Annotated in this window: 48 protein-coding genes and 1 other RNA gene (2 of these 49 only partly in view); 34 read left to right on the top strand and 15 right to left on the bottom strand. The window is 57.3% G+C overall.

Translation table 11 applies throughout. The annotated features are described in order from the left end of the window. On the top strand, nt 1–3,453 hold the 3' portion of the coding sequence (locus OR1_RS20600; protein ID WP_160295211.1) for a CARDB domain-containing protein. 738 nt of this gene lie to the left of the window's left edge; the window shows 3,453 of its 4,191 coding nt (coding positions 739–4,191); the start codon falls outside the window, past its left edge; its stop codon occupies nt 3,451–3,453. A 124-nt stretch (nt 3,454–3,577) separates the two neighbouring features. Here the strand turns inward: OR1_RS20600 and OR1_RS04900 are convergent, their stop codons facing one another. From OR1_RS04900 to hypB, 9 genes are all read right to left on the bottom strand, one after another. Continuing rightward, a complete protein-coding gene (locus tag OR1_RS04900; protein WP_082002806.1) occupies nt 3,578–4,063 on the bottom strand; it encodes a HyaD/HybD family hydrogenase maturation endopeptidase in 486 nt (161 codons plus the stop codon). Continuing rightward, on the bottom strand, nt 4,060–4,728 hold the full coding sequence (cybH, locus tag OR1_RS04895; RefSeq protein ID WP_041970372.1) for a Ni/Fe-hydrogenase, b-type cytochrome subunit: 669 nt from the start codon (nt 4,726–4,728) through the stop codon (nt 4,060–4,062). The genes OR1_RS04900 and cybH overlap by 4 nt, the downstream gene beginning before the upstream one ends. A gap of 13 nt (nt 4,729–4,741) precedes the next feature. Further along, a complete protein-coding gene (locus OR1_RS04890) occupies nt 4,742–6,442 on the bottom strand; it encodes a nickel-dependent hydrogenase large subunit (protein WP_041970371.1) in 1,701 nt (566 codons plus the stop codon). Nucleotides 6,443–6,447: 5 nt separating this feature from the next. Then, entirely contained in the window at nt 6,448–7,578 is a 1,131-nt protein-coding gene (locus OR1_RS04885; RefSeq protein WP_041970370.1) for a hydrogenase small subunit, read from the bottom strand. Between the two features lie 185 nt (nt 7,579–7,763). Further along, complete coding sequence (hypE, locus tag OR1_RS04880) at nt 7,764–8,777, bottom strand: hydrogenase expression/formation protein HypE (protein ID WP_041970452.1); 1,014 nt, start codon at nt 8,775–8,777, stop codon at nt 7,764–7,766. 146 nt (nt 8,778–8,923) lie between these two features. Further along, nucleotides 8,924–10,015, bottom strand: a complete 1,092-nt coding sequence (hypD, locus tag OR1_RS04875) for a hydrogenase formation protein HypD (protein ID WP_041970368.1) — start codon at nt 10,013–10,015, stop codon at nt 8,924–8,926. A 136-nt stretch (nt 10,016–10,151) separates the two neighbouring features. After that, nucleotides 10,152–10,382 carry a HypC/HybG/HupF family hydrogenase formation chaperone gene (locus OR1_RS04870; RefSeq protein ID WP_041970367.1) on the bottom strand — a complete coding sequence of 77 codons (231 nt, stop codon included), beginning with the start codon at nt 10,380–10,382 and terminating at the stop codon, nt 10,152–10,154. 6 nt (nt 10,383–10,388) lie between these two features. After that, complete coding sequence (gene hypF / locus OR1_RS04865; RefSeq protein WP_041970366.1) at nt 10,389–12,653, bottom strand: carbamoyltransferase HypF; 2,265 nt, start codon at nt 12,651–12,653, stop codon at nt 10,389–10,391. 12 nt (nt 12,654–12,665) lie between these two features. Further along, entirely contained in the window at nt 12,666–13,415 is a 750-nt protein-coding gene (gene hypB / locus OR1_RS04860) for a hydrogenase nickel incorporation protein HypB (protein WP_041970365.1), read from the bottom strand. Nucleotides 13,416–13,675: 260 nt separating this feature from the next. On the opposite strand from hypB, the gene OR1_RS04855 reads away from it, so the two are divergent. The 7 genes from OR1_RS04855 to OR1_RS04825 are packed head-to-tail and all read left to right on the top strand — an operon-like array spanning nt 13,676 to nt 19,415. After that, nucleotides 13,676–14,212: a hypothetical protein gene (locus tag OR1_RS04855; protein WP_041970364.1), complete on the top strand. Its 537-nt coding sequence runs from the start codon at nt 13,676–13,678 to the stop codon at nt 14,210–14,212. Continuing rightward, entirely contained in the window at nt 14,209–15,162 is a 954-nt protein-coding gene (locus OR1_RS04850) for a methyl viologen-reducing hydrogenase (protein ID WP_041970362.1), read from the top strand. The genes OR1_RS04855 and OR1_RS04850 overlap by 4 nt, the downstream gene beginning before the upstream one ends. Next, complete coding sequence (locus OR1_RS04845) at nt 15,155–16,582, top strand: Ni/Fe hydrogenase subunit alpha (protein ID WP_041970360.1); 1,428 nt, start codon at nt 15,155–15,157, stop codon at nt 16,580–16,582. The genes OR1_RS04850 and OR1_RS04845 overlap by 8 nt, the downstream gene beginning before the upstream one ends. Nucleotides 16,583–16,586: 4 nt before the next feature. Continuing rightward, nucleotides 16,587–16,838, top strand: coding sequence for a ferredoxin family protein (locus tag OR1_RS04840; RefSeq protein WP_041970359.1), 252 nt, complete (start codon nt 16,587–16,589; stop codon nt 16,836–16,838). Next, nucleotides 16,835–17,293, top strand: a complete 459-nt coding sequence (locus OR1_RS04835; RefSeq protein WP_041970358.1) for a hypothetical protein — start codon at nt 16,835–16,837, stop codon at nt 17,291–17,293. Before OR1_RS04840 ends, OR1_RS04835 begins: the two co-directional genes overlap by 4 nt. Then, on the top strand, nt 17,290–17,790 hold the full coding sequence (locus tag OR1_RS04830) for a hydrogenase maturation protease (protein WP_041970356.1): 501 nt from the start codon (nt 17,290–17,292) through the stop codon (nt 17,788–17,790). The genes OR1_RS04835 and OR1_RS04830 overlap by 4 nt, the downstream gene beginning before the upstream one ends. Continuing rightward, on the top strand, nt 17,787–19,415 hold the full coding sequence (locus tag OR1_RS04825; RefSeq protein ID WP_041970355.1) for a methyl-accepting chemotaxis protein: 1,629 nt from the start codon (nt 17,787–17,789) through the stop codon (nt 19,413–19,415). The genes OR1_RS04830 and OR1_RS04825 overlap by 4 nt, the downstream gene beginning before the upstream one ends. 35 nt (nt 19,416–19,450) lie before the next feature. On the opposite strand, the gene OR1_RS04820 is transcribed toward OR1_RS04825, so the two are convergent. After that, nucleotides 19,451–19,810 carry a hydrogenase maturation nickel metallochaperone HypA gene (locus OR1_RS04820; protein WP_041970353.1) on the bottom strand — a complete coding sequence of 120 codons (360 nt, stop codon included), beginning with the start codon at nt 19,808–19,810 and terminating at the stop codon, nt 19,451–19,453. Nucleotides 19,811–20,118: 308 nt separating this feature from the next. On the opposite strand from OR1_RS04820, the gene OR1_RS04815 reads away from it, so the two are divergent. The 4 genes from OR1_RS04815 (at nt 20,119) to OR1_RS04800 (ending at nt 26,902) form a co-directional block, all read left to right on the top strand. Next, nucleotides 20,119–21,561, top strand: a complete 1,443-nt coding sequence (locus OR1_RS04815; protein ID WP_041970352.1) for an ATP-binding protein — start codon at nt 20,119–20,121, stop codon at nt 21,559–21,561. A 24-nt stretch (nt 21,562–21,585) separates the two neighbouring features. Further along, nucleotides 21,586–22,950: a sigma-54 dependent transcriptional regulator gene (locus OR1_RS04810; protein ID WP_041970351.1), complete on the top strand. Its 1,365-nt coding sequence runs from the start codon at nt 21,586–21,588 to the stop codon at nt 22,948–22,950. Between the two features lie 56 nt (nt 22,951–23,006). Beyond that, the gene (locus OR1_RS04805; RefSeq protein ID WP_041970348.1) at nt 23,007–25,571 is read left to right on the top strand and encodes a glycosyltransferase family 1 protein; all 2,565 of its coding nucleotides are present in this window, start codon (nt 23,007–23,009) and stop codon (nt 25,569–25,571) included. An 89-nt stretch (nt 25,572–25,660) separates the two neighbouring features. Then, nucleotides 25,661–26,902 (top strand): BamA/TamA family outer membrane protein, encoded by a 1,242-nt coding sequence (locus OR1_RS04800; RefSeq protein ID WP_041970347.1) that lies wholly within the window; start codon nt 25,661–25,663, stop codon nt 26,900–26,902. A gap of 236 nt (nt 26,903–27,138) precedes the next feature. Here the strand turns inward: OR1_RS04800 and OR1_RS04795 are convergent, their stop codons facing one another. Continuing rightward, on the bottom strand, nt 27,139–28,056 hold the full coding sequence (locus OR1_RS04795; protein ID WP_041970345.1) for a TIGR01212 family radical SAM protein: 918 nt from the start codon (nt 28,054–28,056) through the stop codon (nt 27,139–27,141). A 103-nt stretch (nt 28,057–28,159) separates the two neighbouring features. Further along, a complete protein-coding gene (locus OR1_RS20595; RefSeq protein WP_052440259.1) occupies nt 28,160–29,212 on the bottom strand; it encodes a GGDEF domain-containing protein in 1,053 nt (350 codons plus the stop codon). 312 nt (nt 29,213–29,524) lie between these two features. Here OR1_RS20595 and OR1_RS04785 point away from each other — a divergent pair, with 312 nt between their 5' ends. Together OR1_RS04785 and OR1_RS04780 are read left to right on the top strand one after the other, a co-directional pair. Beyond that, nucleotides 29,525–30,760: an MFS transporter gene (locus tag OR1_RS04785; protein ID WP_041970344.1), complete on the top strand. Its 1,236-nt coding sequence runs from the start codon at nt 29,525–29,527 to the stop codon at nt 30,758–30,760. 67 nt (nt 30,761–30,827) lie between these two features. Next, nucleotides 30,828–31,178 carry a hypothetical protein gene (locus OR1_RS04780; RefSeq protein WP_041970343.1) on the top strand — a complete coding sequence of 117 codons (351 nt, stop codon included), beginning with the start codon at nt 30,828–30,830 and terminating at the stop codon, nt 31,176–31,178. A 16-nt stretch (nt 31,179–31,194) separates the two neighbouring features. Here the strand turns inward: OR1_RS04780 and OR1_RS04775 are convergent, their stop codons facing one another. From OR1_RS04775 to aroF, 3 genes are all read right to left on the bottom strand, one after another. Continuing rightward, the gene (locus tag OR1_RS04775; protein ID WP_041970341.1) at nt 31,195–32,025 is read right to left on the bottom strand and encodes a formylglycine-generating enzyme family protein; all 831 of its coding nucleotides are present in this window, start codon (nt 32,023–32,025) and stop codon (nt 31,195–31,197) included. 57 nt (nt 32,026–32,082) lie between these two features. Then, nucleotides 32,083–32,259, bottom strand: a non-coding RNA gene (ssrS, locus tag OR1_RS21390) — 6S RNA. Between the two features lie 41 nt (nt 32,260–32,300). Then, a complete protein-coding gene (gene aroF, locus OR1_RS04770) occupies nt 32,301–33,326 on the bottom strand; it encodes a 3-deoxy-7-phosphoheptulonate synthase (protein ID WP_041970339.1) in 1,026 nt (341 codons plus the stop codon). Nucleotides 33,327–33,579: 253 nt separating this feature from the next. Here aroF and larB point away from each other — a divergent pair, with 253 nt between their 5' ends. The 20 genes from larB to OR1_RS04670 all read left to right on the top strand — a co-directional run. Further along, nucleotides 33,580–34,332: a nickel pincer cofactor biosynthesis protein LarB gene (gene larB / locus OR1_RS04765; protein ID WP_041970337.1), complete on the top strand. Its 753-nt coding sequence runs from the start codon at nt 33,580–33,582 to the stop codon at nt 34,330–34,332. Then, nucleotides 34,329–35,495 carry a nickel pincer cofactor biosynthesis protein LarC gene (gene larC, locus OR1_RS04760; protein ID WP_041970335.1) on the top strand — a complete coding sequence of 389 codons (1,167 nt, stop codon included), beginning with the start codon at nt 34,329–34,331 and terminating at the stop codon, nt 35,493–35,495. Before larB ends, larC begins: the two co-directional genes overlap by 4 nt. After that, nucleotides 35,492–36,037, top strand: coding sequence for a nicotinamide-nucleotide amidohydrolase family protein (locus OR1_RS04755; RefSeq protein ID WP_041970333.1), 546 nt, complete (start codon nt 35,492–35,494; stop codon nt 36,035–36,037). The genes larC and OR1_RS04755 overlap by 4 nt, the downstream gene beginning before the upstream one ends. A gap of 3 nt (nt 36,038–36,040) precedes the next feature. Then, nucleotides 36,041–38,164: an ATP-binding protein gene (locus tag OR1_RS04750; RefSeq protein ID WP_041970331.1), complete on the top strand. Its 2,124-nt coding sequence runs from the start codon at nt 36,041–36,043 to the stop codon at nt 38,162–38,164. 111 nt (nt 38,165–38,275) lie between these two features. Further along, complete coding sequence (gene recA, locus OR1_RS04745) at nt 38,276–39,262, top strand: recombinase RecA (RefSeq protein ID WP_041970330.1); 987 nt, start codon at nt 38,276–38,278, stop codon at nt 39,260–39,262. 52 nt (nt 39,263–39,314) lie between these two features. Then, the gene (locus tag OR1_RS04740) at nt 39,315–40,478 is read left to right on the top strand and encodes a type IV pilus twitching motility protein PilT (protein WP_041970328.1); all 1,164 of its coding nucleotides are present in this window, start codon (nt 39,315–39,317) and stop codon (nt 40,476–40,478) included. Then, entirely contained in the window at nt 40,478–40,951 is a 474-nt protein-coding gene (locus OR1_RS04735) for a regulatory protein RecX (protein ID WP_041970327.1), read from the top strand. Before OR1_RS04740 ends, OR1_RS04735 begins: the two co-directional genes overlap by 1 nt. Nucleotides 40,952–41,002: 51 nt before the next feature. Then, entirely contained in the window at nt 41,003–43,633 is a 2,631-nt protein-coding gene (gene alaS, locus OR1_RS04730; protein WP_041970326.1) for an alanine--tRNA ligase, read from the top strand. 51 nt (nt 43,634–43,684) lie between these two features. After that, entirely contained in the window at nt 43,685–44,824 is a 1,140-nt protein-coding gene (locus OR1_RS04725) for a hybrid sensor histidine kinase/response regulator (RefSeq protein WP_041970323.1), read from the top strand. Between the two features lie 112 nt (nt 44,825–44,936). Beyond that, nucleotides 44,937–45,812: an acetylglutamate kinase gene (gene argB, locus OR1_RS04720; protein ID WP_041970322.1), complete on the top strand. Its 876-nt coding sequence runs from the start codon at nt 44,937–44,939 to the stop codon at nt 45,810–45,812. A gap of 136 nt (nt 45,813–45,948) precedes the next feature. Then, nucleotides 45,949–47,142: an acetylornithine transaminase gene (locus OR1_RS04715; protein WP_041970321.1), complete on the top strand. Its 1,194-nt coding sequence runs from the start codon at nt 45,949–45,951 to the stop codon at nt 47,140–47,142. Between the two features lie 25 nt (nt 47,143–47,167). Further along, nucleotides 47,168–48,952, top strand: a complete 1,785-nt coding sequence (locus OR1_RS04710; protein WP_041970319.1) for a tetratricopeptide repeat protein — start codon at nt 47,168–47,170, stop codon at nt 48,950–48,952. Beyond that, nucleotides 48,949–49,857, top strand: a complete 909-nt coding sequence (argF, locus tag OR1_RS04705; RefSeq protein ID WP_041970318.1) for an ornithine carbamoyltransferase — start codon at nt 48,949–48,951, stop codon at nt 49,855–49,857. Before OR1_RS04710 ends, argF begins: the two co-directional genes overlap by 4 nt. A 31-nt stretch (nt 49,858–49,888) precedes the next feature. Continuing rightward, on the top strand, nt 49,889–51,115 hold the full coding sequence (locus tag OR1_RS04700; RefSeq protein WP_041970316.1) for an argininosuccinate synthase: 1,227 nt from the start codon (nt 49,889–49,891) through the stop codon (nt 51,113–51,115). A gap of 54 nt (nt 51,116–51,169) precedes the next feature. After that, nucleotides 51,170–51,649 (top strand): NUDIX domain-containing protein, encoded by a 480-nt coding sequence (locus OR1_RS04695; RefSeq protein ID WP_041970315.1) that lies wholly within the window; start codon nt 51,170–51,172, stop codon nt 51,647–51,649. Nucleotides 51,650–51,754: 105 nt separating this feature from the next. Beyond that, a complete protein-coding gene (locus OR1_RS04690) occupies nt 51,755–52,882 on the top strand; it encodes a hypothetical protein (RefSeq protein WP_041970314.1) in 1,128 nt (375 codons plus the stop codon). Between the two features lie 27 nt (nt 52,883–52,909). After that, nucleotides 52,910–54,676, top strand: a complete 1,767-nt coding sequence (locus tag OR1_RS04685; RefSeq protein ID WP_041970312.1) for a glycosyltransferase family 39 protein — start codon at nt 52,910–52,912, stop codon at nt 54,674–54,676. A gap of 42 nt (nt 54,677–54,718) precedes the next feature. Next, nucleotides 54,719–55,789, top strand: coding sequence for an NAD-dependent epimerase/dehydratase family protein (locus OR1_RS04680; protein WP_041970450.1), 1,071 nt, complete (start codon nt 54,719–54,721; stop codon nt 55,787–55,789). A gap of 78 nt (nt 55,790–55,867) precedes the next feature. Next, nucleotides 55,868–57,244 (top strand): argininosuccinate lyase, encoded by a 1,377-nt coding sequence (gene argH, locus OR1_RS04675; protein ID WP_041970310.1) that lies wholly within the window; start codon nt 55,868–55,870, stop codon nt 57,242–57,244. After that, nucleotides 57,241–57,671 carry the 5' portion of a lipoprotein gene (locus OR1_RS04670; protein ID WP_041970308.1) on the top strand. 313 nt of this gene lie beyond the right edge of the window, so the window shows 431 of its 744 coding nt (coding positions 1–431); it begins with the start codon at nt 57,241–57,243; its stop codon lies off the right edge, out of view. Before argH ends, OR1_RS04670 begins: the two co-directional genes overlap by 4 nt.

The following is a 57,671-nucleotide window of genomic DNA, read 5'->3' as shown; positions in this document are numbered from 1 at the left end:
CTCCTCGGAGACTTGGCTACGCAATGGCCGTATCGGTATTTCGACGAATATACCCCGTTTTTCAGCCCGGTGCTGGTTGACATCGACAATGACGGGCGCCTGGAAATAACGACCAAATTCCTGTTCTGGAGCAGTTACATGGCGGTAAGGATATTTGAAGGGAACGGCTCAGAGCTCTGGAGCAGCTGGTACAGCCGGACCGCCACAGGATCTTATGACGGACTGATCGCCGGAGACATTGACGGCAACGGCATGCCTGAGATCATCTACAACGCACCTGGCACCTCATCCGACACCATGCACGTAATCGAGTTCAAGGACTCGGCCTTCACAGATATAATTTTCGCTAGTGACCTGTCCGGGAACCCGGTTGTCGGGGATATAAACGGAGATACTGCCAGGGAGATTCACTATGCGCTTCTGGATAACAGCCAGAATCTGTCCCAGGTTATCACGCTCAACTCCCTGCGTGCAACAATGCCCCCAGCAGCCTGTCTCCCGTCAGTCAGCGGCAACAACTTTTCGCCGGCACTCGGTGATTTCTTCGACGACGGCAGGATTGAGGCGGTCGCAAAAAGCGCAGGCGGCATCCTCTCCATGATCCAGGCAGGCACGTCGTCTCCGACCCATCTGCTCGAATGGCCGGTATACCGGCATGACGTCCAGCATACCGGCAAGCTCCCTGTACCACTGGTCACATTATCGATCCTGTCCCACGATTTTTCCAGGATAACGGTCGGGGCAACGTCTCCTGCCAGGGATGCAACCATCACCAATTCAGGATTATCTGAACTGACAATCCTTTCGCTCGGCATGTCCGGGAACGACCAGGCAATGTTCATACTGTCTCCGGGAACATGCGGACCGCTCCCGAAAACATTGAGCCTTGGCCAGAGCTGCACAGTCTCCGTGGCGTTCGCCCCGACAGCTGCCGGGACTAAAACGGCAGAGCTCGTCATCGGCACAAATGCCTCAGTTCTGTCATCACTCAAGGTTCCGTTCTCCGGAATTGGCCAGAACCCTTTCCAAACATTAGCCCTTTCTTTTGCCGGCACCGGACAGGGAACCGTATCGGTCCAGCAGCAAGGCTCAGACCCAGAAAATCCGGGCACCTATTTCGGGACCTGTTCAAGCAGCTGTAGCATGCAGATTGACATGGGTTCCCTGGTTCGTCTTTATGCCGGTCCGTACGAAAGCTCCCTCTTTGCGGAGTGGACCGGCTGCGATTCCATAAATGACTCCAGTTGCTCGATCACCATGGATACGAATCGAAGCGTGCAGGTTATGTTCGTCCTGAAGACATTTACGGTAACGGGAACTGTTGCGGGAGCAAACGGCAGCATATCCCCTGCGTCTTCCTCGGTAACCTACGGTGCAGGCTTTACAGCCATCATTTCGCCATTGCCCGGATTCTACGTTAAGACCCTGCATGATAACGGCGTATTGGTCTCGCCATTTTTTGATTCAGAGACCAATCAATATCGTTATTCGATTAATGAAATTAACTCCGATCATAACCTGATTGCCTCATTTGCCTCAGACCCTGTGCCAAAAGTCGCTCATATGAAGCATGCACGATGGATGCATACGGCAACCCTGCTCGACAATGGCAGGGTCCTCCTTGCCGGAGGATTGGGAGACGGTTTAAATACCGCCGAGATGTACGACCCGGCAGCCGGCGCATTCATTGATGCACGCACCATGACAGCCTACAGATATGCCCACACCGCCACTCTTCTCAACACCGGAGAAGTTCTGCTAACAGGCGGCCATTCATATGCTGCAGGCATCGTACAAACCTCTGCGGAACTGTACAACCCTGTTGCTGGCTCATTCACTGCCACCGGCCGGATGACAACACCCCGTTTCAGGCACACCGCCACCAGACTTACCAACGGCAGGGTTCTGATAACCGGCGGCATGAGAAAATACAATGAGCTTGAACCGAATGCGGTTACCGCAACTGCTGAGCTTTATGATCCGGGCACTCAAACATTTACGCCAACCGGCACCATGTCTGTCGGCCGTTATGCTCATAATGCCGTGCTCATTGCCGACGGCAGAGTACTGATAACCGGTGGGCAGACAGTTTTATCGGGGAGCGGAACCACTCTCAGCTCGGCTGAAATATATAACCCGGCAAACGGCCAATTCACTCTGATCAGCACTATGACACATGCACAGTCATGGCATTCCGCTACACTGCTTCAGAACGGCAAGGCATTGATCGGAACCGCTGACATATTCAATCCTGCGTCCGAAACATTCACCCCGGTAACGGGCGCCCAACCCTACTTCGAGTACCAACCAACCTCCACCGCAACAAAAGCCGGGACCGTATTGGTCGCCGGCGGGTCATTGGCGAACCCGACAATCGTGTATCTCCCCACTGACGGTAATTTTCATCCCAAAGAGAGTCTGCTGAGTGAAAGATCCTTTCACTCAGCCACCTTGCTGCAAGACGGCAGAATACTTCTTGCCGGCGGCATGTCGAGCTACAATCGAAGCAGCCTTACCAGTGCCGTCCTGCTCGATTTTGTTCCCGATCTTCGCATGTCGGTCATATCTACCCCGTCAGCCGCCAAAACGGGGGATCGCTTTTCAGTAAACAGCGCTGTGCTGGCCAGCCCGACAGGCGATCGTGCGTCCTCATTTTATATCGCGTTTTTGCTCGTCAATGCTGCCGGCAGCGAGATGTGGTTAGCTGACCAATATGTCGGTGGACTTGCAGCCGGGGGAATGAAAAACTCGGACACAACGATCGTCATACCAACCGGACTACCCAAAGGAAACTACAGCATTGTCGCCAAGGCAGACTGTCATAACTGGATTCAGGAAGAGGACGAAGAGAACAACATCATCACGAGCAGCCCAATTGTCATTGCCGGAAGCGATGTGATAATGAATTCCGTTATTCCCTTGCAGTCGGCTGCGCTCAGAGGAGAAACAGTAACGGTACGCAGCTCGGTTACAGGGAATCGACTCTACGGAGCAGCATCCGGGTTTTATATAACATTGTATATCCGTCAAGCGACCGGCGACAAGTGGCTGGCTGACCGCTACATTGGCGGACTTCTACCGGGGGAAACGAAAAGCTCGGACACAGCGATTGCCATACCGTCCGGACTGGCTAAAGGAAACTACATTATTGCCGCCAAAGCGGACAGTCATGACTGGATTCAGGAAGAAGACGAATGGAACAACTCTGTTTTCAGCGAACCGATATCAATAACCGGGCTGCAGCCCGAATACGATGCCGCTGAGGATCACAGTTCGATACGATTACGAAACTTCACGTTCACAGAAAACCTTTCTTGCAGCCAGGACAAGCGGGTTACACTGGAGGGGGGATATGATCCCAATTATTCGATACGTTCAGGGAACAGCCGCATCAAAGGGACAGTCACCATTACCAGCGGGATGATAGTTTTTGACCGCATAGAAATCATGTAGTTTACGACCTAGTCGTCAATTTCGAGGAAACCAGAAGTCGCAGGGATGCAGAATGTCAACGCAACAAAAGGCCGTCCGGATCGCTCCGGGCGGCCTTTTGTTGCGTTGACAACCTGAATTCGGTTCACGAAACCGGAGCCACCCCCCATTTCTCCAGCTCGGACAACACCAGACCGGCCAGGCCGCTCAGCGCCACCTCCACCTCCTCGGAAAGCTCCAGCCCCATCTCGATGCTGCCCGGCTGAACGCCTGCCAACACTATTTCTCCAGGCATGATCCCCTGCAGATCTGCCACTGCCAGCAGATCCTTCAACCCCATCTGGTGCGGGGAGAGCTTCGTGGCAAGCGCTACCGGCACCTCTTCTCCCTCAAGCCGCACCAGATCGCCCGGCGCCTTTCCGTTATCCACCGCATCCACGACCAGAAGCCGGTCAATCCCCTCCAGCCTCGGAAGGATGTCGAGCCCCAAGGTGCCGCCGTCAAGCAGTTCCACATTCTCGGGGAACCGGTACCACTCGGCTAGATGCGTCACTACCCTGACTCCGGCGCCGTCGTCTCCCATGACGAGATTGCCGAGTCCGAGCACCATGGTCCTGAGAGGACTACTCATTCCTCCTCCTTGTGCACCGTAAACCGGAATCCACTGAAAATACTGGAAATCTCGGCGCCGTGTTCCTTGATATCCATGAGCCAGGCGCTGTAGATATGGTTAATCACGAAACCGAAGATGCACCACATACTGAGATGATGAATCAACCGGAGCCCCTGATTTGAGACCAGAGTGGTCAGCCAGCCTAAGGCGGCATGCATGGCGCCAAAAGGGGCATGCTCGGAATAGAGGGCAAAACCGGTGAGAATCATGATTATGTAGAAACAGAACAGCAGCGAATAAGCGGTGGCGGCAAGCGGGTTGTGGCCGATGGTTTCCGGCACTTCTTTGTCGATCAGAAAATAATACCTGAGCATCTTGAAAAACTTCTGTCGCCCCTTGCCGGAAAAGAGGGGGAAGAATTCCATCCACCCGGCGTACTGGTTGCCGATAAACGACCAGACAATACGGGAGAGAACGCTGACGGTAAAGAGATAGGCGACCGAGAAATGGATGAACCGTATCCACCCCATCGTGAAATCCGATGCGGAATGGCCGAGGGAAATCGGATAGCCGATCAGGAAGCCGGTGACCGAAAGGGTGACAATGCTGAGGACATTGATCCAGTGGCACCAGCGGACGGGGAGCTCCCAGATATATCTTTTAAACTTGCACTGGCTGCTCATGTTCCCCCCCTTTCTAGGAAACCTTCACCCTGACCAGTTCGTTCCCAGTGGCATCGAGAACATGAACGGCGCAGGCCAGACACGGATCGAACGAATGAATGGTCCGCAGGATCTCGACCGGACGGTTGGGGTCCGCAATCGGGGTGCCGATCAACGCCTCTTCGTACGGACCTCTCTGCCCCTTGTGATCGCGCGGCGAGGCGTTCCAGGTAGAAGGGACAACCGCCTGATAATTCAGGATTTGGCCATCCTTGATTTTGATCCAGTGTCCGAGCGCACCACGCGGCGCCTCGTGCCAGCCGTACCCTGCCGCTTCCTTGGGCCAGGTGGACGGGTCCCACTTTTCCCCGGCATGGATACGGAGATCTCCCTTACCGATGCTCTCCACCAACTGGCCGTGCCAGACCGGCAGCTGCTGGGCGGTGACGAGGCAGTCGAGCCCTCGGGCGCCGGTCCTCCCAAGTGTCGAGAACAGCGCCTCGGGACCGACGTTGAGGTGTTTGAGCACCAGACCCACTGCAGCCTGGGTCTCCTTGTGGCCCGAGGCATAGGCGACCAGCAACTTGGCCAGCGGGCCGACCTCCATCGGCAGCTCTTCGTAACGGGGAGCCTTGACCCACGAGTACTTCCGGTCCGTATCCAGATACTGGTACGGCGGTTTCGGGCCGGTGTATTTCGGCTCGGTCTCCCCGTCCCAGGGATGCGCCCCCTTCCCCTGGCCCACGGAATACTCGAACCAGGAATGGTCCACATATTCGGCGATCTTCTTCTGATCTACAGGATGAACCTTGGTAAGGTCTTTCCCAAGGATAATCCCCGGAGGGAAAAACTGCTTGCCGGTCACCGGGTCCGGGAACTCGCCATAGGAGAGGTAGTTCCCCACGCCGCCACCGATCCCGGCCCAATCCTTGTAAAACGAGGCCACGGCCAACAGGTCGGGTATATAGACCTTCTCGACAAATTCTTTGGCCTTTTTCAGCAGGCCGCCGATTTCTGCCAGCTTGTCGGCATTGATCGCATTCTGGGAGTCAGGATCGAGCGGTATGGCCATACCGCCGACGAGGAAGGTCTGAGGATGCGGGTTTTTACTCCCGAGGTAGGCATGGACCTTGATCACGTCCTTCTGCCACTCAAGCGCCTCCAGGTAGTGGGCAGTAGCCATCAGGTTGGCCTCTGGCGGGAGCTTCATGGCCGAATGCCCCCAATAGGCGTTGGCAAACGGCCCCAGCCGTCCTTTTGCCACAAATGCCTTGAGCCGTTCCTGGATCCCTTTGAAATAGGTGGGAGAGTTGAGCGGCCAGTCGGAAATGGATGCCGCCAGGGAAGCGGTACGGGCCGGATCGGCCTTGAGGGCCGATGTAATATCCACCCAGTCCAGGGCATGAAGATGGTAAAAATGGATCACATGATCCTGGACATTCTGAATCCCCATGATGATGTTACGTACGATTTCGGCATTGGGCGGCACCTTGATCGCGAGGGCGTTTTCCACGGCCCGGATCGAGGCAATGGAGTGCACGGTGGTGCAGACTCCGCAGAACCGCTGCGTGTAATACCAGGCATCGCGCGGGTCACGCCCTTTCAGGATCTTCTCGATCCCGCGGAACATGGTGCTGCCGCTCCAGGCGTTGACAATCCGGCCATTGCTGATTTCCGCCTCTATCCGCAAATGCCCTTCGATACGTGTAATCGGGTCAACGACAATCTTCGCCATAGCAGTTATCCCTCCCTCGAACTGTCTTCAGGTTCTTTATCCTTGCGCATGGCGTTCAGAGCGCCGTGTATCCCGAAACCGACCGCCGCCGCACCGACCAGGCCGAGGCCGATCTTGTCGGCAGTAGCCTCGATGCCGAAACCGGCAACATTCGGCAGCCTCCGGTAGAGCGGCCCCATGTCGTCCCAGAAATTCGGCTGCGAGCAGCCGGCGCAACCGTGCCCTGCGGCAACCGGCCAGCTGGTATGCTCGTTGTATCGTTCCGAGGGGCAGTTATGAAATGTCTGGGGCCCCTTGCATCCCATCTTATAGAGACAATAGCCGTGCCGGTGACCTTGATCACCCCACGCCTCGACATACTGGCCGGCATCGAAGTGAGGACGCCGTTCGCAGTTGTCGTGAATCCTCTTGCCATAGGCAAAGAGCGGCCGGCCGAAACTGTCGGTGGCAGGAAGTTTTTTCAGGAGCAGGAAATGAACGATTGTCGCCGTGAGATTATCGGTGTTCACCGGGCAACCCGGCAGGTTGACAACCGTGGCGCTCGGGACGGCCTTTTTTATGCCGACTGCGCCGGTGGGGTTGGGTGATGCCGCCGGAATACCGCCGTATGATGCGCAGGTCCCTACGGCAATGGTGGCAAATGCGCCGCCGCATACCTCAGTCGCCCGGTCCACGGCGCTCCGTCCGCCGATGCAGCAGTAGACGCCATCATCCTTGAGCGGGATCGAGCCTTCGACCACGGCAATATATTTACCTTTTTCCCCTTTGATCACCTGGTCGAGATTGGCTTCGGCCAGATGTCCCGCCGCTGCCATGATGGTTTCGGCATAATCAATCGAGAGGATGTCGAGCACTATCTCTGCGACAGTCGGAGCGGACGCCCGCAGCAAGGCTTCGGTGTCACCGGTGCAGCTCTGGAATTCGAGCCAGACCAGCGTTGGCCGCTTGACTTCATCAAGGGCCTGGGCGATCTTCGGGCCGAATGCCGGCGGCAACGCCAGAGCAGCCGCCATTGTCGAACAGAACTTCATAAAGTCACGCCTGGAAACCCCACGCTGCTCCAGCAGTTCAGAAACCTTACCCTTGAACTCCACTCCCGCTTCTTCCGGACAACCCACATCATGGTCTTTTGCCATCGGCATTCTCCTTACCCCGCGCAATAAAGGAAAGCTGTTTTATTATTATATGGCAATCTCTTGACCTGTCAAGATTTGTTCTTTATTTTCAATAGGTAACGTCGTTTCATGAGAATATTTAATAAAAAAGAGAGGGGGCAGGCCAACGCCTACCCCCTCTCCATAATCATCTTCACTGAGTAATGTCAGCAGATTCGCGGCAACTGCTCCCCGGCTAGCATCTCTACCGACCTGATCCCGCCGACCGCGGTTTTCATCTGGACGCGTCCGCCCCCTGCAGCAGAGACCTCGCCGATAATGGCCGAATCTTTCCCCAGCGGCTGCTGCCTCATGATTTCCAAAAGCCCGGAAGCCGCATCCGGGGAGACGACAGCCAGCAGCTTCCCCTCATTGGCCACGTAAAGCGGATCGAGCCCCAGTATGGCGCAGACCCCACATACAGCCGGATCCACAGGCAACTGCGCCTCGTCAAGGGTAATCGTGACCCCGGACTGTAGCGCGATTTCCTTGATAGTAGTCGCAACACCGCCCCTGGTGGGGTCCCGCAAGACTCGAACCGCATCGCCTGCCGCGGAAAGCATCTCCCTGACGAGGCCGTTAAGGGCGGCGCAGTCGCTCTGGATCTCGGTTGCCAGCGAGAGCCCTTCGCGCGCCGCCATTACGGCAATGCCGTGGTCGCCGATGGTTCCGCTGACAATAACCTTATCCCCCGGCCTCGCATTGGCGCCGCTCAGCGACACCCTGCCGTCAAAGACGCCGATTCCCGCGGTATTGATAAAGATCCGGTCCGCCTTGCCGCGCGGCACCACCTTGGTATCGCCGGTAACAATCCGTACCCCGGCCTCATCCGCGGCCCGGCGCATGCTTGCCACGATCAGGGACAGATCCCTGCGGGAAAATCCCTCTTCGATGATCAGGCCGCAGCTGATAAAGAGCGGCGTTGCGCCGACCATGGACAGGTCATTCACCGTGCCGTTAACTGCCAGACAGCCGATGTCGCCGCCGGGGAAAAAGATCGGGTCAACCACGTAAGAGTCGGTGGTAAAGGCAAGTTGCCGGCCGTTGCATTCAATAACCGCGGCATCGTCCTGACCGGAAAGAGGCGTGCCGGACAGGGCCGGTATTATCAGGTCGGAGAGAAGCTTGTGGGAGAGCACCCCGCCGCTGCCATGGCCCAAAAGGATCAGATCGTCATTCACCATTTCACTCCTTAGAAACTTTTCCAGAAACGAGCAATTTTTTGTCAGATCAAGGCTGTCGAGGGGATTACGCGGAGGCGTAGCAGTGCTACGCCGCACAAGTAGCCCCGAAGACTTACGCAGATATGGCGAAAAAGGGCCGTTTCCTAACGCCCGTATTTGTAAGCTGCCGCACAGGTCCCTTCCGTGGATACCATGCATGCGCCTACCGGCGCCTCGGGGGTGCAGGCCGACGCAAACAGCGGGCAGTCAAAGGGAGAAATCTTCCCCTTCAGGACATCGCCGCACCGGCACCCGGCAGGCTCCCGGGAGTTCTCCGGTTCAAGCGCCAGCATCCGCTCGGCATCGAACGGCGCAAACTCTTCCCTTATAGCCAGGCCGCTGCCCGGTATCAAGCCAAGACCGCGCCATTCGGCATCGCACGGGACAAACACCTCGGCCAGTATCGCCCTGGCCCTGGGGTTTCCCTCCGGCTTGACCGCCCGTCGGTACTGGATCTCCACCCGGCTCTCCGCGGCAACCACCTGGGCGGCGAGCATCGCCACACCTTGCATGACGTCTGCCGGCTCGAACCCGGTAATAACGCAGGGCCGGTGGAAATCGTGCGCTAACGGCTGGTAGGCATCGGCGCCAATGATGGTGCTGACATGGGCGGGACAGATAAAACCGTCAATGGCGAGCTCCGGGTCGGAGGCCAGCGCCGCCATCGGGACCGGCATGGTCTTGTGCGAGGCGAGGACGAAGAAGTTTTTCAGCCCCAGCTGCCTGGCAGCCAGGATACTGCCGGCAATGGTCGGGGCCGTGGTCTCGAAGCCGACGCCGAGGAATACGACCTTCTGTCCGGGGTTTGCTGCGGCCAGCTTGACCGCGTCCAGCGGTGAATAGACGATCCGGACATCCGCCCCCTTGGCCCGCTCGGCCATCAGCGACGAGGTGGTGCCTGGGACCCGGAGCATATCGCCGAAAGTGGCCACGATGAGACCGGGAATCCGGCAACAGGCGATCGCCTTGTCGAGATAACTGTTGGGGGTCACGCAGACCGGGCAGCCGGGACCGGAGATGAGCCTGACCTGCGGCGGCAGGAGCCCGCGGAGCCCGTACTGGTAGATCGCCATGGTATGGGTGCCGCAGACCTCCATGAAGGTCATGGTACCGTGATATCCGGAGGCCAGGTCGCGGAGCCTGGCGGCAAGCCCCTGGACCAGCTCGCGGTCGCGGTATTCGTCCTGGTATTTCATAGCTACCCCCTCAAACGACAGCGATTTTTTTGCAAGATCAAGGCGTTCAAGGATCGACGCGGAGGCGTACAGTTGATGTACGCCGCACAAGGAGAACCGCAGAACAACACAGATATTGCGGAAAAGGCGCTGTCGGTCATGCCATGTCCTCGGGGTCGAACATCTCTCTCATCATGGCCAGGGTCTCCAGGGCCTCGGCTTCATCCAGTTTTGAGATGGCAAAACCGGCATGGACGATGACGTAATCGCCGATCACAACCTCTTCGTCAAGGAGCATCAGGCTCGCCTCGCGCCTTACCCCGTCGATCTCGGCGACCGCATCGGTCCCTTCGATACTCACAACCTGCATAGGCACACCAAGACACATAATCAGTTATCTCCATTTCCTTCCGGCTATCACTGCCTGGCCCAATGCCAATCCCCCGTCATTGGGGGGTACCAGGCGATGGGTAAACACCGCAAATCCGTTTGCACCGAGCAGAGTGGCCAGCTCCTCGGTCAACATCCGGTTCTGGAAGACCCCTCCGGAAAGGACCACTGCATTCTCCCCGGTCTCATCACGCAGGCGGCGGCAGACGGCAACCGACGCCTGTGCTATCGATGAGTGGAAGCGCCGCGCCATTATCCCCTGCGCTACGCCGGCAAAGATATCGGCAACAAGGGCGACAAACAGGGGGCGCCAATCGATCTCAAGCCGGTCGTCTGCCGTGGCGATTTCCCATGGATAGCCGTTGTCAGCCGCAACCCCCTCTGCCATTGCCTCCAGTTCAATTGCCGCCTGCCCCTCGTAAGAAACGGCGGAACGCAACCCGATCAGAGCGGACACAGCATCGAACAGGCGGCCGCAACTGGATGTCGGCGGAGAGTTGAAACGACGCTCGATCATCTGCCTGAGCAACGGCCTCTCCGGGGTATGCAGAAACGGAAACCGGTCTGCCGGCAGCTCGAACGCTGCAGAACCCCTTGCCTCATAAAGCCATGAGATCGCCATCCGGTACGGCTCGTTGACCGCCGCGTCGCCACCGGGGAGCAACGCCTGCCCGAAAGAGCCCATCCGGCGGAAACCGTCAGGACCGCCGACCAGGAACTCCCCTCCCCAAACCGTGCCGTCAGGCCCATAGCCGGTGCCGTCGAAGACCACACCGATCGCTTGTCCTGTCAGCCGGTTTTCCGCCATGCAGGACACCATGTGCCCATGGTGATGCTGCACGGGTACCAAAGGGAGCCCGGTCTGCTCCTGGGCAAAGCGGGTCGAAAGATAATCGGGGTGCAGGTCGTGCGCAACAGCCACCGGCCTGATCTCGAGCAGCCTCTGCAAGTGATCGGCCGTATCGGCCAGCGCGGCCACGGTCTCGACATTCCGCAGATCCCCTATGTGCTGGCTCATGAATGCCTGGTCTTCACGGGTCAGGCAGCAGGCCCCCTTCAACTCCGCCCCCACAGCCAATACCGGCGGCTGGGAAGCGGCCAGCCGGATCGCCCGCGGTGCATACCCGCGCGAACGCCTGATAAAGAGGGGGTTGCCGCGAAAGACCCGGATGACCGAATCGTCCACCCTTGTTTGGATGGCGCGATTGTTGGCCAGGAAATAATCGGCAATGCCGGAGAGGGCGTGAAATGCCTCGTCATCATCGAATGCCACCGGTTCGGAAGAGCGGTTGCCGCTGGTCATCACCAGCGGCGCGCCAAACCCGTCCAGCAGCAGATGCTGCAGCGGCGTGGCCGGAAGCATGATCCCCAGGTAGTTGCTTCCCGGCGCCACTTCAGGCGCAACACCGGATTCCCGACGCCTCACCAGGACTATCGGCCGCTCGGGCGCTGCCAGGAGGCGCTCTTCAAGCTGATCAAGCCGGGCCGCCTCCCGGGCTGACGCAATATCCCTAACCATGACCGCAAAAGGCTTGTCCGGCCGGCGCTTACGAAGACGCAGCTCCATCAGGGCCGCGCTGTTCCCGGCATCAACCGCCAGGTGATAGCCGCCGACACCCTTGATGGCAACGATCTTTCCCTGCTTCAGCAGGTTCACCGTGGCAGCAACCGGATCACCGGGTTCAGGCACTCCGGAGTTATCGACCAGGCTCAATGCCGGGCCGCAGACCGGACAGGCAACCGGCTGGGCATGAAACCGCCGGTCCAGCGGGTTTTCATATTCGGCCCGGCACGCCTGGCAAAGGGCGAAAGGGGCCATGGTTGTCAGCGGGCGATCGTAAGGGATGCCGGTTATGATGGAGTAGCGGGGACCGCAGTTGGTGCAGTTAATGAAAGGATAGCGGTACCTCCGGTCGGAGGGGTCGTACATCTCGGCCAGGCAGTCGGCGCAGACATTGCCGTCGGGCGCGATCTCGGCGGTCGCCCCCCCGGTACCGCTGGCCAGGATGAGAAACCCGTCTTCCCCAGAAACAAGCGGGATGGATTCAGTGGTTAATGACCCGATGACGGCCAGCGGCGGGGCCTCATGCTCCAGGGCCGAAAACAGGAGTTCCAGCCGTCCGGCCTCTCCCTGGGCCTCAATGGCCACCCCTGCCGGATCGTTCCGCACCCAGCCGGTCAGCCCCAGTCCACGGGCAACCCGGTAGACAAAGGGACGGAAACCCACCCCCTGCACTATTCCGGTTATTCTGACCGTAACGCGTTTCAGATTGTTACCCGCTTACCGGTTGGCAGCCTGTGCCGCGGCCACCCCTGCGGCCAGCCAGTCGTACCAGGCGGCCATCCCGTCGCCGGTCCTGGCCGACAGCTGCATCAGAATCCCGTCGGGCCTGACGCGCCGCGCCATCTCCACGCACCTCTCCACATTGAAATCCAGATGGGGCAGCAGATCGATCTTGTTCAGGAGCATGACATCGGCAGCATGAAACATCTGGGGGTACTTGAGCGGCTTGTCCTCCCCTTCGGTCACCGAGAGCACGACCACCTTGTGATGCTCGCCGAGATCGAACGATGCCGGGCAGACCAGGTTACCCACGTTTTCGATAAATATGATGTCCAGGCTGTCGAGATCGAAATGCTCCAGTGCGTGGCCGACCATGTGGGCATCCAGATGACACCCCGCGCCGGTGTTGATCTGCCGGGCAGGCACCCCGGTAGCGGCGATCCGCACCGCATCGTTATCGGTCTGCTGGTCGCCTTCGATCACTGCACAGCGAAACCGGCCGCCGATCTCCCTGAGAGTCCTCTCCAGCAAGGTGGTCTTGCCGGAACCGGGAGAACTGACCAGGTTGAGCACAAAGATCCCCTTTTGCGCAAACAGGGACCGATTCCCGCCGGCAAGGCGATTATTCCTGGCCAGAATATCCATCTCCACCTGGATAACGCTACGGGAAGCGGTCTTGGCGTCATGTTCGTGGTGATGGTCATCATGATGATGGTCATGCGGTGAGCAACCGCAGGTGGTACACATCGATCCAACCTCCGTTTTTCCGGATAACAGCCTCTGTTCTCAGAAAAGATGAGACTACCCCATCCGAATCTGAAGGTCAAACAGTTCTCCGTTACCATCCGGGGAGCAATAACCCGAATGCCGTATACACAAGATACTACCTTGCTACTAATCCGATAACCTATTGAATTATACATAAAAACAGTTAAAGTTCGCAAAAGCGGCTCCGATACATGAGTCATGCGTATACAATATAGCCATTAATTAAAGTGGGTTATCACATGGACGAGCTGTTAGATACCCGGGCATCACTCCAGGAGACCATGAAATTTTTGGGCGCCATCGCCAGCGGCATCGAAGAAGCGATCGGCGAATCGGCGAACAGTATCAGCTACCTGGCGGGAAAACGGCTGGGGATGAAGCTTTCGGAAAATGTCGCGCAAACAGACGACATCGAAAAGGCGCTCGGCGCTGTCAGCAAGGTCCTGGTTGACAACAGCTGCCTCTGGCATTTCGAAACCTTCATGCCTCACGACCGCAAAGAACTGATCCGGCATACGGAACAGGGTGAAGAACTGATGCTGGTCTTCCGCGACTGCATGATCAGGCAGTCTCTCTTTACCTTCGGCCACCACCAGAAAGGATCGTTGTGCAACATGATGTTCGGGTTTTTCTCCGGCGCACTGCAGAACATCATGGGGTGCGACTCCACACTGGAGATCGACCATGCCGGGGAAAACGCCTGTCTCAAACGGCTTACCCTGCATCGCAAGCCCGCAGAGCAGATTCCCGTCAAGAGAAAGGGACCCAAAAGATGAGCCGATCAGCTCCGCGGAAACAACCAGTCACCGTAAACACCGAATGGCTCAGCGACTGTTCGGGCTGCCATGTGGCCATAGTCGACCTGCACGAGAAGATCCTGACCGTTCTTGACGCTGTACAGATACAACGTTGTCCGGTCCTGACCGACATCAAGGATTATCCCAAGGCAACCGTGGGCCTTGTTTCCGGGGCCATCAGGAACGAGCATGACCGCCACGCAGCAGAGGAAATGCGCAAGAGCTGCGACCTGATCATCGCCTGGGGATCATGCGCCGTGCATGGCGGACCGGCAGGAGCAGGAAACATCCATACCCGGGAAGAGATCGTGGATTCGGTCTACATGAAGAACAAGACCACAACACCGCATCTCCCCCCGAGCAGAGAGGTTTCACCACTGGAACCGGCCGTAACCCCCCTGGACAGTGTTATTGATGTCGATCTCTACCTTCCCGGTTGCCCGCCTCATCCGGCATTCATATTCGACGCCCTGCTGGCCCTGGTTGAGGGGCGAACACCGAAAGCCACCAAGGAATCGGTCTGCGCCAAGTGCAAGAGGAAGATGGAAAAAACCGATACCGATGCCATTCGGGGGAACCTTGACGGCAGCCCCGATCCGGAGCAGTGCTTCTTGAGCCAGGGATATCTCTGCATGGGATCGGTGACGCTCGATCGCTGCCTCTCCCCCTGTCCGCTCAACGGCATTCCGTGCACCGGCTGTGCCGGGGCCACCATGCAGATCCTGACCGAACCCAACCGCGACATCCGAACCGAGATTGCCGACCGGATGTCGCGGCTGACAAAAATACCACGCGATGCAATTGTCCGGGAAATAGAGAACTCATCGAAATCGCTTTACTCTTACACAATGGCGACATCCATGATCGGCGAAAAACCGACCTTCCTGATCAAGAAGTGGATAGGAGACGCAGAGGCAGACTATGAGTAAATCAAACAAGACTATCAAGATCGACCCCATAACCAGGATCGAGGGGCATGCCAGGGTATTTCTGAATCTTTCGGACGATGGCAAAAATTTGGAATCGGCAGGCTTGGTAGTAAACGAGCTGCGCGGCTTCGAGAAGATCCTGGTCGGAATGGAAGCGGACCGGATGCCCCACATTACCGGCCGTATCTGCGGTGTCTGTCCGACGGCACACCACCTGGCGGCATCCAATGCCCTGGACAACGCTGCCGGCATCGAAGCTCCGGTTGCGGCAAAGCTTCTGCGAGAGCTGATGTACATGGGGCACCTGATCCACTCGCATGCCCTGTCGTTGTTCGTCCTGCAGGGACCGGACCTGGTGATGGGGCTCGATGCCGACCCGGCGGTCAGAAATGTCGTCGGCGTGGTGCAGGCTGCCCCTGATGTGGCCAAGAAGGCCCTGCTGCTCCGGACCATCGGCCAGAAGATCAACGAGATGGTCGGAGGCAGGGGGACGCACCCGGTGACCTCGGTTGCCGGCGGGATCACCTTTATCATCGACAAGGAAAAGACGACACAGCTCAAGGCGTGGCTGGACGAAGCCCTGTCGTTGCTGAAAGAGCTGGCGCCAGTGGTTAAACAGCTGCTCCTCAAGCAGGTTGAACTGCACCCGGCAATGCTGAAGGAATGGATCACCCCATCCTGGTCTCTGGGCACGGTGCGAAACGGCTCTGTTTCGATGGTGGAAGGGACCCTGAAGGCCATAGACGAGCAGGGGAATGTCCGGGCCGAATTTCCGATCCAGGATTATGACCGGCATCTGGTCGAGTCGGTGCTCGACTGGTCCTATATGAAGCCGGTAAGCATTCTCGACAATGGCGAACAGCACGAATACCGGGTCGGCTCGCTGGCACGAATCAACGTGGCCGGCAAGTACGGGACCGAACTTGCCGATGCGGAATATGCCGAGTTCAAGAAGCTCGGCGGCAGCCCGTGCCACATAACGGTAATGCAGGCATACGCCAAACTGATCGAGACGATCTGGGCAATCGAGCATGGCAGCGAAATCATCCGGGACAAGCGGATATTCGGGGAGACGCGCGTACCGGTGAAGTTCCCCGGCGGGCGGGGTGTCGGTCATGTCGAGGCCCCGCGCGGAACATTGATCCACGATTACGAAATCGATGAAAACGGGATTATACGGGCCGCCAACCTGATCGTCGCCACTCAGCAGAACTATTCCCTGATCAACAGGACAGTCCATCAGGCCGCAAACTCCCATGTCATAGGCTTGCCGGATGACAAAGCCCTGCTCAACGCCATTGAATTCGGCATCCGCTGCTATGACCCTTGTCTGTCGTGCGCAACGCATGCCCTGGGAGCAATGCCGCTTGAAGTCACCATAAACAGGGGCGGCAGAAGAGTCCGCACAATCCGGAGGTAGCCAAATGGTAGAGATCACAGTCCATGAACAGGCCTGTCGCGGCTGCGAAATCTGTGTGGACGTTTGCCCGACAAAGGTCTTCGAATTGGATTCGCAACAGCGGCTTTGCACCGTGAAGCATGCCGAAGACTGTATCGCCTGCCTGAGCTGCGCCTACCTCTGCCCCTCGGGAGCGCTGAGTCACAGCAACTATCACTCGGTCAGGAACTTTTACCGCGACCTGAAGTTTTGCGCCAAAATGGAGAAATTCCTATGAGCAGCGAAGCCGTGGCAATCGCAACCCTGGACGACCATAAAAAGGCGTTCAACGAGGTGGCCTTTCTCCTCGACATCTTCACCACCACGATCGACAATATCATGGGTGGGGCCACAGCTCCGGTCGGCCGGATAGCAGGACGGGAGATGGCCAGGAAACTGCCGGTGTATCTCCAGAACCCGTCACTCGAAGAGACCATCACCCTCCTTGCCGCCAGAATGAAATCAGGCTTCGACTTCTCCCTGGAAAAGCCGGAGCAGGGAGAAGAGCTGCTGTTTAAACGGTGCGTGCTCAGAGACGCGTGCGCTCTAAGGGGAATGCCGATGGGCGGGGCCACCTGCAGGCTCTTCCATTCGTACCTCGATGGAATAATGAACGAACTCGTCAGCCGCCCGGTAAAGTCGGAAATCGTCTCGTGCGGCGCAGAGTGCCGGACCAGGATCAAGACCCAATGACCCCTGCCCCGAAATCCGGCATCCTCGTGGTCTGCATCGGCAATGAACTGATCGCCGATGATGCCGTGGGGTACGAGATCTGGCACCTGCTGCAGGAGATCCCGCTGCCTGAGACGGTCAGGCTTGAATACGCAGGTGTAGGCGGAGTGGCGCTGCTCGACCGCCTTACCGGTAACGAGCGGTTGCTGATTGTCGTCGATGCCGTGCAGTTCAATGCCCCGGCCGGCACCATCCACCGCTTGAACTGGGATGACCTGCCGGCATGCCCCACCGGCGCAATATCGGCGCACGGAATCGGGCTGAGAGAAACCGTAGAGATAGGTAAACTCCTTTACCCCGAAAAGCTGCCGCAGGAGATCGTGCTTTACGGAATTGAGGGACGGTGCTTCAACATGACCAGGGAGGCGATGACCCCGGAGACCGAGGCTGTCCTGGGCGAAACGGCAGACCGCATAAAAAACGAGATCATGAGATTCAGCCAGGGGATTATGACATGAAGAAGGCCAATAGACCGGAACCTGCTCAGACTCATTCAGATTCAGCCCTCCACGATGAACTCAGCCGGCTTGCCGCGGCGATGATGGAGGGCCGCCTTGACGAGAGGGGCGACCCGTCAACCCATGCCGGAGCCGACGCCGAACTGATCGCCCTGGTCAACAGGATGTTGGACACCCTGGTCGCGCCGCTGCACCTTGCTGCCGGAGCAATCGACGAAATTGCCCACGGCCGCATCCCCCCATTCGTCATCGACGACTACAAGGGGGAGTTCAACAACATCAAGCTTAACCTGAACACGCTGCTGGCGACTTTATACGGCCTCAACAACGAGACCAGAAACCTGATCGGCGGCATCGAACAAGGAAAGCTGCGCACCCGGGGCAACGACTGGGATTACGAGGGGATCTGGCATGATCTCATCTCCGGCGTGAACAGGACCCTGGACGGGATCATCAATCCGGTGCACGAGGCGAGCGCGGTACTGGAAAGACTGGCCGGCTACGAATTGGGCGCCAGGATGAAAGGCAAGTATCGCGGCGAACATGCCGTAATTAAAAAGGCGATGAATGCAACGGCTGAATCGCTGCATTCGGCCATAGCCCAGGTTGCCGAATCGGTCGGAACCGTTACCGATGTCGGTAACAGGATCACCCAGATCAGCCATATCGTCTCTGAAGGAGCCGCGGAGCAGAAAAACCAGTTGTCCGAAACCTCCAAGAACCTGGCTCAGATCTCCGAAAGCTCGATCAAGAGTGCCCAGAATACGAACGATGCCCGCCAGAATTCCCAGCTTGCAGCGGAATCGATCGCAACCGCAAAAGAAGAGATGGAACGGATGCTCGACACCATGGGCGAAATCCGCGCTTCTTCCGACAACACCGCAGCCATCGTCCAGGAGATCGATGCCATTGCCAAGGAAACGGAAACTCTGTCCACCAGCGCGGCGGAAAAGGCAACCCGCGTCCGGTCATCGGCCGGGGGATTCGGCGTTGTGGCCAATGAAATCCGGAACCTCTCTGTGCGGTGTGAAAATGCGGTGAAACAGCTGGAAGATTTCCGCGGCGGGATCAGGTTCGACAACGGTTCGGGAGACCGGCAGGAGATGGAAAAACTGCAGAACGAATTTCAGTATCTAATTGACGATCTCAACAACATCGCGATGCTGTCGAACCTGCTTGGGGTCAATGCCGCCATCGAAGCGGCCCATGTCGAGGGCGCCGGTAACGATTTCGAGGGCCTTACGGAAGAGATCCGCCAACTGGCCAAGCGGTCGACCGATGCGTCAAAGCGTACCGATCTTTTCATCAGGAATTCGGTGGAGCTTTCGCACCGGGGAGAGTCACTGGCAAAGGAGATCGACGACCTCCTCGTCGGAGCGGTCCAGGGCGCCCATACCATCGGCACCCTCACCGACGAAATATCCATGGCCAGCCAGGAGCAGGCCAGTGGCCTGGATATGATATCCCGTGCCGTAAGCCAGATCAATGACGTTACCCATAAAAACGCCGAAGGCGCCTTCGAGTCGGCGGAAGCAGCCAGAAATCTTGAATCCGAGGTAAACAAGCTGGCAAGGATGGTGAGCAAATTCAGGCTCAGCGATGTGACGATCGCGGCAAATGCATGACCGGCCGCGCCGGGGATCGCGAGAACTATGGCCGTTCAGGCAGTATCGGTGCGAGGCGGTAGATCCTCAACCTCCAGATCCAGTACCCTGAGCTCTTCTCCGGAAAGTTGGCTGATCCGGTATCCTGCACAGCCTGGGCAGGGGTCGAACAGGGAGCCCCGCGGAAACTCCATGCCGCAATCAAGGCATTGGCCGATCCCCGGAATCCTGACTATATCCAGCCTGGCCCCTTCCAGAACCGTCCCGGCTGCGCAGGCGGCAAAACAGAACTCCACCGCTTCGGGCACAACCCCGGAAAGTTCACCGATCTCCATGGTAACGGCCAATACCCGTCTGCCGGCGGCATTTTCCCGGCAAATTTCAACGACGCTCTGCGTTATCGACATTTCGTGCATAACAAACGGGACTCTAACAGAATATCCCTGAACCGGGAAGGATTCTTTGCCGCGCTCCTCCTTGTTTAGGCTCAGCTGCTGGTGTATACTGCCGCAGTTGCATAACCAAATTAGTTTCCATCCGGAAACTCCGGATGAGAAACTATTGGTTTACGGATCGGAAAGGAGGGATTTTTTGTCTTGGCAAGGAAATCAAAGGATTGCGCGGAGGCGTACTACTGTACGTCGCACAAGCGATCCTGCAGATTGACACAGCCAGGGCGAAAAAGAACCCTTTCCGGACGGAAACTAATTAAAGAGACGCTATCGTGAAACTTAACACCAAACTCGTCCTGATCATGCTTACCCTGCTGGTAATCGCCCTGTTGACACTCTTTGTCATGAACCAGTACAGCCAGCACAAGCTTGTCGAAGAGATCCAGGACAGCTCCAGCGCCATTTCCGAAGTGCTGCAGAAAAGCGTTGAAGACCTGACTTCGGAAAGCGATGCCGAGGCGACGAAACTGTCCGAGTATGTGGAAGAGGCAAAGAAAAAAGGGATCGACGAGATCAACATCATCGACAACGAGGGTGAGATCATCGACTCATCCAATCCCGAAAAGATCGGCAAGCAGCGCGATCTGAAAAAACTGCAGAAAGGTTTCAAAGCCATTCCGGGCGCCAAGGGATCAAAAGGGGTCGCAGGCACGATTGTAAAACCGTACAAGCTGGTGGTTCCGGTGATCATCGGCGACGAGCAGCTGGGATTCGTTGAGATAAACCTGCTGCTGGACAATATTCAGGAAATCCAGCACGAAAATTTCATCCGCCGCCTGGTAGCCACCTTTCTGGTCTTCGTTCTCGGCACAGCAATCATCATCTTCCTGGCGCGGAGATACACGGACCCGATCCACCGCCTGGCCGCAGGGGTCAAGAAGGTATCAGCCGGAGACCTCAGCGTCATTTTTCCGGTTGAAAGCGGCGACGAAATAGGCGAACTGGCAGTCAACTTCAACGAGATGGTCGAGAAACTGCGCGAGCGCGAATCTCTTGAAAAAAGACTCTACGAAGCAGAGCACTTGTCACGGGTCGGACAGCTGGCATCAGGGATTGCCCACGAGATCAGAAACCCGCTCAATTACATCAGCCTGGCCACAGATCACCTCAAAAACGAGGTGAATGTTGCCTGCGAGGGCTCACGCCCCGATCTTGCCGACCTCCTGGATAAGATCAAGGAAGAGGTTCGGCGGGCCAATTATATGGTGTTGAATTTCATGAATTACGGCCGGCCATTGAAAATCCGGCCAACCGAAGTATCATATTCAGAGCTTGTCAGCAGAGCGCTCCCGGTATTGGCCGACAAACTGGACGATCAGCGGATACGGATAATTGCCGACATTGCCCGGGATCTGCCGCCAATGTGGGTTGATCCGGAACTGATGCGCAACTGCCTGTTCAACTTTATCACCAATGCTTCCCAGGCGATGCCGGACGGCGGCGCCATCACCCTCGGCGCCCGGTTCGATCAGGACAAGAACCTGTTCGTTCTCACGTTTGCCGACCAGGGAACCGGCATTGCTCCGGAAGAACTGGACAAAATATTCCAACCTTACTTTACGACCAAGGAGGCCGGAATCGGTCTCGGGCTTGCCATAACTGAGCGAATTATCCGGGAACATGGCGGGAATATTGCCGTGGCAAGCGAACCAGGCACAGGCACCGTATTCACAGTGACCCTCCCCGGCAAAGGGGAGCGGCCGCGACCGGCATAGCAGCAGTTAGAATCTGGAGCAGAAATGACAGGCAGCATTCTTATTGTCGATGATGAAAAAAGCCAGCGCGATATTCTTGAGGCGATCCTTAACCGTGAAGGGTATAAAACCTTGTCGGTGCCGGGAGGACGGGAGGCGTTGGCGCAACTCGAAGAGAACGAGTATGACCTGATCCTTACCGATCTAAAGATGCAGGGGATCTCCGGCATGGAACTCCTGGCAACGGTCCTGTTCCATAACCCGGAGCAGTCGGTGATCATGATGACTGCGCACGGCAGCGTGGATTCGGCTGTGGAGGCAATGGCCAAAGGGGCGTTCTCCTACCTGGAAAAACCGCTCGACCGGGACAAGCTGCTGATAACCATCTCCAAGGCCTTTGACCAGATAAACCTGCAGCACGAAAACAAGATCCTGCACAAGAAACTTCAGGACACCATCACCCTGCCGCAGATAATCGGCGACCATCCGAAGATCAAAGAGGTTTACCGGATCGTCAACAAGATTGCGCCGACCGCATCCACTGTGCTGATTTATGGGGAATCGGGCACCGGCAAGGAGTTGGTAGCCAGGGCCATACACGAACTTTCCCCCCGCAAAAACGCCCCGTTTCTCGCCATAAACTGTGCCGCCATCCCCGACAACCTGATCGAAAGCGAACTGTTCGGCCATGAAAAAGGTTCGTTCACCGGGGCTATCGCTCGCGAAACCGGCATTTTCGAGGCCGCTACCGGAGGCACGGTCTTTCTCGACGAAATCGGCGAGATGAATGTTTCCATGCAGGCCAAACTGCTGCGGGCGATCCAGGAGCGGGAGATCCGCCGGGTTGGGGGAAAGGTCAACCTGCCGATCGACGTCAGGATCATCTCCGCTACCAACAAGGACCTCGAAACTGAAATCAAGCGGGGAGGGTTCAGGGAAGACCTATATTACCGTCTCAACGTAATCAGGATCAGCCTCCCTTCACTCAGGGAGCGGGGCAATGACATCGTGGCGCTGGCCGATTTCTTTGTCAGGAAATACAATGCCGCTTCGGGCTTGGCAGTAAAGGGAATAGCAAAGCCGGCATTGAAACAGCTGATGAACTACACCTGGCCGGGCAATGTCCGGCAACTGGAGTCTGTTATCGAGCGCGGTGTCCTGATGGCGGAAGGGGACATGATCCAGCCGGAGGATCTGCCGACAGAAGTTACCCAGAGCAGTACACCGGCCGGAGCGATCCGGTTCGACCTTCCTCCCGAAGGGGTTTCCCTGGAAAAGCTCGAACGTGAACTTATTATCAAGGCCATGGACCGGGCCGGGTGGGTAATCGCAAAAGCCGCCCCGCTTCTGGACATGAGCTACAAGACCTTGCAGTACCGGCTGGAGAAATTCGGGATAGAAAAGCCTTAAGCTTATTGCTGAGCGGTTCTCTCCCATTTTATTTCACATCAACTCAAGGAGCCCCTATGGAGTTCAATACCATGCTGCACCGATTTACGGTCATACCGTCTCTTGCCCCCGAACTTTCCAGGCTGCAAAGGATTGCCAAGAACCTCTGGTGGACCTGGGAGCCAGAAGCACGGGAGCTCTTCAAGCGGATTGACCTGGAATTATGGCATGCGGTCCGTCACAACCCCATCGAGATGCTCGGCACCCTCCAGCAGGCAACCCTGGACAGCCTGGCCGCGGACGAGGGGTTCATGTCCACGCTCGAACAGGTGGACGAAAAACTGCAGTCATACCTTTCAGGGGCCACCTGGTTTGAAAAAATGCACGGCAAGGACCATCAGCTCACCATTGCCTATTTTTCCATGGAGTTCGGTTTCCATGAATCGTTACCGATCTACTCGGGAGGGTTGGGGATACTCTCCGGCGACCACCTGAAATCTGCGAGCGATCTCGGCATCCCCCTGGTGGGGGTCGGTCTGCTCTACCGCCAGGGGTATTTCCGGCAGTACCTGAACATAGAAGGCTGGCAGCAGGAGTACTACCCGGAAAACGATTTCTACAACCTCCCCCTGCATCTGGAGCGCGACGAAAACCGGGTGCCGCTGAGCGTTGAAGTCGATCTCCCCGGACGCAAGTTGAAGGCCCATATCTGGCGGGTTCAGGTCGGCAGGGTGCCGCTCTACCTCCTTGACACCAACCTGGAGGAAAACTCTCCCGAGGACCGCGAGATTACGGCCCAGCTCTACGGCGGAGATCACGAGATGCGGATCCGCCAGGAGATCCTGCTCGGCATAGGGGGAATCCGCGCGCTCAGGATGCTCGGCATTATCCCGAACGTCTGCCACATGAACGAAGGGCATTCGGCCTTCCTCGGACTGGAGCGGATCAGGTTGATGATGGCGAAATACAAGGTCTCCTTCAACGAGGCGCTGGAAGCGGTGCGGGCCGGTACGGTCTTTACCACGCACACCCCGGTGGAGGCGGGAATCGATCATTTCCACCCCAACCTGCTGGAAAAATACCTGGGGAAATATTACCGGAGCATCGGCATGTCCAAGGATGAATTCCTGGGGCTTGGGCGGCAAAATCCGATGAACCACCATGAATCGTTCTGCATGGCGGTACTCGCGCTGAAGCTGGCAGCGCATTCCAATGGGGTCAGTGAGCTGCACGGCGAGGTCTCAAGGCAGATGTGGAAAAACCTCTGGCCCGAACTCCCCGAGGAGCACCTGCCGCTCTCGTCCATCACCAACGGGGTTCACGCCAAGACCTGGCTCTCATACGATATGGCCGGTATCCTGACCAGATATCTCGGCACCCGCTGGCTTGAGGAACCGACCAATCATGCCGTGTGGCGCCGGATGTCGCGCATCCCCGATGCCGAGCTCTGGAGAATCCACGAGCGCTGCCGGGAGCGACTGGTCGGCTTTGCCCGCGAGCGGCTGAAAGCCCAGCTGGCCCAAGTGGGCGCCACTCCGAAAGAGATCGAAGCGGCCGACGAGGTCCTCGATCCCGAGACACTGACCATCGGCTTTGCCCGTCGTTTCGCAACATACAAAAGAGGCACCCTGCTCCTCCGGGATCCCGAACGGCTGGCGCGGATACTCAACAACAGCGAACGGCCGGTGCAGATAATCTTTGCCGGCAAGGCGCATCCGCACGACACCGAAGGCAAGGAACTCATCCGCCAGATCGTCCAGTTCTCCAAGCAGGAGCCGTTCCGGCACAAGATCGTGTTCATCGAGGATTACGACATGTCGGTTGCCCGCCACCTGGTCCAGGGTGTCGATGTCTGGCTCAATACGCCGCGCCGGCCGCTCGAAGCCAGCGGTACCAGCGGCATGAAGGTCGCCTTCAACGGCGGCCTGAACATGAGCATCCTCGACGGCTGGTGGTGCGAGGGCTATCAGGGGAACAACGGCTGGGGCATCGGCAAGGGCGAGGTATACAGCGACATCGAGTTCCAGAACGAGGTGGAAGGGCGCGCCATCTACGACCTGCTGGAAAAGGAGGTCGTGCCGCTGTTCTATGACCGCGGGAACGACAGCATGCCGCGCGGCTGGATCTCATGGATGAAAAACTCCATGATGTCTCTCTGCCCGTTCTTCAGCACCGACCGGATGCTGCAGGAATACACCGATCGATTCTACACCCACTCCTACGCCCACTGGAAACAGCTGGCCGAAAGCGATCTCAGACTGGCAATCGATCTTTCCAAATGGAAAGCGCGGCTCAAATCAATCTGGCACAAAGTAAGGATCGATGGCGTTGAATCCAATGGTACCGATGAGGTGGCCAGCGGCTCGAAAATCGCGGCTTCGGCCCGGGTCTTTCTCGGCGACCTTTCTTTGCAGGAGGTTTCCGTCCATGCCTACTTCGGCGTCCTCGATTCCAGGGGGAATATTATCGGCGGAGAATTGGTGCCGCTCTCAGACTCCGAAGAGCTGGGCGGAGGGAACTACAGGTTCCAGGGAGAGCTGGAGTGCCGGTTCTGCGGCCGGCACGGCTTTCTCGTCAGAGTCATGCCCAGCCACCCCGAACTGGGTCAGATATACGAGCCGGGTCTCCTCCGCTGGGGATGACGCTGTTCCGGGTTGTGAAATTTTTCGTAGTAGGTTATCTTGTGGGGCCGAAAATATCGGCCCCATTCCATTTTATTAGTTGACGCCTGATGAAATTTTTCAGACTGACAATCGCCCTGCTGTCGCTGACCGCATCCGCATGCACTTCAATAGTTCCCAAGGAGCAGCTCCCCTTCCCGCTTACCAATAGCGATTCCCCGCAGCAGGTAAAGGTCGTCAGCATCCCGCTGCCGGTCATTGCTTCCAGCCCGAATGAAGGGATAACCGGCGGCGCCCTGACCGCTTTCCTGATCCATAACGCCAAAGACGAGATCAATACCCTGGTAGCGCCGCAAGTCAACTACAACGAGAACTTCGGGGTCACGACCTCTCTCTATGGCGCATTCTACCCGACTCCTACCAGGAACTGGGAAGCCAATCTCTCGCAGTCCACCAATATCAACAACGATTACGAACTGCGGATCACGGACAAGAGTTTCCTTGATGGCAAACTGGAACTCAATGCCTTCGGGTTCCATCTGACCGACGGCTCATCCCGCTTTTTCGGCTTCCAATCCGACAGCAGCAAGGACAACGAAACCAACTATGCCAACAGGGAAACCGGTTTCACCTTTTCCGCCTCCTACAACTTCTGGCGGCATGTCAGCTTTTTTGCCGGGGAGCGGTTAAGGGTCGTCACTATCCACAAGGGGGCGGTAAAGGGTGTGCCGTTCTTGCTGGATGTCTTCAATCCTGCTGAGGTTCCGGGGAGCGACGGCTTTACTGCCCATGCGCAGAGATTCGGGCTCAGCTACAGTACCCTGGACAGCATGATCGCCCCGACGTTTGGCGGGTACGCCCGGGTTTCGGTGGAGATAAGCGCGGAAAATCTCGGCAGCAGCGCCAACTACCAGCATTACGAAGCAGAGGCGAAAGGATTCCTGCCTCTGGACGGCACCCGTTACATCACGGCCTTTCGCGTGGCATACAACCAGACTCTCGGCAACGCGGTGCCGTTCCTGGAACGGAGTATCCTCGGGGGAGAATCGACCCTGCGCGGCTACGGCCGCAACCGGTTCATCGACTCCAGCTATTTCCTGTGCAATCTTGAGGAGAGAATCCGTCTGTTCCGGTGGGAAATCTTCGACGTCACTGCGGACTGGGAGCTGGCGCCGTTTGTTGATCTCGGCGCTGTTATCGAAAAGCTGGACAAGGCCAATTCCCGCAACTTCGAATTCAACCCCGGGGTCGGTTTTCGGGCGGTGGTCCGGCCGAATATCGTCGGACGGGTGGATCTGGGGTTTGGGAAGGATGGGCCAGCGGTATTCGTCGGCCTCGGCCACCCCTTCTAGCAGAGAAACGCGGATTTTCCGCAATCTCTGCGTTGCTCTTCGTCGCTGAACGCTCAACGTACCTTCCGGTACGCCTCGCGCCCAGCTCCTCGTGCGCCTTGACCTTGCGAAAACTTCGCGTTCCGTTTTTATCTGCGAGTACTGCTCCGCCGGCGCCTACATCTAGGCATTTTTGAGCGCAATCGTCCCCTCGTGTCCGGGTCCTTGTGCGTCCTTTCGAAAACATCACGTTCCAGTCAATGACGCAACAATAAGCTTCCCTGTCGGGTGCCGCGGCGCTCGAATTCCCGGTCTATGGCATTGAGCAGATCGAACTTGGCTGTTCCCCATTTGGGGGCAACCAGATTGAGGCCGCCGTCACCGACAAGCCGCATGACCAGCACCCGCGGGTCAAGCCGCTCCAGGAAGTCGCAGACCAGCCCAATATACTCGTCCCGCTCCATCAGCTTAATCTCACCTCGCTGGCAGCGCTCCTCCAGCTCGGTACCTTTCATGACATGTAAATGGTGCAGCTTGATGCCGCCTATCCCGAGCCCATTAACAAGCGCCGCGGTCTGCAGCATCTCTTCGCGCGTCTCCCCCGGAAGACCGAAAATCAGATGGGCGCAAACATTGATTCCTCTTCCCACACAGCGCTCTGCCGCTTCAGTAAAACAAGCGCTGTCGTGACCACGGTTGATCTCGGTCAGGATCCGGTCTGAAGACGACTGCAGCCCCAGCTCCAGCCAGAGGTAGGTTTCCCGGGAATATTCCGTCAGCAGGTCGAGTACGTCGCCGGGGAGGCAATCGGGACGGGTGCCGATGATCAATCCGGCAACATCGGGAACTGCCAGAGCCTCATCGTAAAGGTTGCGCAGATGCGCCGCCGGCGCATAGGTGTTGGAATAGGGCTGAAAATAGGCCAGGAATTTCCGGGCGCCGTATTTTCTGACCATCACCCCTTTGCCGTGCTCCAGCTGCGCCGACACGGAAATGCCCCGGACAATCCCCTTAGCCCCGGAACCGTTGCCACCGCAGAAGATGCAGCCTCCCGAGCCAATACTGCCGTCGCGGTTCGGACAGGTAAGCCCGGCATCGACCGATATCCGCTGCACCCGGCAGCCGAAAACCCGGCGCAGTTCGGCGGAGAAGGTATTGTATCGCTTTTCGGTCATGGCGTTACAATAGCCCAGGCTGAACGCGATGACAACCCCTTCGCGCCCCGGGCACTATTCAGTCTTGTCATTGTCGGGGAAGGTTCTTCCGGAAGGTCATGGCTTATGCGAAATGCGGCTCCGGCTCAGGTTCCAAACTCAACAGTGAATCCCTGAGATTCTCAGCCAGATTTTTGGGACGCATGCTGCTCGCCCGGTTCCGGCCGGTCTGCTTGGCCCGGTACATCTCCCGGTCGGCAATGGCGACCACATCACTCCAAGTGCTGCAGTTTTCACCCTTGACCGGAAACGATACAATGCCGCAGCTGAGCGTGACAATGCCGTAAGGGCTCTGGCTGTGTGGTATTGCCACCCCCCTGACCGCATTCAGGACCCGGTCGATCAGGATTTCCGCGCCGTCGAGTTCGGTCTCCGGCAGGAGCAGCAGCACCTCTTCACCTCCATAGCGGTAGACCCGGTCCGAAGCGCGGATACGGCCGGCAATGGTGCCGGCTACAGTCTTCAGGGCGTAATCTCCGGCAAGATGGCCGTAGGTGTCGTTGTAATTCTTGAAAAAATCGAAATCAAAAAGGGCCACGCTGTATGGGCGGCCGTATCGTGCCGCCTGGGCATGGGAGTGGTCCAGATCCACTTCCATCGCCCGCCGATTGCCGATTCCCATCAACGCATCCACAAAAGAGAGCGCCTTGAGCTTGTCGTTGGCTTCCACCAGCTCACGAGTCCGGGAAGTTATCGACTGCTCGATGATCTCGCGCTGCTTTTCAAAGGTGTGAAAATGGGCCTGAGCCAGATCGACGAGCGTGACAATCCCTTTGATCTTACCATCCGAGTCGACAACCGGAAGGTGGCGAAATTTCCGTGCCGTCGTAATAACAAGGGCGTCAAACAACGACGTATTTTCCGTTATGGTAACAACCGGCCGGGACATGATCCCCGAGACCCGAATCGCGGCAAACACCTCTCGTGCCCCCTTGCTTGCCAGCAGGCGGATAAAATCGAACTCGGTCACGATCCCCACCGGGATGTCGTTCTCAGTGACCACCACGCACGAGCAGCGGTTGTCCCGCATCAAGGTGGTGACATCCTGAAGAGTTGCATCCAAAGATGTGCTAACTACCGTTTCCGACATGATACTGTCGACGAATATGTCTTGCATTTTCGCTCTCCAGACTGCACATGTGCTAATTTACAACGTCACAGATTACAGAAATCTTCGGACCGGAAAGGGGGAGTGGGGCGGCGAATGCGTATCGGGCAGGGCAAGCAAAAGCAATCGCGTCTGCTGGTTGAACTCTTATCGGAGAGCAAAATCAAAGCTTTAACCGATTTTCACAACAATCGCATTAGCCACTGTTAACCAGTCCAAAACTGCTTTGCTGCTTCATGTTCCGGTGTTCCGGTCCGGCAAAACTTATTACCGCTCAATTCTCGCTTGCCTGCACCAGCGGACTCGATTATTCTCCAGGCCATGATCCCGAATGAACCGATACCCGGCCGCAGGATTGCGCTGGCAGTGCTACTGGCCGTCAACCTGCTGAACTACATCGACCGGCAGGTGTTGTACGCGGTATTCCCGCTGGTGAAGAGCGACCTGCACCTGTCCGACACCTCCCTCGGCCTTCTGGGGAGCGCCTTCATGCTGTCGTACATGATTGCGGCACCGTTGTTCGGCTGGCTCGGCGACCGGAATAACCGGGTCCACCTTGCGGCAGGTGGGCTTGTTGCCTGGAGCCTTGCGACCGCAGGGGGCGGCATTGCCCGGAGTTATGCCGCGCTACTGACCGCGCGGAGCGCTGTGGGGATCGGCGAGGCGAGCTTCGGCACGGTATCGCCGGGGCTGATCTCGGATTATTTCCCCCAGGAGCGCCGTGGCCGGGCACTGGCATACTTCTATCTGGCGATCCCGGTGGGAAGCGCGCTTGGATACCTGTTCGGCGGCATCGTGGGACAGCGCTACGGCTGGCAGAACGCCTTTCTCCTGGCTGGCCTGCCTGGCCTGCTGCTGGCAATCCCCCTCTGGCGGCTCAAGGACCCGGTTCGCGGCAAAACCAGAGACGGCTCACCACTCACAGCCGGCATTTACCGCGAGTTCCTGCGCAACCGCTCCTTTATCACCGCAACGCTGGCCATGGCCGCCATGACCTTTGCCCTCGGCGGCCTGGCCCAATGGGCACCCTCTTTTCTCCACCGGATGCACGGACTTGATGTAGCAAAAGGCAACACGATCTTCGGCGGGTTAACTGTGGTATCCGGCATTGTCGGGACACTTACCGGCGGCTGGCTGGGAGACCGGGCACAGGCACGGTCGGCCAGCGGCTATCTACTGGTTTCCGGCTGGGGCTTTGTGCTCGGCACCCCTGTCCTGGCCCTGGCCATCGCCTCCTTTAATCTGCCAACCTGCCTGGCGGCAATCTTCGTGGCCGAAACACTGCTGTTTCTGAACACCGGACCGCTGAACACGGTCATAGTGAATGTCTCGCCACCCGCATCCCGCGCCATGGCCTTTGCCATAAACATCTTTGCTATCCATGCCCTGGGCGACGCTGTTTCCCCGGCCATTATCGGTGTGCTCTCAGACAACTTCGGCCTCCGGAACGCCATGCTGATCACTCCGAGCGCTATTGCCGCAGCAGCCTTTTTCTGTTTTCTCTGTTGCCGCTGGATCGCCGGAGACGCCGCCCGCGCCGAAAAACCGGACAAGTGAACCCCTGCATTTGCACAACTGCTCCCGCCGGATATACTCATCTGAGAAACTCATTCGGGAGGGGGCCATGAACCACGCCGAGTTAAAGGAAAGCATTACCAGGAACAGGAAGCCCGGGCATTGTATCGTGAAATGGTGGGGAGAAGATGAGGCGCTGGTTGACTATGAACTGCTCGATCGCTTCCTGGCCAATATCGATTCGCTTGACGGCCTGAAAGGGGTTGAACTGATTGACATGGAAGGGATCTGGAAGGTTCTGAAGGAACTGGACCCCGACCCGCTGAGCCGAGAGCAATCGGGCGAAGGGGAGATTATCCGCTGGACATGGAAAGACCAGAGCGGCAAAGAGCATGTGACCAGTTTTCCATTCACTCCGGAAGGGGTAATGGACCTGATGGAGAGCGAATTTTTCGACTAAATCAGGCCGGTGCCGGCTACAACTCCCTTACCACCCTGAAGCCGAGATAAACATACCTGTCGGTCGGCTTGCCACGGCCGCGGGCCGATGACCTGACATAGCGCGGCTTGCTGCCGAATGATCCGCCGCGCTCGACGCGGCGCTGATCGTCACCCGCTTCCCAGGCGGTCCCGTCTGCAGGCGCTCCTTCGTAACTTTCGTGCCACCGGTCCTGGCACCACTCCCAGACATTACCGGCAGTATCGAACAAACCGAACCGGTTCGCCGGAAACGTCCCTACCGGAGCGGTTTTCTTGCCATCAAATTTGCTGCCGCACCCCTTGCAGTTGGCCCGGTTCTCACCGACATTGAACCCCCACCAGTAACGGTCTTCGCTCCCCGACTTGGCGGCATATTCCCACTCGGCCTCGCTCGGCAGGCGATAAGTCCGGCCGGTCTGTTCGGAAAGCCAGCGCGTATACGCTACGGCATCATCCCACGTTACATTGATTGCCGGCCGTCTCTCTCTCCCCCAGTTTGAGAACGGAAACCACCGGCGCCCATCCTTCGGCTTCTCACGTCCGGTTGCAGCGCAGAAGAGGTCGTACTCGGCAAAGGTCACCTCGTACCGGCCTATGGCAAACGGCCTGGCAATGGTAATCAGGTGCACCGGCTTTTCGTCGCTGTCGCCTCCGCCATGAACGGCTCCCATCCGGAAGCTGCCGGCAGGGATGACCAGCAATTCGGGGCCGTTGTTCCCCTGCTTCAGCCGGTCCCGAAAAAGAACGCCGGGTTTTTCCGCGGCCATGGCCGCAAGAGGGAGGAGCGCTATTAAAAATGTGAGGAAAATACGGTTGGTCCTGCGCATAATTCACTAACCCTCAACATAATAAAGGGGAGGCGGTTATCGCGCCTCCCCTTGTGCAATCTCTCCGCCATGCCGTCGACTCAGGGGCCTCTCAGCGAGTTCCCTTAAAAGTGGGCTCCTTTGTGCCGCTTCAGGCAATTCCCGCAAGGGGCAGCACACCGCGACCGCAAAAGTATCCCGTGATATGAGCATTCCGCCTGGGCTTTATAAGTCTAACGAACATGACAGAGAGAGCGTTAATCTGGACTCATTCTACTCGCCGTACCGCGGAAAAATCAAGATGCTTTTTCACCCCAGCCAAGGAAAGCGGTAAGCTTGGTAATTTCGTCCATCAGCCGGTCGAATCCGGCAAAGGTCAAAGATTGCGGGCCGTCGGAAAGCGCCTTTTCCGGCTCAGGATGCACCTCGACTAGTACGCCGTGCGCTCCTCCGACCAGAGCAGCCTTCGACATCGGCGGCACCAGGCTCCGCTTGCCGGTGGCATGCGAAGGGTCAACCATTATCGGCAGATGCGACAGCTCCTTTATCAACGGAACGATCGCCAGATCGAGCGTATTGCGGGTGGCGGTTTCAAAAGTCCGGATCCCCCGTTCGCAGAGGATTACGTTGTGATTCCCCTCGGCGAGTATGTATTCGGCTGCTGCCAGAAATTCTTCCACCGTCGCGCTCATCCCCCGCTTGAGCAGCACCGGCTTGCGGATCTTACCGAGTTCACGAAGAAGATCGAAATTCTGCATGTTACGGGCGCCGACTTGAAGCAGATCGGCATGCTCGGCCACCAGCCCCACATTATCAGGGCTCATCACCTCGGTAACGATAGGGAGGCCGACTGCCTTGCCGGCCTTTTCCAGCAGCAGCAATCCCTCTTCCCGCATCCCCTGAAAGGTGTGCGGCCCGGTCCTCGGTTTGAAGGCGCCGCCGCGCAGCAGCATGGCCCCCGCCTTTTTCACCGCCCGGGCAGTCTTCATGATCTGCTCCTCGCTCTCGACCGCGCAAGGTCCGGCTGCGACGACCGGAGGGCGCCCCTCCCCGATCTCGACACTGCCGACCTTGACGATGGTGTTTCGGGGGTGGAAGTCGCGCGAGACCAGTTTGTAAGGTTTTGAGACGTGGATTACCTCCTGCACGCCGGGAAGATTGCGGATGGTGGTGTCATCGACATACCCCTTGTTCCCCAGCACCCCGATGGCGGTCCGCTCACTACCCGGAATGGGGGCAGCGGTCAGCCCCAACGCCTTGATCGCCTCTTTGACGGCTTCGATCTGCTTTTCTCCAGCCTTGTGGTTCATAACAATAAGCATATTGATCCTCCTGACAAGTCCGGAAAACAGCCGGCAGAATCGGAATCCGGATAAACTTACAGTTTCTGGCACGAATTCACGGGGAACCCGGTATGCCTGCTGCACGCAGGCGGCAACACCGCAGATCGGCCCGCAATAGTTTTGCGAAACAGCCCAACAATAACAGGGGCAATCGTGACGGTCAATCCCTTTACACTTTTATTTTGCTTCGCACATGATACAATTATTCGATATTTTTCGGCAGGATGATCCAATGGACTCAGTTGAACTGAAACGATTACTTGAAGGGGTGGCAACGGGAAGCATCTCGGTGGAGAATACCCTGGAGAGACTGAAGCACCTCCCCTTTGAAGATCTCGGGTTTGCCAATGTAGACCATCACCGGAAGCTGCGGCAAGGGCATCCCGAGGTGATCTTCGGCCAGGGGAAGAGCATCGGCCAGATCGAAAAGATCATGATCGCCCTCCTCGACAAAGGAAACAATGTCCTTGTCACCAGGCTTTCGGAAGAAAAGGGAGTGAAGTTGTGCGCCCACTTCCCCGATGCCTGCCACCACAAGGATGCCGGGTGCATTACCGTCGAACGGCAGCCGGTCGAGATAATCGGGCGCGGCACGATCCTGGTGATATCAGCCGGGACTTCAGATATCCCGGTGGCCGCGGAGGCCGTTGTCACGGCAAAGATAATGGGGAACCGGGTGGAACAGCTGTTCGATGTGGGAGTGGCTGGAATTCACCGCCTTCTTGCGCGCAGAGAACTGCTGCAGACCGCCACGGTTCTGGTGGTAGTGGCCGGGATGGAAGGGGCTCTCCCGTCAGTGGTCGGCGGACTGGTTGACCGGCCGGTGATTGCGGTTCCAACTTCGGTCGGTTACGGCGCCTCCTTCGGCGGCATAGCAGCCCTCCTGGGAATGCTGAACTCGTGCGCGTCAGGGGTTACGGTAGTGAATATCGACAACGGGTTCGGTGCCGGCTATGCCGCATCCCTGATCAACAAGGCATCATGAAAACTCTATTCCTCGACTGTGCTGCCGGCATATCGGGAGACATGACCATCGGCGCGCTGCTGGACCTGGGCGTACCGATGGAGGTTTTGCAGACAGGGCTTGCGCAACTGTCCCTCCCTCCGGGTTCATTCCGCATTTCAGCGGCAAAAACGACCCGGCTCGGCATCGCAGCGACCCATTTCATGGTTGAGGCCCCGGAGCAGCACCACCACCGCTGTTACAGCGACATCAAAGAGCTGATCTCCGTCAGCGGGCTGAATGAAACGGTCCGGTCGCTGTCCCAAAAGATATTTCTCAGAGTGGCCGAAGCTGAAGCCGCGGTACACGGGGTTTCGCTTGACAAGGTCCATTTCCACGAAGTCGGTGCTGTCGATTCAATCGTCGACATTGTCGGCACTGCCATCGGACTCGATTACCTGGGGATGGCAACAATCGCCAGCTCCCCCCTGCCGTTCGGTTCGGGCTGGGTAGAGACGGCCCACGGCCGGCTGCCGGTACCGGCACCGGCTACGGCGGAACTGTTCAAAGGGCTGCGGGTTACGCCGGACAATGTGCCGGGAGAATGGGTGACCCCGACCGGTGCGGCAATTATTGCGGCGCTCTCGACTGCCCAAGGTCCGGCGCCGGAAATGACCATCACGGCTATCGGCTACGGAGCGGGAACGAAAGAGTGCCAACAGCGGCCAAACCTGCTGCGCGCCTTTCTGGGAGATGTGTCGCCACGGGAGAGTATCCTGGTCATGGAAACCCACCTGGATGATATCAACCCGGAAATCATGGGGTTCCTCATGGACCGCCTGTTCGAGGCCGGGGCACTGGATGTGGCATTCTCCCCTCTGCAGATGAAAAAAAACCGCCCCGGATTCAGGCTGACGGTCATAACGGACAAAGCGCACCTCGACGGCCTGGCAAACCTGGTGTTCACCGAATCCACTGCCATCGGCACCCGCTATTATCCGGTCGAAAGAAGGGTGCTCGAACGTAATACGGCGTCGCTTGACACCGCTCTCGGTCCGGTGAATGTCAAAAAAGTCCGGCTGCCCGACGGCAGTTTCCGGACCTATCCGGAATTCGAGGAATGCCGGCGGCTGGCAATCGAACTGGGGATGCCGCTTCCGGATGTTTATCGTTTGATCGAGAAAACTGCTGCGGAAGAGCCATGAATACCGCACCCCTGAAGAATCCCGCCCTGTCCGCATCTTCCGGCGACAGCGGCGAATCCATACAGGCCCTGGCATCGCTGTTGAAGAACAGGGGGTTGACGATCTCGGTTGCCGAATCCTGCACTGGCGGACTGCTGGCCTCGATGCTGACCGAACTGGCCGGGAGTTCGGCATATTTCGTTGCCGGAGTTGTGGCTTATGCCAATCCGGCCAAAACCGCTTTCCTAGGGGTGCCCCCTGACCTCATCGAACGCAACGGCGCGGTGAGCGCTGAAGTTGCCGCAGCCATGGCAGAGGGGATTCTCCGCAAGACCGGCAGCGACCTGGCACTCTCGATAACTGGCATTGCGGGCCCGGACGGCGGCACCACAGAAAAACCGGTCGGAACCGTCTACCTGGGACTCGCTGACTGCAACGGCTCCAGTGCCAAGCTCCTGCAACTTTCCGGCAGCAGGAATAATATCCGCATCCTCTCAGCCACAAGCGCAATGGAATGGGCAATACACCACCTCGCCACCGCCCCCAACAAGTTGAAAAGGTAGCATATGAGCCCCAAGAAAATGGATCAGCTCTCGCAACTCCTTTGCATCGGGATCGGTCTCCTTTGCGGACTGCTGCTGTCAGCCAAATTCAGCACCTGGAAGGCGGCGGAGTATCTTTCCTGGCCAACGCTCATGTTGATTACGGTGTTCCTCCTGGTCCACCAGATCATGCTGAGAAAAGGCCGGGCCGCCCTTGAAAAGAAGGAAGCGGACGCTCTGGAGCGGCTGGTTGACATGAAACGGGAAGTGGACAAGACGGCCCGTCGCTATAAGTGCCTGCTGGAAGGGGCAGGCAATGCGGTATTCGTCTTCAATGCCAGGACCAATCAGCTGCAGGAGGTTAACAGGAAAGGGACCGAGCTATTCGGCTACAGCAAGGATGAGATGCTCACTCTTGCCGGGAAAGACCTGACACCCGCTGCCGAACGGCGGCGCTTCAGCGACCTGGCCAGGCGGGTCAAACGCCGCGGCCGGGGCCGGGTCGATTCCCTGACATTCCGGGGAAAGGACAACGAGGAGTTCCTGGGCGAAGTCGAGGCGAGGCTCATAGACCTGGATGACGAAGAGGTGGTCCATGTTACGGTGCGCGACATCACCTACCGGAGCCGGGTGGAAAAGGAGATCAAGCAGCGCAACCGGGAACTGTCGATACTCAACAGCATTATCGCCAAGGCCAACCAGAGCCTGCAGATGGACAAGGTCCTGGAGGTGATTCTGACCGAGACAATGGAAGCGTTCGGGGCCGAGGCCGGGATGATGCACCTGCTGGACGGGTCCACCAACAAGATGCCGCTGGCGATCCAGCGGAATCTTTCCGAAGATATGGTTCTGCTGATCGGGCAATGCGTCTGCCCGGCACATGAACGGCACTGCTGCTATTCCCTCCCTTCGGCTCAACAAAAGCCATGTCAGGTCGTGCAGGCTGCCGGAGACCACAGCTGGAAGGCATTGGCCGGTGTCCCGCTATTTGCCAACCAGAAGGCGGTCGGCATTCTGCACATCTTTTCCGAAACGCCCCGCTCCTGCAGCCAGGAGGATATCCGTTTCCTGCACACCGTTGGCAACCAGATCGGTATGGTGATCGAGCATGCCCGAGTGTTTGCGGAACTCACCTGGAAAACCGAAGAACTGCTCCGCTCTTACACCCTGCTGGAAAAGAACAGCCACCAGCTGGCGCTCTCCCAGAAGCGGCTCAAGATGAACCTTGCCCTCGTCGAACGGGCCAACAAGGATCTGGAACGGCTGGACCGGATGAAGACCCATTTCCTCGGGATCGTCTCGCACGAATTCAAGACCCCTTTGACGAGCATCATTGGCGGAACCCAGTTCCTGCAGGCAAGCAGCGCCTCGCGATCACCCGAAGAGCAGCGGCTCATATCGATCATCAACGAAGGCGGGACCAGGCTCAACGATATAGTGACCAACCTCCTTAAGGTGGCCCGTCTTGAATCCAAGAGCTTTGCCATTTCCAGGGCGCCGATCGATCTGCAGGAACTCCTGACCGGTATGAACGAGCATTTTGTGCCGGTATTGGAAGAGCGCAGCCAAAGACTCGTTATCGGCCATATTGAAACCATTCCGTCCTTCTTTGCCGACCGGGAATACCTGGAGGAGGTATTTTCCCAATTGCTCGAAAACGCCATCAAGTTTTCCTCCGACGGAGGCGAGATCTTCATCTCCGCCCACATAATCGACAGATCTTTTCTGGAGTCAAAGCGGGAGACCCTCTCGCTCTTCAATCCCGGCTTTCTCGATACTGCCGGCACCGCAAGCTTTATTCTCGTCGAGATCAGGGACAGCGGCATCGGTATCAACAAAGATGACCACCTGCACATTTTCGACAAATTCTACGGCGCCGGCGACATCCGCCATCATTCGAGCGGCAGGACCAAATTCCAGGGCAAAGGACCGGGCTTGGGCCTTTCCATAGTAAAAGGGATGATCGAGGCGCATGGCGGGATGGTATGGGTGGAAAGCCCCCGTCAGGACCCGGACAAGTCGCCGGGCAGCTCTTTCTTCGTGCTTCTCCCGACCGAGGAGGCGGAGTTGCAGCCGGCGCTCCCGTTCCTGCAGGGGAATCAGGATGCCGAGCAAACCGAGGAGGCAAATCCGCCCCTGTTGAACTGACAGACGGAGCTCTCCCCAAAGAGGAGTTGAAAATCCGGGCTATTATATGCTATCACCCTCACTGTTGCCTTAATTTACTGTTGTTAAGACCATGATATCGGAGATTCATCCATGAGCGATCGGGAAAAGGCCATTGAGCTTGCATTGACACAGATTGAAAAGCAGTTCGGCAAGGGCGCCATCATGCGCCTCGGCAATGAAGAGGCGCTGCCCGACGTCGCCGCCATATCCACCGGGGCACTCTCCCTGGATATGGCCCTGGGGGTGGGAGGCGTCCCCCGCGGCCGCGTGGTGGAGGTGTTCGGGCCAGAGTCATCGGGCAAAACGACCCTGGCACTGCATATTGTTGCCGAGGCCCAGAAGCTGGGGGGCATTGCGGCATTTGTCGATGCCGAACACGCCCTGGACATCGGTTATGCCCGCAAACTCGGGGTAAAAACCGACGACCTGCTGGTCTCGCAGCCGGACACCGGCGAGCAGGCCCTGGAAATAGCCGAAATGCTGGTTCGTAGCGGCGCCATCGACGTGCTGGTTATCGACTCCGTTGCCGCCCTGGTCCCAAAAGCCGAAATCGAAGGCGAAATGGGAGATTCCCACATGGGTCTCCAGGCGCGACTCATGTCCCAGGCGCTGCGCAAGCTGACCGGGATTATCAGCAAATCCAACTGCTGTGTCATCTTCATCAACCAGATCCGGATGAAGATCGGCGTGATGTTCGGCAACCCGGAAACAACAACAGGCGGAAATGCCCTCAAGTTCTACGCCTCGGTAAGAATGGATATCAGGAAGATCGCCTCGCTCAAGAAGGGGGACGAAGTAATCGGCTCGCGCACCAGGGTCAAGGTGGTAAAGAACAAGGTGGCGCCGCCGTTCAAAGAGGTCGAATTCGACATCCTGTACGGCGAAGGGATCTCCAGGGAGGGTGATGTGCTCGACCTGGCGGTTGATCGCAACATCGTGGAAAAAAGCGGGGCCTGGTATTCATACGGCAAAGAGCGGATCGGACAGGGCCGCGAAAACGCCAGGGTTTTCCTTAAAGATCGTCCGGAAACCCTGGCCGAAATAGAGGCAAAACTGAGGGAAGAAGCAGCACGCTGACAGTTCGCGGTTCCGCATTCGCCGGATCAAGGCATTTGCCACAGGAGACCCTATGAACCTTAATGAAATCCTCACCCTAGCGGTCAAGGCACGAGGTTCCGACATCCATTTCAAGAGCGGGCAGCCTCCTATTGTCAGGATCGACGGCAAGCTCCATCCGATGCCCAACGTTCCGCGGCTTACGCCCGACATCATCAGCGAACTCGCCAACAGCATAATGAACGAACGCCAGAAGACGCAGTTCGCCCAGCATTACGAAACCGACCTTGCCCATGGGATTCCAGGGCTCGGCCGCTTCCGCGTCAGTGTCTACAGCCAGCGAGGCTCTACAGCCATGGTGTTTCGCTCGATCCCGTTTGCCATCCCGACCCTGGATGCACTCAATCTCCCGCCGGTCCTAAAGAAAATTGCCGCCGAAGAGCGCGGCATGATCCTGGTCACCGGGACTACCGGCAGCGGCAAGTCATCCACCCTGGCCGCCATGATTGAATATATCAACGAAACCCGCACCACCAATGTCATTACCATCGAGGACCCGGTGGAATTCCTCCACCGCGACAAGAAAAGCATCATCAGCCAGCGCGAGGTCGGTTTCGACACGTTGAATTACGCCTCGGCACTGAAAAGCGCCCTCCGCCAGGACCCGGACGTGATACTGGTCGGTGAGATGCGTGACCTGGAAACCATCGAAACGGCAATGTCCGCGGCCGAGACCGGCCACCTGGTCATGTCGACCCTGCATACCCTGGATGCCCCGGAAACCGTCAACAGGATCATCTCGGTATTCCCGCCGTACCATCAGCGCCAGGTGAGGACTCAGCTCTCTTCGGTCATCAAGGGGGTAATTTCCCAGCGGCTGGTGCCCCGGGCCGACGGCAAGGGGCGAGTGCCGGCAGTTGAGGTCCTGCTGGGCACGGCGCGGATCCGCGAATGCATTGACGACGAAATGAAGACCAAGCAGATACCGGAGGCGATATCCCAGGGGGTTATCTCATACGGCATGCAGACATTCGACCAGTCCCTGATGAAGCTGTACACCAGCAAGCTGATCTCCTATGAAGAGGCGCTGCGGCAGTCATCCAACCCCGACGACTTTGCCCTCAAGGTCTCGGGCATTTCCTCCACTTCCAATGCCTCCTGGGACCAGTTCACCAAAGAGGAAAAGCATGATGACGGAGTCGGAGAAGACGGGAAGATCGACATCGAGAAATTCTGATGACGGACGAGGCAAAAGCCCGCGAATCGGCCATCCGCATTCTTGCCCGCCGGGACCACAGTAAGGCCGAGATGAAACGGAAATTGATCCGCAACGGCTTTTCCCCGGAGGTTGCCGAAGCGACGATCTCGTCTCTGCAGGAAAAAGGTTATCTCGATGACCGGCGGTATGCGGAACGATGGGCGGCAGCCGCCCTGGAAGGGGGACGGTGCTACGGTCCCCGCCTCCGGGCAGAGCTGCGGCAGAGGGGGATTGACCAGGCGACGGCGTCCGAAGTGATTAGCGAGCTGACATCGGGCTCGGATGAAACTGAGACCTTGCGGATGCTGTTACGCCGCCGGTTCCCGGAATTTGATCCCTTTACGGCGGACGATCGCGAGAAGCGCCGGATCTTCGGCTTTCTGCAACGGCGGGGCTTTTCCACCGGCGCGATCATGACCGTCTTCAAAACGGTTTCAACAGAATTTGAATAATATTTTATTAACTGGTTTCCAGTTTTATCCATTTCAATCAGAGGTTTAACAATGACCGGCAAAGAACTCAGGGCAAAATTTCTTACTTTTTTCATGGAGCGCGGCCATACCATCGTACAGAGCTCGGGCCTGGTTCCGCACAACGATCCGACGCTCCTGTTCACCAATGCAGGGATGAACCAGTTCAAAGACTGTTTTCTCGGCATGGAAAAGCGGGATTATGTCCGGGCGGCCAGTTCCCAGAAATGCGTCCGGGCCGGCGGGAAGCATAACGATCTGGAAAATGTCGGGCGCACTGCCCGCCACCATACCTTCTTCGAGATGCTGGGCAACTTTTCTTTCGGCGACTACTTCAAGAAAGAAGCGATTGCCTTTGCCTGGGAATTCCTGACCAAAGAGCTGAAGCTGGACAAGAGCCGTCTTTATGTAACGGTGTACACCGACGACGACGAAGCTGCCGATATCTGGCACAAGCAGGAAGGGGTGCCCAGAGACCGGATCTACCGTTTCGGCGAAAAAGACAATTTCTGGTCCATGGGCGACACCGGCCCCTGCGGCCCATGCACCGAGATCTTCTGGGACAACGGCCCGGAGGTTGGGTGCGGCAGCCCGGATTGCGCCGTGGGCTGCGACTGCGACCGTTACATGGAGATCTGGAACAATGTCTTCATGCAGTTTAACCGCTCTGCGGACGGTACTCTGACGCCGCTCCCGAAGCCGGCGGTAGATACCGGCATGGGGCTGGAGCGGATCTGCACCGTGATGCAGGGGGTGAAATCCAACTATGACACCGATCTCATCCAGGGGATCATCAAGCATATCGAGAAACTTTCCGGCAAAAAATACCGGACCAATGACAGAGACGATGTCTCCATGCGGGTCATTGCCGACCACTCCCGCGCCGTGACCTTCCTGATCTGCGACGGCGTGCTCCCCTCAAACGAAGGGCGCGGCTACGTGCTCCGCCGCATCATGCGCCGTGCGGCCCGCCATGCCAAGATGCTCGGCTTTGCCGAGCCGGTCCTGTACCGGGCAGTGGATGCAGTGAACGGAATCATGGGAGACGCGTTCCCGGAGCTGCTGGAGCGGGAAGAATACGTAAAAAAGGTGATAAAGGCCGAGGAGGAGCGGTTTGCGGAGACCCTCGACCGCGGGCTCGCCATTCTTAACGACGAAGTGGCCTCGCTTAAGAAATCGGGCGGCAAGGTGATACCGGGCGAGACGATATTCAAGCTGTACGACACCTATGGCTTCCCCATCGATCTTACCGCGGATATCGTTGCCGCAGAAGGCTTCGTCCTCGATGAAGCCGGCTTCGAGGCCTGCATGAAGCGCCAGCGTGAACAGGCCCGGGAAAACTGGAAAGGATCGGGCGAAGAGGGCATTGCCACCATTTTCAAGAGCCTGCACAACGCCGGTGTCAGGACCAAATTCGTCGGCTATGGCGAGCGCTGCTCCTACGGCACGGTTACCGCACTGGTAAAGGGGGGCAAGGAAGCCGACGAAGCAGGTACCGGTGAAGAGATCGAGATAGTAACTGACTCATCGCCGTTCTACGGAGAATCCGGCGGCCAGGCGGGCGATGTCGGAACCATCTCCACAGGCGCGGCCCATCTGACCGTTACGCACACCAGCAGGCCGTTTCCCGATCTGATTATCCATCATGCGCAGGTGAATGAAGGGACGGTCCGCAAGGGAGACGCCGCCGACCTGAAGATATCGTCCAAGGACCGGGCCGCGACCGCCAGGAACCATACCGCGACGCATCTCCTGCAGTCCGCCCTGCGCCAGGTGCTGGGCGACCATGTAAAGCAGGCCGGATCACTGGTCAACCCTGAGAGGCTGAGATTCGACTTTACACATTTCGCGGCGATGTCCGATGAAGAGATCACCAGAGCCGAGGAGATCGTCAATAGTTACATAATGGAAAATTCCGATGTCACGGCAACCGAGATGAACGTTGCCGAAGCAATGGATAGCGGCGCCACAGCCCTTTTCGGGGAGAAATACGGTGAGCGCGTCCGCGTGGTGCGGGTCGGCGAATTCAGCATGGAACTGTGCGGCGGTACGCATGTCCATGCCGCCGGGGAGATCGGGCTGTTCAAAATCGTTTCCGAAGCCGGCATAGCAGCGGGTGTGCGCAGGATCGAGGCGCTTACCGGCGCCGGGGCGCTGCGCCATGTGCAGGCGCTGGAGGACGAAAAACGCCGTATCAGCGCCATGCTCAAAGCCGAAGGTTCCGATCCGGTCGACAAGCTTGAGAAGCTGATTGCCCGGCAGAAAGAGATGCAGCGCGAGCTGGAGTCACTGCAGGGGAAACTGAACTCTGCCCACTCTTCGGACCTTCTTGCCGGGGTGCAGGAGATCAACGGTATCAAGCTTCTTGCCGTACAGATCGGCGATGCCAACCCGAAAGGGCTCCGGGAGCTGTCGGATACACTGAAGGACCGGCTCGGTTCGGGAATCATCGTCATCGGCGCCGTCTCCGAGGGGAAGGCGCATCTGCTGGTTGCAGTGACCAAAGAGCTGACCGCCAGGTTCAAGGCCGGGGATCTCATCAGGCAACTGGCCCCGATCATCGGCGGCAGCGGCGGGGGCAAACCCGACCTGGCACAGGCAGGGGGGAGTCAGCCGGAGAAACTCAAGGACGCACTGGAGAAGGCGGCCGAACTGATCGCCTGACGCAAACAGGCAACAGAGATTCGCGAATCTGATTTATCAACAAGGGATATCATGATCCTCTCCCAAACCCATAGCAACGATCCGGCAACCGGAGAGTGCAACAAGACCATCCTGATTGTCGATGATGAGGCAATCATTCGCGATCTCTGCAGCCGGGCGCTGAAGGGGTACAGCGTCCTTGAGGCGTGCGACGGAACCGATGCGCTTTCTCTTTTTGAACAGGGAGGAGTCGACGTCATCCTGACCGACGTGATGATGCCGAAAATGAACGGGCTCGATCTCCTGAAAAAGGTCAAGGAGATCGACCCGACCTCGGTTGTCATTATCATGACCGGGTTTGCCGAGAAGGATATCATCCTGAACGCCCTGAAAGACGATGCCGACGACTTTATCGCGAAGCCGCTCAACCTCCTGCAGCTTAAAACCGCGGTAGATAAGGCACTGGTAAAGAAAGAGCTCAAGGAAGAACTGGCGAGCCTGAAAAACCTGGACCGGCTGAAGACGAATTTCCTGTCCCTCATCTCGCATAAGTTCCGGACCCCGATTACCGCCATCTCCCTGTTTCTCCAGAATCTCGCCACCGGGCTCTTCGACCCGGAAGACGAGATTTACAAGCAGAACGTAAAAATGATCTACAATGAAGCCTGCTATCTCGAACGGATGATTGCAGAACTGCTCACCTTCAGCAGGGTCATGGTAAACGGGGAATCTCTGCGTCTCGAACGGTGCGACCTGTCGACCCTGATCATGCAATCGATAGCGGAATCAAAGGAAGTATTGAGCAAAAGCGGTCTGCAGTCGGTCCTCGATATCGACCCCCTCCCCCCGATCTCTGCTGACCGGGAAAAACTCGGCTTTGCCATCCGCCAGATCATTGAAAACGCCTACAAGTTCTCCGGAGATACCGGGCAGGTCTCCATCTCGTTAAAGAGTTCGGAAGACCGGGCAGTCCTGCAGGTTCGCGATACCGGAGCAGGAATATCCAGGGAAGAGCTTCCCAAGATCTTTGAGAAGTTCTACCAGGTAGACCCCGCCAACACCGGCCAGGTAAGGGGTTTCGGACTGGGGCTGTATTACTCCAGGGAGTTTGTTCGTCTCCATGGCGGCACGATAAGCATCGAAAGCGAAGCAGGCAAAGGCTCCTGCGCCACCATTGTCCTACCCATGCAAGAATTGGAAATTCCCGCCTGATTACCCGCTAAAAACCCTGATATTCGCTTCTTTCGGGTTGATAAATCCAACTTTTCTGCTATAGTTACCCATTCTTCATTATCCGGCATTTCAGCCCGTTTGCGGAGAGTTTATGCAGCATCTGATCGACAAGGCCAACACCCTGATGGAGGCCCTGCCATATATCCGCCGGTTCTCCGGCAAGACCATCGTCATCAAGTACGGCGGCCATGCCATGTCTGACGAGAAACTCAAAGAATCGTTCGCCCTGGATGTCATTCTCCTCAAATCGCTCGGGATCAATACGGTCATCGTGCACGGCGGCGGGCCGCAGATCAACGACACCCTGAAACGGTACGGCATTGTCTCGGAATTTGTCCGCGGCATGCGGGTGACCGATAGCGAAACCATGAAGGTGGTGGAGATGGTGCTGACCGGCCAGGTCAACAAAGAGGTCGTTGGGTATCTTAACCAGCATGGCGGACGTGCCGTCGGGCTGTCCGGCAAGGACGGCACCCTGCTCCTGTGCGAGAAGATGCTTCAAGAGATCAAGGGGGATGACGGGTCGGCCGAAATGGTCGATATCGGCTACGTCGGCAACGTGGTCAAGGTCAACCAGGAGCTGATCCAGACCCTGGAACACGGCAAGTTCATCCCGGTCATCGCCCCGGTAGGGGTCGGGGCCAATGGCGAAAGTTACAATGTCAATGCCGACCTGGTTGCCGGGCGGGTCGCCGGCGCGCTGCACGCCGAGAAACTGATGCTCCTGACCGATGTGGAAGGGGTTAAGGATAAGTCAGGGGCACTGATCCCGAGCATTCAGCTCGCCGACGTGCCGCGCCTGATCAATGACGCCACCATCTCGGGCGGCATGATTCCGAAGGTCGAATGCTGCGTGGATGCGCTTAAGGAAGGGGCCCGGAAGGCGCACATCATCGACGGCCGGGTCCGGCATGCCGTGCTGCTGGAGATATTCACCGATGTCGGCGTAGGAACGGAGATCGCATAATGAAACGTGCTCTTCCCGTCATCTTGGCGCCGTCCTCGAATCTCCTCTTGTGCGGCGTAGCGCTGCTACGCCTCCGCGGGAGCTTCTGCGGAAGCACCAATCTGACACAAATATCACGTTTCTTGGGGAACCTACGATGAACTCTGCTCAATGGATAGAAAAATCGGACCAGTACATCATGAAGACCTACGGCCGGTACCCGATCGTGCCGGTACGTGGCGAAGGATGCCGCGTCTGGGACGCGGACGACAAGGAGTATCTCGACTTTCTGGCCGGCGTGGCGGTAAACAACCTCGGCCACTGCCACCCCAAGGTGGTGAAGGCGATCCAGGATCAGGCCGCAACCATGATCCACTGCTCCAACTACTACCAGATCCCGCAACAGATAGAACTGGCAGAACTCCTCTGCACCAACTCGTTCGCAGACAAGGCATTCTTCTGCAACTCCGGCGCCGAGGCCAACGAGGCCGCCATCAAGCTGGCACGGAAACACAGCCGGGAGACCCACGCCAACCCGGAACGGTACGAGATAATCACTGCCCTCGCCTCGTTCCACGGCCGGACCATGGCGACCGTCTCGGCCACCGGACAGGAGAAGGTGCAGAAATTCTTCGACCCCCTGCTGCATGGCTTCCGGTATGTCCCGTTCAACGATGCCCCTGCCCTTGAAGCCGCCATCACCCCCCAGACCTGCGCGATCATGCTGGAGCCGATCCAGGGCGAAGGCGGTGTAGTGGTGCCGTCAGCAGATTATTTCCAGGCAGTCCGGGAGATCTGCAATCGCCACAAACTGCTGCTCATCTTCGATGAGGTCCAGGTCGGGATCGGCAGGACCGGCAAGCTGTTCGCCTATGAGCATTTCGGAGTCGAGCCGGACATCATGACCCTGGCCAAGGCCTTGGCCGGCGGGGCGCCGATCGGCACCATGCTGGCCAGAAACGAAGTCGCGGCTTCCTTTGGTCCCGGCACCCACGGCTCCACTTTTGGCGGCAATCCGCTGGTTACAGCCGCTGCCATAGCCGCTGTCAGGTGCATCCTGGAAGACGGCATCCTGAACCGGGCCGAAGAGATGGGTGAATATCTCCTGGGCGAACTGGAAGCCCTGGGCAAGAAATTCCCATTTGTCACCGATGTCCGCGGAATCGGGCTGATGATCGGGATGGAGCTGTCCATTCCTGCCGGAGACATCGTCAAGAAGGGGCACGAGCGGGGAGTCCTGCTCAATGTCGCCCAGGACAAGGTCCTGCGCTTTGTCCCGCCGCTCATCGTTTCAAAGCAGGATGTGAACAAGATGGTAGCGATTTTAACCGATATTTTCCGGGAACTTTGACCGCAATGAACCGTAAGGGTGTTCAATGACAATCAACCGTAATGATCCTTGCAGTTGCGGGAGCGGGCTTAAGTTCAAAAAATGCTGCTATGGCTCTTCATCCGCATCTGCTAACAATCGTCTTACGGATCTGAAGGCGGCAATGGCCCGGGCAACCGATGCCCATAAGTCAGGCAGGCTGGCAGAGGCATCAACCGTCTATCGGACAATACTCGTTCAGCAGCCCAAAAACGGTGACGCTCTCCACCTGCTGGGGGTATCTGAATTTCAACAGGGGAACAACGCTGAAGCAATCGAACTGATCCAAAAGGCAATACCCCTGATGCCCGGGTGCGCCGAGGCCTACATAAACCTCGGCACTGTTTACCACCATGCGGCACGCCTGGACGAAGCAATTTCCTGTTTCCGGAAGGCCCTGGAAATTGCGCCTAACAATTCCGTCACGTTGCTGAACCTTGGCAATACCTACAAAGATCAGATGGCGCTTGACCAGGCCTTAAGCTGTTACCGGCAGGCCCTGGCGATCCGCCCTGACTTTCTGGTGGCACATTCGAACATCCTGATGATCCTCCAGTACGATCCGCTCCAGACGCCGGCTACCCTTGCGGATGCCCACCAGCAATGGGACATTCAGCACGGACATCCGCTCCAGCCCTATACGCAGTACAAAAACTCACAAACACTGGATCGGCCGATCAGGGTTGGCTATCTGTCCCCTGATTTCTGCAACCACCCGGTCGGCTATTTTATGCTCCCTGTGGTTAAAACCCATGACCGCAGCAGAGTGACAACCTATTGCTATTACAACAAACAGACCATTGATAACTGTACGGAACAGCTGCAGAATGCGGCTGACGTATGGCACTTCGTGAAACAGATGAGCGACCAGGAGCTGGCCAGGCTCATTCGAACCGACGAGATCGACATACTCGTGGATCTTGCCGGCCATACGGCAAACAACCGGCTTCCGGTTTTCGCCCTGAAACCGGCACCGGTTCAGGTGAGTTGGCTTGGCTATCCCTGCAGCACTGGCCTGAAAGCCATTGATTATCGATTGACCGACAGGATTGCCGACCCGACGGATGAAGACGACAGGCATGCCAGCGAAACCTTGCTGCGCCTGCCCGACAGCTTTTTATGCTATGAACCGCCGGCAACATCGCCGGATGTTGCGCCGCTGCCCGCCAGGGGAAGCAACCGGATCACTTTCGGTTCCTTTAACAATCTGGCCAAGGTCAACGACCGGGTCATCGCCCTTTGGGCGTCCATACTCAGCCAACTGCCCGGCTCCAGACTTGTCCTGAAAAGCAAGGCCTTTGCAGACCCCATGCTGGGATCTCGCCTGCTGGAACGATTCCGTAACCATGGACTCGAAAGCAGCCGCATTGAGTTACGCTCCTTTACCGCATCGATCGAGGACCATTATCGCTCCTACAACGAAATTGACATCGCCCTTGATACCTTCCCCTATAATGGCACTACCACCACCTTCGATGCCCTCTGGATGGGGGTTCCGGTAATAACCCTGCGGGGCGCACGCCACGCGGCCAGGGTTGGAGCAAGCATCCTGACGCACGCCGGATTAGAGGATCTCATTGCCGATTCTGAAGATGCCTATGTTGCATCTGCAGTCCGGCTGGCAAACGATCTCAACAAGCTGGAAGCTTTGCGCCAGACTGTCCGAAACCGGGTTGCCGGTTCAAGGCTCTGCGATGTACCGGCATTTACCGCTTCGCTTGAAGAGGCGTATCACGAGATGATGAGCACCTGGATATTTCAACAAAAAGAACAACGAGAGGTTAAGCAATGACCCGTCATTTCCTGGCGCTGAGCCAGTACAGCAAATCGGAACTGGATGCGCTTTTCAAGCTGACCGGCGAATTGAAGGCCAAGCAGAAGAACGGCACGGAGCATCACCTCCTCAAAGGTAAGAGCGTCGCCCTGATCTTCGAAAAATCATCCACCCGGACCCGTATCTCGTTCGAGGTCGGCGTTTATCAGCTGGGTGCCCAGCCGCTGTTCATTTCGTCGGCGACATCCCAGATGGGACGCGGCGAGCCGATCAAGGACACGGCCAGGGTCATGGCTCGTTACTGCGACGGCGTCATGATCCGCACCTACGGCCAGGAGATCGTAGACGAGTTCGCCCGCTACTCTGATGTGCCGGTCATCAACGGCCTTACCGACAAGTTCCACCCCTGCCAGATCATGGCCGACATCTTCACCGTCATCGAGCACAAAGGCAGATATGACGGCCTCACCTACGCCTGGGTCGGCGACGGCAACAACATGGCCAACACCTGGATCGAGGCTGCCGCCATTTTCGGCTTTGAACTCCGGCTCGCCTGCCCCAAGGGGTACGAACCGGATGCCGGGGTGCTCGCCTGGGCCAGAGACAAGGGGGCAAAGCTGATCCTGACCACTGATCCGCGCGAGGCGGTTAGCGGAGCCGACGTGCTGAACACCGATGTCTGGGCCAGCATGGGGCAGGAAGCGGAACAGAAGGTGCGCGAGAAGGCGTTTGTCGGCTACTGCCTCGATGACACCCTGGTCAGCCTGGCGAAGGCGGACTGCCTGGTCCTCCATTGCCTGCCGGCCCACCGCGGCGAGGAGATCAGCGACTCGGTCATCGAAGGGCCGCGCTCCGTGGTCTGGGACGAGGCAGAAAACCGGTTGCATGTGCAGAAGGCCATTATGGCCACATTAATAAAATAATCTGACCAATATCCGATAAAGGAGACCACAAATGGCAAAACCGAAGACCGACGTGAAAAAGATCGTGCTCGCATATTCCGGCGGGCTGGACACCTCCATCATCCTCAAGTGGCTGAAGAACGAATACGGCTGTGAAGTGATCGCCTTTTCCGCCGACCTGGGCCAGGGCGACGAGCTCGATCCGGTCCGGGAAAAGGCATTTGCCACCGGCGCCAGCAAGGTCTATATCGATGACCTGAAAGAAGAGTTTGTCAGGGATTTCGTCTATCCGATGTTCCGTGCCAACGCCATCTACGAGGGGCATTACCTGCTCGGCACCTCAATTGCCCGGCCGCTGATCGCCAAGCGCCAGATGGAGATCGCCAGGATCGAAGGGGCCGACGCCGTCTCTCACGGCGCCACCGGCAAGGGGAACGACCAGGTCCGGTTCGAGCTGGCCTACTATCACTTCGACCCGTCGATCACCGTGGTTGCCCCGTGGCGAGACTGGAAACTGAACAGCCGTGCCGCCCTGGTCAGCTATGCCAAGAAGAACGGCATCCCGATCCCGGTCACCAAGAAGCGGCCCTGGTCCAGCGACCGCAACATGCTGCATATCTCCTTTGAAGGCGGCATCCTGGAGGATACCTGGGCCGAGCCCCCCGAAAACATGTACGTGCTGACCAAGGCGCCGGAAAAGGCCCCGAACAAGCCGCAGTTCATCGAGATCGAGTTCAAGAACGGCAATGCAGTGGCAGTGGACGGCGTTGCCATGACCCCGGCCCAGCTCCTGGCGCACCTGAACTACATCGGCGGCGAGCACGGCATCGGCCGGGTGGACCTGCTGGAGAACCGCTCGGTCGGGATGAAGTCGCGCGGCGTCTACGAGACCCCGGGCGGAACCATCCTGCGCGAGGCCCACTCCGCGGTGGAGCAGATCACCATGGACCGCGAAGTGATGCGGATCCGCGACTCGCTCATCCCGCAGTACGCCTGGCAGATCTATGCCGGTTACTGGTTCTCTCCGGAGCGCCAGATGCTGCAGACCCTGATCGACGACTCCCAGAAGACCGTCAACGGCGTTGCCCGCCTGAAGCTGTACAAGGGCCACTGCCGTACCGTGGGGCGCAAATCCGAGACCGACTCCCTCTTCAACCTCGACTTCGCCACCTTCGAGAAGGACCAGGTCTATAACCAGGCCGACGCCACCGGGTTCATCAAGATCAACTCCCTGCGGCTCCGAATCCAATCGCTGATGAAAGCCAACAGGAAGAAGTAACTCCTGGCATTCCGGGGGAGCCGGTCACACGGTTCCCCCTTATTCTTTCCGGACATGACCAAACCGAAATTCAAAAAGGACCATATCGTTACCTCGGTTGTTGCCGTGATCCTGAACGGAGACAATGAAGTCCTCCTGACCAGGAGGAACATTCAGCCGTTCCATGGGGAATGGGTGATGCCCGGCGGCAAGATCGACCTCGGTGAGCCGATTGTCGCTGCGCTGGAGCGTGAGGTCATGGAGGAGGTGGGGTTGCGGATCGAGGTGGAAGACCTGCTGGATGTCTTCGAGCATGTGACCCCCGGAGAGGACAACTACCACTTCATCATCCTCTATTATCTCTGCCGCCCACTCTACTGCGACATTGCCCATAATCCCGATGAGATTGACGAAGCACGCTGGGTGAGCCAGTCGGAGCTTGACGGGTACAAGATGCCGCTTGGGACCCAGTTCATTCTCAGGAAGATCTTCCCGGCCCTGGAGCGCAGGACGCTAAAGGCTGCCGAGCTCCCTAAAGCCGTTGCCAAGGAATAATGCCGTGGATATGCCGCTCGCCCTCTCTCCTGCGGCAGAGATCCCGTTTGCACTGGGGTGCGAGTAGCCGATAAACATTCATTCGAGCCGGCGGTTGCCTGACACATGATCAAGATAATCGACAAAAAACTTAATCTCGAATTCCCTCTCGGACACCACCTGCACTGCCTGATCGCCCAGATTCCGAACCGGCTCCGCAGGGCGCCCGAAGGATATCTGCTGACAGACCCTGACGATAAATGGCGCCAGATGGAATCGATCCTGGAGCTGATTACAGCCGGGGAAGGAAACCTGAAAAAGCTGCATTTCCTGATGCTACCGGAAACCAGCATCCCCTACCGTAATTTTGACGACATGCTGGCAGCCATTGACCGCAGTTTTCGACCCAATACGGTCACCATGTTCGGGATCGAGCATGTTTCCCTGCGCAGCTACCGGGAGATGCTCGAACGTTTCCGGGACGATAATCAGGAAGCCATAGAGCTGGTCGACAGAGACATAGATTCCGGGGATGTCCTGGAGATGCCGGTAAACTGGTGCTGTATAGCGGCCAAAGAGGCCGATGGGAAGCTGCGGGTATTTCTTGAGGCCAAGAGCCACCCTTTCCATGGTGAAGAGTTCCTGGACAAGGGCCACGACCTTTACCGGGGACGGCATGCCTATTTCTTCCGCTCCAGGCCGTCCTGCTTCAATTTTATGGTTTTGATCTGCCTGGACTACCTATATCGAGATCTTTACTCTTCAAACATAAAGCAGATTATCGACTACGCCAACCAGCTGTTTTTCACTACCAGGCAGGGACTTGACACACTTTTCGTCATCCAGTGCAATCCGAAGCCGGAACATCAGAGCTACCGCGATGTCATAAGCGGATTTTACGGCGAATACCTGGAGGATTTCCCCGGCGTCAGGGAGACTGTTACCGTATTCGGCAACAGTTCCTGCGAGACCGCCCTGGAAGGTTCGGCGACCACAGAGACATACGGCCATTCCAGCGTAGTCATAAACCGCCGTCACAAGCTGGCCCAGATGCAGCAGAAGGAGTTTTCCACCGACGACTTCGGCGGTTTGCCGGTATGCCGCCTCAGGTTCGGGGCCGAAACCAGGCTCATTTATTTCAATCTGCCGTTGCACCACGACCTTGACCCCCGGACCTCAAGGGTGCCGCTCAAGGTCCACAATATCATGCGCTATGTTTCGGGCGACAAATGGGAAAAGATCCCGGAGATGTAAGTCGTTCCACTCTGGAAATGAGCAAATATGCCTATTGATAAAATCAGCATAACCAACCTGGCAAATAAGTTATTACATTATTTTGGCGCCATGCCGGATACTTATTCAACCATACTTATTTCCGCGATCATATTGCTGACATTTATTGCAGTAATTCCTGTTGCATACCCAAAACTGGCAAATAATAAGTATTACGTATCACTGTTTATAACCATCATAATAATCGCTATTCTTTTCGGGCGCTTTCCGTTATTGGCACTGGAGCTCACAAATCCTGACGAGAGCCTCGAAATTGCCTCGGCAATGACACTGACACAGGATCCAGTATTTTGGAGATCTGTTGACCTAGGCACACACGGACCCCTGACTACATACCCGCTTATTGCTCCTCTGCTTTTCAATATTCAGATCGATTATGGCTCGGCTAAGCTCATTGCCGTACTGATGCAGTTATTGTCAACCATATTGCTTTTTTTAACGATCAGGGCTTTTACATCCAGCAAAGTTGCCATGCTGTCGGTTGTGCCGCTGGTCATTTTTGTCAGTCTGACATATTTTATCGATTTCATATCATATAATGCCGAGCATCCGGTTAACCTGCTAATCGCAGCGGCGTTGTACTTTCTTGCCAAATTCTGGCAGGCAAACGGCAATCGCAGATTGCCGCTCATTTTTACCGCCGGTTTACTGCTGGGATGCGCGCCGTATGCAAAGATCCAGAGTATTCCAATTGCAGCCGCCGTGTTTTTGTTCGGATGCATGGCAATATACGCCAAGCGATCGGAAGAGAATAAAGTTGCTCCGATGCTGTCGACGTACATAATAGGCGGCACTGCCGCTACAGTAATCATCATCTGTTACGTCTGGTTCTTTGGGCTATACAAGGACTTTATGATCAGATATATATTCGGCCAATTCAATTACGCCGGATCGAACAAATTCAGCGGCCAATCGTTTGCCGCATTTGGCAGTGCCTTTAGTAAAGTTAATGCCGACAATGGCAAATTCTTTTCTTTAATGGCCATATCGTCACTCCTGATTGTCATCATTTATTTGGTTTATCGCAAATATAAGCCTCATATAACAACTAATCCACAACCGGTTGATTCAGGACGACGTATTAGCAATCTGACTTATTATGTCTTGGCATTATTATTACTGCTGATAATGAGTGTAATCGCAGTTTACTTGCCGGGCAGAGCATTTCATCACTATTTTCTGCTGATATCATTGCCGCTTGCCCTGTTGTCCGCAATAGTAGTTGTCGTAATTTATGATAAAACAACCATCAAGTCCGTTCGGATTTTGACAATTCTGCTTTATTTATCCATACCTATTGCCGGCCAGTTATACAATAGGCCGTATTTGCTGAATTTTGACGGGCTGTTCAAACAACTACTCAGCATTGACAGCAGATTTGATCAATATATCACAGCATTAATCAGGCAATACAGCAAGCCCGGAGAGAAAATGGCCATCTGGGGATGGGCCGATACTTACTATGTGAGGTCCGGCCTCACAATTGCGTGCAAGACCGGTTTGACCCAGATCTCGGGTGACTTCGGCAACAAGGATTACTATCTGAATTCATATCTTGCCGAATTAACAACCGCAAAGCCTCCGGTTTTTCTCGATGCGGTTGCCCCCGGTCAGTTTGCCTTCACGGATAAGAAAATATACGGCATGGAACGATATGATCGGGTTGCAAGGTACATTCAGAGCAATTACACCATGGTTGCCGATGTAAACGGTGTAAGGATATATATTCGCAAGGAACGCCTCGGCGCTGCCTGAATCAAACAGGACCAGAGTCAGGTAATAGGCCATACTCACATGATGAAACTACTCATTACCGGCATCTGCGGTTTTGTGGGGAGCACACTCGCCAGGTCCTTGCTGGCGGCGCAACCCGGCATCACCATTTACGGGATTGACAACTTCAGCCGGCCTGGAAGCGAAAGCAACCGCATAGAGCTGCAGAACCTCGGCATCAAACTGTATCATGGCGACATCCGCGCCCAGGCCGATTTCGAGCCCCTGCCAAAGGTGGACTGGGTCATCGACGCCGCTGCCAACCCGAGCGTCCTCGCCGGAATCGATGGCCGGACCAGCAGCCGGCAACTGGTGGAACACAACCTGCTTGGAACGATAAATATTTTGGAGTACTGCAAGCGCTGCGCAGCAGGTTTCATTTTGATCAGCACCAGCCGGGTCTATTCCATCGCCCCTCTGGCCAAAGCAGCTGTCGAACCTTGCGGAGAGGCGTTCCGTCTTGTTCCGGGGCAACCGCTGCCGGCCGGTCTTAGCAGCAACGGGGTCAGCGAACTGTTCAGCACCACACCGCCGGTGTCGCTCTACGGCAGTACCAAAATCGCCTCGGAGCTTCTGGCGCTCGAATACGGCGAGAGCTTCAGCTTCCCGGTCTGGATCAACCGGTGCGGGGTCCTGGCCGGAGCGGGGCAGTTCGGACGGCCGGATCAGGGGATTTTTGCTTTCTGGATCAATTCCTGGCTCCGGCGCAAGCCGCTCGCCTACATCGGGTTCGGCGGCAACGGCTACCAGGTACGCGACGCCCTGCACCCGAGAGATCTGGTGCCATTACTGATCAAGCAGACATCAGCAGGAACGGGCGACGCAACCAGGATTGTCAACCTCGGCGGCGGTGCGGCCAATGCCATGTCGCTCGCCGAACTGAGCAGCTGGTGCCGGGAACGTTCCGGGTCGCATCAGGTCAGCAGCACCCCGGAGAGCCGGAGGTTCGACATCCCCTGGCTGGTCATGGACTGTTCCCTGGCCAAAGAAATATGGGGATGGGAACCGCAGACCGGTATCAGTGCGATCCTCGAAGAAATTGCCAGCCATGCCGAAGCGAATCCGGCCTGGCTGGAGCTTTCCGGGATTGGCTGAACAGCCTTTCTGTTCAAGCAAGCTCCTCGCGCAAGTTTTAACGATAGTCAAGATTTTACTTCTTACAGGAGATTTACCATGTCCAAAGACAAGCTCTGGGGCGGCCGCTTCACCCAGCCGACCGACAAATTCGTGGAAGAGTTCACCGCTTCGATCGATTTCGACAAGCGGCTTTATCACCAGGATATCCGGGGCTCCATCGCCCATGCCCGGATGCTCGGCAAGCAGGGGATCATCCCGGTGGAAGACGTCCTGGCCATTGAAAAAGGGCTCAACGAGATTCTCCAGCAGATCGAGTCAGGAACATTCGACTTTTCGATCTCGCTCGAAGATATCCACATGAACATCGAGGCACGGCTGTCGGCAAAGATCGGCGAAGCCGGGAAACGGCTGCACACCGGCCGCTCCCGCAACGACCAGGTGGCCCTGGACATCCGCCTCTATCTCCGTGACGAGATCGTCGAGATCAGCGCCTATCTCGACATGCTTATCGACTCCCTGATAAATCAGGCAGAATCGAACCTCGGGGTGATAATGCCGGGCTACACCCACCTCCAGACCGCCCAGCCGATCCTGTTCTCGCACCACATGCTTGCCTACGTGGAGATGTGCAAACGGGACAAGGCCAGGATGGAGGACTGCCTGAAGCGGGTCAATGTGCTCCCTCTCGGCGCCGGCGCCCTGGCAGGGACCACCTTCCCGATCGACCGGGAACATGTGGCCGAGATCCTGGATTTCCCCGCTGTGACTCGCAACTCGCTTGATTCCGTATCCGACCGTGACTTTGCCATCGAGTTCATTGCCGCCGCTTCCATCCTGATGATGCACCTCTCCCGCTTCTCCGAAGAGCTCATCCTCTGGTCCACCAGCGAGTTCAAGTTCGTGGAGCTTTCGGACTCCTTCTGCACCGGCTCCTCAATCATGCCCCAGAAGAAAAATCCCGATGTGCCCGAACTGGTGCGCGGCAAGACCGGCCGGGTCTACGGCAACCTGATGGCGCTGCTCACCGTTATGAAAGGGCTGCCGCTCGCCTACAACAAGGATATGCAGGAAGACAAGGAGCCGCTGTTCGATACCATCGACACGGTCAAGGGGAGCCTCAAGATCTTTAGCGACATGGTCCGGGAGATGCGGATCAATGCATCAACCATGCGGGCCGCGGCGGCCAAGGGTTTCTCAACTGCCACAGATGTCGCGGATTACCTGGTCCGCAAGGGGTTGCCGTTCCGCGATGCCCATGAAGTTGTCGGCAGAGCGGTGCATTACTGCATTGAAAACGAGATGGAGCTGAAGGAGCTGTCCGTTGCCGAATGGCAGCTGTTTTCCGGCAAGATCGACACCGACATCTTTGACTGCATCACCCTGGAGGCCAGCGTCAATGCGCGGGCAGCCACCGGTGGGACTGCGGAAGAGCGGGTCAGGATGGAGATCGAGCGGCTGAAGGCAGGAAAATGATCAGGTATTCCGGGATTATTCTGCTGCTGTTCTGCCTGACCGGCTGCGGCCGGAAAGGGGCGCTCATAAGGCCGGAAGCGCTGGTGCCTGCCAAGACCAAGGATTTCACTGTGGTCCAGAAGGGGGACGTCCTGCAGCTCGCCTGGTCTCTGCCCAAGCGGCTTGAGAGCGGCGGCAGACTTACCGGCCTTAGCGGATTCAAACTCTTTGTGATGGATATGTCGCCAGGCGCCGGATGTCCGGATTGCCCGGAATCATGGCGGCTGCTCAAGCAGTTTGATCTTGAATACCTGAAAGGGGCAACACGTCTGGGGGACCGGCTGTTTTACAACGATTCGGAGGCAAAGCAGGGGACCAGCTACAACTACCGGCTGATCGCCTTCACCAAAAGTGCTGCGGAAAGCGCTCCTGCGGATGCCCGGTTCAC

The organism is Geobacter sp. OR-1, assembly GCF_000813145.1.
Classification (GTDB): Bacteria; Desulfobacterota; Desulfuromonadia; order Geobacterales; family DSM-12255; genus Geoanaerobacter.
Note: the sequence above shows the minus strand (reverse complement) of the source record. Positions and strands in the feature narration are given on the sequence as shown.

What these genes read in the sequence shown, in the direction of transcription:
- OR1_RS04900 (WP_082002806.1), bottom strand. Translation starts at nt 4,063, where the DNA reads ATGAGTAGTCCTCTCAGGACCATGGTGCTCGGACTCGGCAATCTCGTC.
- cybH (WP_041970372.1), bottom strand. Translation starts at nt 4,728, where the DNA reads ATGAGCAGCCAGTGCAAGTTTAAAAGATATATCTGGGAGCTCCCCGTC.
- OR1_RS04890 (WP_041970371.1), bottom strand. Translation starts at nt 6,442, where the DNA reads ATGGCGAAGATTGTCGTTGACCCGATTACACGTATCGAAGGGCATTTG.
- OR1_RS04885 (WP_041970370.1), bottom strand. Translation starts at nt 7,578, where the DNA reads ATGGCAAAAGACCATGATGTGGGTTGTCCGGAAGAAGCGGGAGTGGAG.
- hypD (WP_041970368.1), bottom strand. Translation starts at nt 10,015, where the DNA reads ATGAAATACCAGGACGAATACCGCGACCGCGAGCTGGTCCAGGGGCTT.
- OR1_RS04870 (WP_041970367.1), bottom strand. Translation starts at nt 10,382, where the DNA reads ATGTGTCTTGGTGTGCCTATGCAGGTTGTGAGTATCGAAGGGACCGAT.
- hypB (WP_041970365.1), bottom strand. Translation starts at nt 13,415, where the DNA reads ATGTGTACCACCTGCGGTTGCTCACCGCATGACCATCATCATGATGAC.
- OR1_RS04855 (WP_041970364.1), top strand. Translation starts at nt 13,676, where the DNA reads ATGGACGAGCTGTTAGATACCCGGGCATCACTCCAGGAGACCATGAAA.
- OR1_RS04850 (WP_041970362.1), top strand. Translation starts at nt 14,209, where the DNA reads ATGAGCCGATCAGCTCCGCGGAAACAACCAGTCACCGTAAACACCGAA.
- OR1_RS04845 (WP_041970360.1), top strand. Translation starts at nt 15,155, where the DNA reads ATGAGTAAATCAAACAAGACTATCAAGATCGACCCCATAACCAGGATC.
- OR1_RS04840 (WP_041970359.1), top strand. Translation starts at nt 16,587, where the DNA reads ATGGTAGAGATCACAGTCCATGAACAGGCCTGTCGCGGCTGCGAAATC.
- OR1_RS04835 (WP_041970358.1), top strand. Translation starts at nt 16,835, where the DNA reads ATGAGCAGCGAAGCCGTGGCAATCGCAACCCTGGACGACCATAAAAAG.
- OR1_RS04830 (WP_041970356.1), top strand. Translation starts at nt 17,290, where the DNA reads ATGACCCCTGCCCCGAAATCCGGCATCCTCGTGGTCTGCATCGGCAAT.
- OR1_RS04825 (WP_041970355.1), top strand. Translation starts at nt 17,787, where the DNA reads ATGAAGAAGGCCAATAGACCGGAACCTGCTCAGACTCATTCAGATTCA.
- OR1_RS04820 (WP_041970353.1), bottom strand. Translation starts at nt 19,810, where the DNA reads ATGCACGAAATGTCGATAACGCAGAGCGTCGTTGAAATTTGCCGGGAA.
- OR1_RS04810 (WP_041970351.1), top strand. Translation starts at nt 21,586, where the DNA reads ATGACAGGCAGCATTCTTATTGTCGATGATGAAAAAAGCCAGCGCGAT.
- OR1_RS04805 (WP_041970348.1), top strand. Translation starts at nt 23,007, where the DNA reads ATGGAGTTCAATACCATGCTGCACCGATTTACGGTCATACCGTCTCTT.
- OR1_RS04800 (WP_041970347.1), top strand. Translation starts at nt 25,661, where the DNA reads ATGAAATTTTTCAGACTGACAATCGCCCTGCTGTCGCTGACCGCATCC.
- OR1_RS04795 (WP_041970345.1), bottom strand. Translation starts at nt 28,056, where the DNA reads ATGACCGAAAAGCGATACAATACCTTCTCCGCCGAACTGCGCCGGGTT.
- OR1_RS20595 (WP_052440259.1), bottom strand. Translation starts at nt 29,212, where the DNA reads ATGCAAGACATATTCGTCGACAGTATCATGTCGGAAACGGTAGTTAGC.
- OR1_RS04785 (WP_041970344.1), top strand. Translation starts at nt 29,525, where the DNA reads ATGATCCCGAATGAACCGATACCCGGCCGCAGGATTGCGCTGGCAGTG.
- OR1_RS04780 (WP_041970343.1), top strand. Translation starts at nt 30,828, where the DNA reads ATGAACCACGCCGAGTTAAAGGAAAGCATTACCAGGAACAGGAAGCCC.
- OR1_RS04775 (WP_041970341.1), bottom strand. Translation starts at nt 32,025, where the DNA reads ATGCGCAGGACCAACCGTATTTTCCTCACATTTTTAATAGCGCTCCTC.
- aroF (WP_041970339.1), bottom strand. Translation starts at nt 33,326, where the DNA reads ATGCTTATTGTTATGAACCACAAGGCTGGAGAAAAGCAGATCGAAGCC.
- larB (WP_041970337.1), top strand. Translation starts at nt 33,580, where the DNA reads ATGGACTCAGTTGAACTGAAACGATTACTTGAAGGGGTGGCAACGGGA.
- larC (WP_041970335.1), top strand. Translation starts at nt 34,329, where the DNA reads ATGAAAACTCTATTCCTCGACTGTGCTGCCGGCATATCGGGAGACATG.
- OR1_RS04755 (WP_041970333.1), top strand. Translation starts at nt 35,492, where the DNA reads ATGAATACCGCACCCCTGAAGAATCCCGCCCTGTCCGCATCTTCCGGC.
- OR1_RS04750 (WP_041970331.1), top strand. Translation starts at nt 36,041, where the DNA reads ATGAGCCCCAAGAAAATGGATCAGCTCTCGCAACTCCTTTGCATCGGG.
- recA (WP_041970330.1), top strand. Translation starts at nt 38,276, where the DNA reads ATGAGCGATCGGGAAAAGGCCATTGAGCTTGCATTGACACAGATTGAA.
- OR1_RS04740 (WP_041970328.1), top strand. Translation starts at nt 39,315, where the DNA reads ATGAACCTTAATGAAATCCTCACCCTAGCGGTCAAGGCACGAGGTTCC.
- OR1_RS04735 (WP_041970327.1), top strand. Translation starts at nt 40,478, where the DNA reads ATGACGGACGAGGCAAAAGCCCGCGAATCGGCCATCCGCATTCTTGCC.
- alaS (WP_041970326.1), top strand. Translation starts at nt 41,003, where the DNA reads ATGACCGGCAAAGAACTCAGGGCAAAATTTCTTACTTTTTTCATGGAG.
- OR1_RS04725 (WP_041970323.1), top strand. Translation starts at nt 43,685, where the DNA reads ATGATCCTCTCCCAAACCCATAGCAACGATCCGGCAACCGGAGAGTGC.
- argB (WP_041970322.1), top strand. Translation starts at nt 44,937, where the DNA reads ATGCAGCATCTGATCGACAAGGCCAACACCCTGATGGAGGCCCTGCCA.
- OR1_RS04715 (WP_041970321.1), top strand. Translation starts at nt 45,949, where the DNA reads ATGAACTCTGCTCAATGGATAGAAAAATCGGACCAGTACATCATGAAG.
- OR1_RS04710 (WP_041970319.1), top strand. Translation starts at nt 47,168, where the DNA reads ATGACAATCAACCGTAATGATCCTTGCAGTTGCGGGAGCGGGCTTAAG.
- argF (WP_041970318.1), top strand. Translation starts at nt 48,949, where the DNA reads ATGACCCGTCATTTCCTGGCGCTGAGCCAGTACAGCAAATCGGAACTG.
- OR1_RS04700 (WP_041970316.1), top strand. Translation starts at nt 49,889, where the DNA reads ATGGCAAAACCGAAGACCGACGTGAAAAAGATCGTGCTCGCATATTCC.
- OR1_RS04695 (WP_041970315.1), top strand. Translation starts at nt 51,170, where the DNA reads ATGACCAAACCGAAATTCAAAAAGGACCATATCGTTACCTCGGTTGTT.
- OR1_RS04690 (WP_041970314.1), top strand. Translation starts at nt 51,755, where the DNA reads ATGATCAAGATAATCGACAAAAAACTTAATCTCGAATTCCCTCTCGGA.
- OR1_RS04685 (WP_041970312.1), top strand. Translation starts at nt 52,910, where the DNA reads ATGCCTATTGATAAAATCAGCATAACCAACCTGGCAAATAAGTTATTA.
- OR1_RS04680 (WP_041970450.1), top strand. Translation starts at nt 54,719, where the DNA reads ATGAAACTACTCATTACCGGCATCTGCGGTTTTGTGGGGAGCACACTC.
- argH (WP_041970310.1), top strand. Translation starts at nt 55,868, where the DNA reads ATGTCCAAAGACAAGCTCTGGGGCGGCCGCTTCACCCAGCCGACCGAC.